Origin of the sequence: Xanthomonas vasicola, from assembly GCF_000772705.2 — a bacterium.
GTDB classification, from domain to species: domain Bacteria; phylum Pseudomonadota; class Gammaproteobacteria; order Xanthomonadales; family Xanthomonadaceae; genus Xanthomonas; species Xanthomonas vasicola.
Map to the genome: position 1 here is coordinate 1 of NZ_JSBW02000006.1, position 56,625 is coordinate 56,625.

The 56,625-nt window shown below is 62.6% G+C and carries 43 protein-coding genes, 1 other RNA gene and 3 pseudogenes; 31 read left to right on the top strand and 16 right to left on the bottom strand.

Annotated elements, in window-relative coordinates:
• Positions 1-126: 126 nt before the first annotated feature.
• Positions 127-978 (top strand): annotated as a pseudogene (locus NX05_RS01530) (GGDEF domain-containing protein); the annotation flags it as partial.
• A gap of 342 nt (positions 979-1,320) precedes the next feature.
• On the top strand, positions 1,321-1,515 hold the full coding sequence (locus NX05_RS24320; RefSeq protein ID WP_080764504.1) for a hypothetical protein: 195 nt from the start codon (positions 1,321-1,323) through the stop codon (positions 1,513-1,515).
• Between the two features lie 19 nt (positions 1,516-1,534).
• Here NX05_RS24320 and NX05_RS01535 read toward each other — a convergent pair whose 3' ends face one another.
• The gene (locus NX05_RS01535) at positions 1,535-1,978 is read right to left on the bottom strand and encodes a hypothetical protein (RefSeq protein WP_039432446.1); all 444 of its coding nucleotides are present in this window, start codon (positions 1,976-1,978) and stop codon (positions 1,535-1,537) included.
• A gap of 315 nt (positions 1,979-2,293) precedes the next feature.
• A complete protein-coding gene (locus NX05_RS01545; RefSeq protein ID WP_126922532.1) occupies positions 2,294-3,208 on the bottom strand; it encodes a class I SAM-dependent methyltransferase in 915 nt (304 codons plus the stop codon).
• A gap of 169 nt (positions 3,209-3,377) precedes the next feature.
• Here NX05_RS01545 and NX05_RS01550 point away from each other — a divergent pair, with 169 nt between their 5' ends.
• Entirely contained in the window at positions 3,378-4,253 is an 876-nt protein-coding gene (locus NX05_RS01550; protein WP_039432451.1) for a DMT family transporter, read from the top strand.
• 109 nt (positions 4,254-4,362) lie between these two features.
• On the opposite strand, the gene NX05_RS01555 is transcribed toward NX05_RS01550, so the two are convergent.
• Positions 4,363-5,136, bottom strand: a complete 774-nt coding sequence (locus NX05_RS01555) for a transporter substrate-binding domain-containing protein (RefSeq protein WP_039432452.1) — start codon at positions 5,134-5,136, stop codon at positions 4,363-4,365.
• A gap of 189 nt (positions 5,137-5,325) precedes the next feature.
• On the opposite strand from NX05_RS01555, the gene NX05_RS01560 reads away from it, so the two are divergent.
• Entirely contained in the window at positions 5,326-5,541 is a 216-nt protein-coding gene (locus NX05_RS01560; RefSeq protein WP_039432455.1) for a hypothetical protein, read from the top strand.
• Between the two features lie 347 nt (positions 5,542-5,888).
• Here NX05_RS01560 and NX05_RS01565 read toward each other — a convergent pair whose 3' ends face one another.
• Positions 5,889-7,658, bottom strand: coding sequence for an expansin EXLX1 family cellulose-binding protein (locus tag NX05_RS01565; protein ID WP_039432458.1), 1,770 nt, complete (start codon positions 7,656-7,658; stop codon positions 5,889-5,891).
• A gap of 245 nt (positions 7,659-7,903) precedes the next feature.
• Positions 7,904-8,089 (bottom strand): hypothetical protein, encoded by a 186-nt coding sequence (locus NX05_RS23460; protein ID WP_126922534.1) that lies wholly within the window; start codon positions 8,087-8,089, stop codon positions 7,904-7,906.
• Positions 8,090-8,234: 145 nt separating this feature from the next.
• Between NX05_RS23460 and cycA the strand changes: the two genes are divergently transcribed.
• Positions 8,235-9,611 carry a D-serine/D-alanine/glycine transporter gene (cycA, locus tag NX05_RS01575; protein ID WP_039432463.1) on the top strand — a complete coding sequence of 459 codons (1,377 nt, stop codon included), beginning with the start codon at positions 8,235-8,237 and terminating at the stop codon, positions 9,609-9,611.
• 87 nt (positions 9,612-9,698) lie between these two features.
• On the opposite strand, the gene xopV is transcribed toward cycA, so the two are convergent.
• The gene (gene xopV, locus NX05_RS01580; RefSeq protein ID WP_039432466.1) at positions 9,699-10,694 is read right to left on the bottom strand and encodes a XopV/AopV family type III secretion system effector; all 996 of its coding nucleotides are present in this window, start codon (positions 10,692-10,694) and stop codon (positions 9,699-9,701) included.
• 235 nt (positions 10,695-10,929) lie between these two features.
• On the opposite strand from xopV, the gene NX05_RS01585 reads away from it, so the two are divergent.
• A complete protein-coding gene (locus NX05_RS01585; RefSeq protein ID WP_010376093.1) occupies positions 10,930-11,832 on the top strand; it encodes a CorA family divalent cation transporter in 903 nt (300 codons plus the stop codon).
• A 333-nt stretch (positions 11,833-12,165) separates the two neighbouring features.
• Here the strand turns inward: NX05_RS01585 and NX05_RS01590 are convergent, their stop codons facing one another.
• Positions 12,166-12,861, bottom strand: a complete 696-nt coding sequence (locus NX05_RS01590) for an AIM24 family protein (RefSeq protein WP_039432469.1) — start codon at positions 12,859-12,861, stop codon at positions 12,166-12,168.
• 108 nt (positions 12,862-12,969) lie between these two features.
• Between NX05_RS01590 and NX05_RS21445 the strand changes: the two genes are divergently transcribed.
• The 3 genes from NX05_RS21445 to NX05_RS24620 all read left to right on the top strand — a co-directional run bounded on the left by NX05_RS21445 (position 12,970) and on the right by NX05_RS24620 (position 13,753).
• A non-coding RNA gene (locus tag NX05_RS21445) (sX9 sRNA) lies at positions 12,970-13,045 on the top strand.
• A gap of 122 nt (positions 13,046-13,167) precedes the next feature.
• Positions 13,168-13,476 (top strand): hypothetical protein, encoded by a 309-nt coding sequence (locus NX05_RS24615; protein WP_039432472.1) that lies wholly within the window; start codon positions 13,168-13,170, stop codon positions 13,474-13,476.
• A gap of 7 nt (positions 13,477-13,483) precedes the next feature.
• Positions 13,484-13,753 (top strand): NHL repeat-containing protein, encoded by a 270-nt coding sequence (locus tag NX05_RS24620; RefSeq protein WP_039432474.1) that lies wholly within the window; start codon positions 13,484-13,486, stop codon positions 13,751-13,753.
• Between the two features lie 257 nt (positions 13,754-14,010).
• Here the strand turns inward: NX05_RS24620 and treA are convergent, their stop codons facing one another.
• Together treA and NX05_RS01610 are read right to left on the bottom strand one after the other, a co-directional pair.
• The gene (gene treA, locus NX05_RS01605) at positions 14,011-15,684 is read right to left on the bottom strand and encodes an alpha,alpha-trehalase TreA (protein ID WP_039432476.1); all 1,674 of its coding nucleotides are present in this window, start codon (positions 15,682-15,684) and stop codon (positions 14,011-14,013) included.
• Positions 15,685-15,953: 269 nt separating this feature from the next.
• Positions 15,954-16,730: pseudogene (locus NX05_RS01610) on the bottom strand (DUF72 domain-containing protein).
• A 104-nt stretch (positions 16,731-16,834) separates the two neighbouring features.
• Between NX05_RS01610 and NX05_RS01615 the strand changes: the two are divergent.
• Positions 16,835-17,587: a DNA-formamidopyrimidine glycosylase family protein gene (locus tag NX05_RS01615; protein ID WP_039432479.1), complete on the top strand. Its 753-nt coding sequence runs from the start codon at positions 16,835-16,837 to the stop codon at positions 17,585-17,587.
• Positions 17,588-18,025: 438 nt separating this feature from the next.
• Positions 18,026-18,937 (top strand): hypothetical protein, encoded by a 912-nt coding sequence (locus tag NX05_RS01620; protein WP_170962543.1) that lies wholly within the window; start codon positions 18,026-18,028, stop codon positions 18,935-18,937.
• A gap of 354 nt (positions 18,938-19,291) precedes the next feature.
• Here NX05_RS01620 and NX05_RS01625 read toward each other — a convergent pair whose 3' ends face one another.
• Complete coding sequence (locus NX05_RS01625; RefSeq protein ID WP_039432486.1) at positions 19,292-20,221, bottom strand: GAF domain-containing protein; 930 nt, start codon at positions 20,219-20,221, stop codon at positions 19,292-19,294.
• A 562-nt stretch (positions 20,222-20,783) separates the two neighbouring features.
• Positions 20,784-23,663 (bottom strand): M16 family metallopeptidase, encoded by a 2,880-nt coding sequence (locus NX05_RS01630; protein WP_039432488.1) that lies wholly within the window; start codon positions 23,661-23,663, stop codon positions 20,784-20,786.
• Between the two features lie 251 nt (positions 23,664-23,914).
• On the opposite strand from NX05_RS01630, the gene NX05_RS01635 reads away from it, so the two are divergent.
• Positions 23,915-26,533 (top strand): PAS domain S-box protein, encoded by a 2,619-nt coding sequence (locus NX05_RS01635; RefSeq protein ID WP_039432491.1) that lies wholly within the window; start codon positions 23,915-23,917, stop codon positions 26,531-26,533.
• A 116-nt stretch (positions 26,534-26,649) separates the two neighbouring features.
• Here the strand turns inward: NX05_RS01635 and NX05_RS25140 are convergent, their stop codons facing one another.
• The 3 genes from NX05_RS25140 to NX05_RS01650 all read right to left on the bottom strand — a co-directional run bounded on the left by NX05_RS25140 (position 26,650) and on the right by NX05_RS01650 (position 30,986).
• The gene (locus tag NX05_RS25140) at positions 26,650-26,781 is read right to left on the bottom strand and encodes a hypothetical protein (protein ID WP_259677505.1); all 132 of its coding nucleotides are present in this window, start codon (positions 26,779-26,781) and stop codon (positions 26,650-26,652) included.
• Positions 26,782-26,972: 191 nt separating this feature from the next.
• On the bottom strand, positions 26,973-29,159 hold the full coding sequence (locus NX05_RS01645; RefSeq protein WP_039432527.1) for a methyl-accepting chemotaxis protein: 2,187 nt from the start codon (positions 29,157-29,159) through the stop codon (positions 26,973-26,975).
• A 396-nt stretch (positions 29,160-29,555) separates the two neighbouring features.
• Positions 29,556-30,986: a glycoside hydrolase family 5 protein gene (locus NX05_RS01650; RefSeq protein WP_039432494.1), complete on the bottom strand. Its 1,431-nt coding sequence runs from the start codon at positions 30,984-30,986 to the stop codon at positions 29,556-29,558.
• Between the two features lie 208 nt (positions 30,987-31,194).
• On the opposite strand from NX05_RS01650, the gene NX05_RS01655 reads away from it, so the two are divergent.
• From NX05_RS01655 to hemC, 8 genes and pseudogenes are all read left to right on the top strand, one after another.
• A complete protein-coding gene (locus NX05_RS01655) occupies positions 31,195-32,682 on the top strand; it encodes a SulP family inorganic anion transporter (protein WP_039432497.1) in 1,488 nt (495 codons plus the stop codon).
• A gap of 234 nt (positions 32,683-32,916) precedes the next feature.
• Positions 32,917-33,893 (top strand): annotated as a pseudogene (locus NX05_RS01660) (GGDEF domain-containing protein).
• A 169-nt stretch (positions 33,894-34,062) separates the two neighbouring features.
• Complete coding sequence (locus NX05_RS01665; RefSeq protein ID WP_039432499.1) at positions 34,063-35,712, top strand: M28 family metallopeptidase; 1,650 nt, start codon at positions 34,063-34,065, stop codon at positions 35,710-35,712.
• Between the two features lie 1,117 nt (positions 35,713-36,829).
• A complete protein-coding gene (mdoH, locus tag NX05_RS01680; RefSeq protein WP_010368313.1) occupies positions 36,830-38,767 on the top strand; it encodes a glucans biosynthesis glucosyltransferase MdoH in 1,938 nt (645 codons plus the stop codon).
• Between the two features lie 150 nt (positions 38,768-38,917).
• Positions 38,918-39,586, top strand: coding sequence for an alpha/beta hydrolase (locus tag NX05_RS01685; RefSeq protein WP_039432501.1), 669 nt, complete (start codon positions 38,918-38,920; stop codon positions 39,584-39,586).
• A gap of 4 nt (positions 39,587-39,590) precedes the next feature.
• Complete coding sequence (locus NX05_RS01690; protein ID WP_010368310.1) at positions 39,591-40,643, top strand: sensor histidine kinase; 1,053 nt, start codon at positions 39,591-39,593, stop codon at positions 40,641-40,643.
• A 30-nt stretch (positions 40,644-40,673) separates the two neighbouring features.
• Positions 40,674-41,411 (top strand): LytR/AlgR family response regulator transcription factor, encoded by a 738-nt coding sequence (locus NX05_RS01695; RefSeq protein ID WP_010368309.1) that lies wholly within the window; start codon positions 40,674-40,676, stop codon positions 41,409-41,411.
• 30 nt (positions 41,412-41,441) lie between these two features.
• Positions 41,442-42,356 (top strand): hydroxymethylbilane synthase, encoded by a 915-nt coding sequence (gene hemC, locus NX05_RS01700; protein ID WP_039432503.1) that lies wholly within the window; start codon positions 41,442-41,444, stop codon positions 42,354-42,356.
• A gap of 552 nt (positions 42,357-42,908) precedes the next feature.
• Here the strand turns inward: hemC and NX05_RS01705 are convergent.
• The gene (locus NX05_RS01705) at positions 42,909-43,709 is read right to left on the bottom strand and encodes a DUF481 domain-containing protein (protein ID WP_039432505.1); all 801 of its coding nucleotides are present in this window, start codon (positions 43,707-43,709) and stop codon (positions 42,909-42,911) included.
• Between the two features lie 379 nt (positions 43,710-44,088).
• Between NX05_RS01705 and NX05_RS01710 the strand changes: the two genes are divergently transcribed.
• Both NX05_RS01710 and NX05_RS01715 read left to right on the top strand, forming a co-directional pair.
• Positions 44,089-44,250, top strand: coding sequence for a hypothetical protein (locus NX05_RS01710; RefSeq protein WP_017117183.1), 162 nt, complete (start codon positions 44,089-44,091; stop codon positions 44,248-44,250).
• A gap of 139 nt (positions 44,251-44,389) precedes the next feature.
• Entirely contained in the window at positions 44,390-45,355 is a 966-nt protein-coding gene (locus NX05_RS01715) for a helix-turn-helix transcriptional regulator (protein ID WP_010368305.1), read from the top strand.
• A 108-nt stretch (positions 45,356-45,463) separates the two neighbouring features.
• Here the strand turns inward: NX05_RS01715 and NX05_RS01720 are convergent, their stop codons facing one another.
• Positions 45,464-46,033, bottom strand: a complete 570-nt coding sequence (locus NX05_RS01720) for a lipocalin family protein (protein ID WP_039432510.1) — start codon at positions 46,031-46,033, stop codon at positions 45,464-45,466.
• Between the two features lie 382 nt (positions 46,034-46,415).
• Between NX05_RS01720 and NX05_RS01725 the strand changes: the two genes are divergently transcribed.
• The 9 genes from NX05_RS01725 to NX05_RS23470 all read left to right on the top strand — a co-directional run bounded on the left by NX05_RS01725 (position 46,416) and on the right by NX05_RS23470 (position 55,930).
• Entirely contained in the window at positions 46,416-46,727 is a 312-nt protein-coding gene (locus tag NX05_RS01725; RefSeq protein ID WP_010368301.1) for a hypothetical protein, read from the top strand.
• 67 nt (positions 46,728-46,794) lie between these two features.
• Positions 46,795-48,888 (top strand): prolyl oligopeptidase family serine peptidase, encoded by a 2,094-nt coding sequence (locus tag NX05_RS01730; RefSeq protein ID WP_039432512.1) that lies wholly within the window; start codon positions 46,795-46,797, stop codon positions 48,886-48,888.
• 12 nt (positions 48,889-48,900) lie between these two features.
• Entirely contained in the window at positions 48,901-49,122 is a 222-nt protein-coding gene (locus tag NX05_RS01735; protein ID WP_039432514.1) for a hypothetical protein, read from the top strand.
• Between the two features lie 183 nt (positions 49,123-49,305).
• Entirely contained in the window at positions 49,306-50,604 is a 1,299-nt protein-coding gene (locus NX05_RS01740) for an HlyD family secretion protein (RefSeq protein WP_039432516.1), read from the top strand.
• Entirely contained in the window at positions 50,601-52,814 is a 2,214-nt protein-coding gene (locus NX05_RS01745) for a peptidase domain-containing ABC transporter (RefSeq protein WP_039432519.1), read from the top strand. Before NX05_RS01740 ends, NX05_RS01745 begins: the two co-directional genes overlap by 4 nt.
• Entirely contained in the window at positions 52,814-53,737 is a 924-nt protein-coding gene (locus NX05_RS25145) for a pesticin C-terminus-like muramidase (RefSeq protein ID WP_134810987.1), read from the top strand. Before NX05_RS01745 ends, NX05_RS25145 begins: the two co-directional genes overlap by 1 nt.
• 20 nt (positions 53,738-53,757) lie before the next feature.
• Positions 53,758-54,252, top strand: a complete 495-nt coding sequence (locus tag NX05_RS23465; RefSeq protein WP_134810986.1) for a hypothetical protein — start codon at positions 53,758-53,760, stop codon at positions 54,250-54,252.
• A gap of 202 nt (positions 54,253-54,454) precedes the next feature.
• A complete protein-coding gene (locus NX05_RS01750; RefSeq protein ID WP_230597750.1) occupies positions 54,455-55,225 on the top strand; it encodes a hypothetical protein in 771 nt (256 codons plus the stop codon).
• Positions 55,226-55,255: 30 nt separating this feature from the next.
• The gene (locus NX05_RS23470; RefSeq protein WP_146092223.1) at positions 55,256-55,930 is read left to right on the top strand and encodes a hypothetical protein; all 675 of its coding nucleotides are present in this window, start codon (positions 55,256-55,258) and stop codon (positions 55,928-55,930) included.
• Positions 55,931-56,625: the final 695 nt, after the last annotated feature.

A 56,625-nucleotide genomic window follows, 5' to 3' on the forward strand; every position in this document is an offset into this window, starting at 1 on the left:
AAGCTGTGCCTGTAACCCAGGCAACACCCCGCAAACGGCCGAAACCGGCAAAAAATCGGCGATTTGAGCGCCCTCAGCGCGGCGGATGCGGTTGCTTCGTTTTCCGGTCGCGTTGATCAGACCATCCCTAACCTAACCTTGAGTCGACGCGCGCAATTGATCGACGCGATCGCAGAGGCGCTGGCATCGCAAGGTCGTCATGCCGAGGCCTAGCAAGAACTGCAACGCGCCAACACACTGCGCGCGCAGAGTCTGGACCGGCAGCGCGATACCGTGATGTTGCGGCTGCAGGCACGCTACGAAGATGCACGTCGTGGCGCTGAAACGGCCGAGCTGCGCCGTCGCAGCGAAACCTCGCGACTGGCATTGCAGGCGCGCGAAGCGGGTCAGCGCGCCTTGTGGATCGCGTTGTGCGCGGCCTGCCTGTTGCTGATCGGTGCACTGGTGGTACTGGCATTCGGCGCACGTCACCGCCGCCAGCTGTCGCGACTGGCGATGCACGACGAACTCAACGGCCTGCCCAACCGGCGCGCCATTCGCGCCAAGGCGCAGCAGCAAATCGAGCAGGCCTTGCGCTCGCACACGCCGTGCATGCTGGCGTTGATCGATCTGGACCACTTCAAGCAGATCAACGACGTATATGGACATGCCGTCGGCGATGCGGTGCTCAAGGCGCTGGCGAGTGCGTCGCGGCTGGCGTTGCGCATGCAAGACCGCCTGGGCCGACTGGGCGGCGAAGAATTCCTGCTGGTGCTGCCAAGCTGCAGTAAAGAAGAGATTCCTGCGGTCTTTTCGCGCCTGCGCAGTGCGGTGGCGGCAATCGAGATCGCCGGCCTGCCGACCGATCAACCGGTGCGTTTTTGCATGGGCGCGGTGCGCGTCGTCGCCGATACCGGGCTGGATGTATTGCTGAGCCAGGCCGATCTGGCCCTGTATGCCGCTAAGACCGCAGGGCGCGATCAATGGGCGGTATGTTGATCGCTTGATGCGCGCTGCGTTCATGGCGCAGGATGGGTGCATCAGCGTTGTCGCACCACAGCGTTTCAATGCTCTTATGTGTTGCGCATCGATTGCCAGCACGCGCACGTGCGTCGGCACGATGCAACCGGCAACAGGCTTGCGCCCTGCATGTCGCATGCAGGTGAGCTAAACCCCTGCAGGCCTAAACTGCACCGCTATCACGTAAGACATTTGCACTTGAAAAAACGTCGTCCACCCCCGTTGCCGCCATCTAGAGGTGCCGCCTCGCGTATAACCGACTGGATCGTCGCTTGATTGGCTGTGCTCGTGGCGGTCGCATGCTGCGCACGCGTGTGGTTGTTGCGCGACGCGATCCTCCAGGGCCGCTATGTCAGCGTCATCCGGGGTCGGCCAGCTAGGATCTTTCTCGCCGAAAGCGACCCGCATCGCTTCTGGGCATCCATCGGGTGGGATGCACTACTAAGCTGCATGCTATTGGCGATCATCGGCGGGTTTGCGTATGCGAACTGGACGTTACGCCGTCGCCGACGGTGAGCGTGCCGCTCAAATACACTCAAGGCGTTTTCTGCTTGCGTGCACGCAGCTGCGCACCGCGCATGGGCCAGGTGTTGTAGCTGTAAACGAACTGCTTCTGGTCGGCGCCTGCGGTGGGATCGCAATGCCAGGAGCCGGCGACGCTGCCGGGTTCCAGCACGCCGCCGACTTCGCGAACCGCTTGTGCTTCGAAGGCACAGATGGGCCCATACACAGCCACGTCCCAGTCCCGTCGTGAGGTGGGATGCGCATGCTGTACCAGCACGATGTCGCTGCCATGGAAGTGATGGACCTGTGCGGCGTGCTGACGGTCGATGCTGAAGTAGCAAGGTGCGCCGATGCCCAGTACCAGGACGTCGCCGTCGCGCACCACGGTGCATTTGCCTTCGTGTTCGCCCAGCCGGATCTCACGCCCTGCCAGCGTTGCAGTGGTAACCGGATAGCGCGTGGTCACTGCAGACATCGGCTGTGGTGATGCGCTTGGCGATGCCGATGGCGTCTGCGCACGCGTGGGTGAGCGGTGACCAGCAGCGAGGCCAACTAGCTAGCGATCAAAAAGGTGCGCATGCAACGTCCGTGTCGAGGGCGGGGCAGTATCGCAGATCCCTCCGGCGGCCTGCCGCAATCGATGCAACCGCTGCGGTGACCGCAATGCTGGTGTGGGTGTTGTGCCTCGACATGCAGTGCGCATACGTGCTGTTGGCGAGCGCTGCATTGCAGCTGCCAGACGATAATTAACTACGTCTTGTTGCCAGCTTCACAGCGCGAAGACAAGCACTCAGCGCCGTGCAGGCAAGGTCGCCAGCACGCCATCGAGCGCAAGTTGCGTGGTGAAGCCGGCCTTGGCCAGACGCTTGCTTACTTCATTGGGCACATCGCGCCCGCTGGTAAGTCTGTTGGGCGCGCCGGTGTAATGAAACAGCCGCCCGCCACGGCGGAGCACGCGTGCCAGTTGATCGTAGAACACCTGCGAATACAGCTCGCCAGCAATGCCAAACCGCGGTGGATCATGCAGGATGGCATCGACCGAATCGTCGGCCAGCGTGGCAATCTGCTGCGCGACATCAGCATGTGTCAGCTGCAGGCGTCCGTCGGCAGCAGCTGCGTCTGGATCCGGCGACCATGGGTTGAGTGTGCGCAGCCACAGCACATCGGCATTCTTTTCGAACGAGAGCAACTGGGCGACGCCGGCCTCCAGGCAGCAGGCGGCGAAGTAGCCCAGGCCGCCACAGGTATCCAGCACGGTCTTGCCGCGCGGATCCACCAAGGCCACTTTGCGCCGCGCATCTTCGAACGGCGACAGCTGCGCCGAGGGCAGCATCTTGATGCCGTCGACCTCGAACGTTGGCGCGCCCCATTCGGTGGGTACCAGCTTGATCAGCGCGCCGCTGTAGCGCGAGATCGGCGCGAAATCATCGCCATCCCAGAAGTACAGCGTGCGATCCTTGAGCTTGCCCGGATACGGATAACCGCGGCCGCGCCACTGCCAGCTGTGCGCATCGAGCTGGGCGGTGTCGGTGCTGCGGCCCAGGTCGAGCGACCCGGTCCAGTGAGTCAGACCACTTCCGCGCGCGGCAAGCAGCGCTTGGGCATCGGCGAGAACGAGTAAGGGGCCGGAGTAGTGGGGCACGGCTGACAACTCTGTGTGCGACGCGCGGACGATACCGCAAGGATGCAAGGATGGGAGCGGCATCGTAACCGACCCGTCGTGGCCGAGCATGCTGTGAGTGGCCGTCGCGGTGCCCACGCGCATCACCGAGGTCGACTGTCCAGGCCGTTTCGCTGACACACGCCGCGCCGCATACTGCATGCAATCCGTATCGACATCTGGTTCGATCGGCGTCAACTGTGGAGTGTGGGCAATGCTGAAGGGTGTGTTGTTGGGGTTCGCCTGCTATGCGGCCTATTCGATCAGCGATGCGTTCGTGAAGCTGCTCGAAGGCACGCTGCCGGTCTATGAAGTGCTGTTTCTCGGCGCATTGCTGATGCTGCTGGCGGTGCCATTCCTGAAAAAACCGGACGACCAGCTGCGCGAGCTGGTGATGGCCAAGCAGCCCGCACTGTGGCTGCTGCGTGCGCTTACCGGTGCCATCGGCAATCTCACCTCGGTGATTGCCTTCACTACCTTGCCGATGGCCGAAGCGTTCGCGCTGATCTTCCTGATGCCGATCTTCGTCACCGTGTTGTCGGTGATCTTCCTCAAGGAAGAAGTGCACTGGCGGCGCTGGTCGGCCGTGATCGTCGGCTTCATCGGCGTGTTGATCGTGCTGCGTCCCGGCTTTCGGCATCTCACCCACGGGCATGTGGCGGCGATCGTGTGTGGCCTGGTCGGCGCCATCTCGGTGATCGCCTTGCGCATGGCCGGGCATAGCGAAAAGCGCCTGACCCTGTATGGCGCCGGCGTGATCGGCCCGTTGGTGATGGGTGGGATCATGATGCTGCCGACCTTCGTCTGGCCCACGCTGTACCAATGGGGCCTGTTGGCGGGTTACGGCCTGCTCTCTGGCTTGGCCGCCATCTGCATGATGTACGCCACGCGCATGGCGCCGGTCAGCGTGGTGGCGCCTACGCAATACAGCCAGATGCTATGGGCGATCGCTTTCGGCTACCTGCTGTTTCACGATCATCTGGACTGGCCGATGGCTGTGGGCATCGCGCTGATTCTGGGCGCTGGTTTGTTTACCCTGGTGCGCGAGGAGCAGGTGTCGCGCTGGTGGCGGCGGACAAAGATTGTTTGACGGCAGGCATTGGGGAGTCGGGATTGTGGAGCCGTAAAAGCGTGGTCGACACAACGCGTGCTTTGGTGCTTTGCGAATCCCCAATCATCAATCCCTAATCCCGCCCCAATTAGCGCGGCTTACGCCAGCCCTCAACGATGCGCCGATACTCGCCGCTGGCCTTGCTCAGGTGCAGCCATTGGTCGACATAGGCTTTCCAGGCCTGGTCGTCGCGAGGGAGCAGGAAGGCTTTTTCGCTGTATTGCAGCGGGTGTTCGGGTGCAATGGCACACAGGCCTGGCAGCCGTGCCTGTTGGTACAGCGCTTCGGAGGCGTCGGTGATCATGACGTCTGCGCGCTGCTCCAGCAGTTCCTCAAAGATGGTGGTGTTGTCGGCAAACAGCCGCACGTTTGCGTGTGGCAATTCGCGCCGTGCGAAGGCTTCGTTGGTGCCGCCTGGTGGTTCAATGACACGCACCTCGGGCCGGTTGAGCTGTTCCATACTGCGGTAGCGCGCCTGGTCGGCGCAGCGCACCAGCGGAATCTTGCCGTCCACATCCAGTACCGCGCTGAAGCTGGCCTGGCGTTGTCGCTGCAAGGTCACCGAAATGCCGCCGACGGCGATGTCGCACCGCTCGGCAAGCAGGTCGGGCATCAGTTGCGGCCAGCTGGTGCGAACGAAGCGCACGCGAGCGCCCAGGCTGGTGGCCAGTGATTGCGCCAGATCGATGTCGCTGCCTTCTAACTGCCCGTCCTCACGCAGCAACGAATAAGGACGGTAGTCGCCAGTAGTGCACACGCGCAGCACGCCGGATTGCAGTACCGCATCCAGGCGCGACGCCGGTGCGGCTGCGTGCGCCATGCCGCAGCTCAATACCAATGCAAGGCAGATGCGATAGCGCATGGCGTAGTCTCAGGGGGGAGCGTGCATCATAGCGGCGGCTGGAGCCGCCTGCGTTGCAAGAAGACGTGGGATGCGACGTCAACAGCACGACGTCAACAGCACATCACGGTATCTGCCCGCAGGCTCACGTTGCTGTAGCGCGCTGCGACCTAGCGTCGATGCTCCTGTTGAATTCCACCGGAGTCACACATGTATCTCAACCCACGCACTGCGCGGCCCATGACCAGCATCAAGGAAGGCGTCCTGGCGCATGGCACGCCCGATCCCGATACCAACGAAGAAGACACGCCGCTGGAAGAACAGCCGCCACGGCGCGGTGGTCTGAATGATGAAGTGGGCGATCTGGAGCAGGAGGACGATGCTGCATTGCCCGGGCGGGCAGGTGGCGGGCTTGCTGGTGGTTGAGAGTTGAGTCTGCCACTGCTGGTAGTGAAACTTTGTTCGCTCCCTAAACGGACCTCCCTGCAGAGTCTCGCGCCTGTGGTACGTGCGGCCCAATGCAGGCGCGCCCGTACCGCGAATGCCACGCTTTCTCGCCCATTGGGAAAGAGTCGAAAGCGGTGATCAAACCGGCCGTGCCGTCGCCATGGGGTAGTGGCCGGCGCTTGGAATCTGCATGCCCCACGCGGAAAGATCGCTTCCTATGCGCCGTTCATGCCGCTCAACGACTGCTCGATATGTTTGCTGACTTCTCTGAAGATGCCTAGCAGAAGTTCGCGGAGCGATACGACACTCAAGCGACTCTCCGCCAGTCATGGAAACTGCACATTCCCAGGTGCGAAGTACGCCTTCTCACTGGAGTCCTCCGGTAGTGCGGGAAGTGTGTCGGCGATGACCTTGCCGCGGATATCGGTGATGCGGATGGACAGCGGTTGGTTGCCCAGTTGTTCGCCGATGAAGTGGTTGTAATCCGTCTTCTGCAGGCTCTTCCACGTGCGGCCCTGTTTTACCTCGAACTTGATTACCGGATAGGCATGATTGCGCACCTGGAGTCCGGCCCACCAGCGTGAACTGCCTTCCTTGATGCGGTATTGCACATTGCCGGTGATCGGCGCGCGCACCACCTTCCAACTGATCGGAATGCGCCCGTCCACCATGTTGCCGATCGCGGCGAAGGCATTGTGCGAAAGATCCAGGCCGCCAGATGCGCCTTCGGGGTAGAGGTCGGTGACGTAGACGGTGGTCTTGCCCTTGGGGCCGGTCACTTCGAGATAGGCGCCGGCCAGTGCAGCCTTGACCCCGCCGAAATTCAGCTGGGTTGGATTGAGTGCGGTGATGAATGCCGTGCTTGGAATCGGATCCAGCAACAGCGCGCCGCCGGAATAGCCAGAACCCGCATAGGTTGCAGTGCCGGTGAACGTGCCGTTCCAACGGGTAGCCTTGGTGGAAGCGGCCGTGCCTGATGTTTCTGCCGCTGACGCAGTGGTGGTTGCGGTGAGGCCCCACGCCTGCTGCAGCACTTGCAGTTTGTCGGCACGCGGTGTGCCATCGTGGGCGAGCAGGCCACCATTGTTGGCGTTGCCGATTTCCCAGCTGCCGAGAAACGCGCTGCGCATGCCGGTAGCGGCCAGATAGGTGCTCAATGCGTGCTGCCACGCCGGGTCGCGCGGGTCGCCATCGCCCAAGCCGCCGCCGATGCTGACCGGCAGCACCGCGTGATCGGCTGCGAATTGACCGAAGTCGCGTTGCCAGCCGGCAGGCAATGCGGCAGCAAAATCATTCGCTGCAAATACATCCGCCGCATCGCGATCCGGCCCAGCCAGCTTGGGCATCAATACCAGGCGCGCAGCGGGAATGCGCAGCGGCACGCAGGCAAGTGGCTGCAGATTGCTGCCGGCCGCCTTGCGCGCCGCATCGCTGCACACCGCATTGCTGCCCACGCCTTCCACGCCGATGACCCAGCCCGGCGCATGCTTCAATACCGCCGATGCTGCATGCGCGGCAACGCGATTCCAATCCGCCTCGGCCACGGTGCCTGCCCAGGTGGCATTGCGATAGCCGCTGCTACCCAGATCGATGCCGATGACGCCGGTTGTGTTTGCATAGCGGCGTGCAAGAGTGGCGAGGCCATCGATCCAGGCCTGTTGCTGCGGGCCCAACTGCGGCGCGCTGTCATCGCAACCGGCATCGGCGAAGGCCAACATCAGCTGCATGCCGCGTTGGGTGCTGGCACGCACGACGGCATCGAGCACCTGTAAGGAATTCAAGCCAAGCAGTGCTGGGTCGCCGGCGACATCGGTGGGGGCCACCGCAGCGGCCCGGAGTGTCGCTGCACAGACCGGTAGGCGCAGCGCGTTGATGTCGGCGGCCTGTAGTTGATCCAGTACCTGCTGCAGCGTCGTGCTGTGCAAGCCGGCGGCCACGTGCGTTGCGCGATCGAAGCCGGGCCAGGTGACGCCGCGGAGCTGCATTGCCTGGCCATGTGTGTCGACGATACGTCCCTGTGCATCGACCTGTACGGCCAGCGCGGTGACGGGTGTCAGCAGTGCCAGCATGAGCAGCAGACGAGAGAGTGAGTTCATGGGGGCTCCTGAGGGATGGGACTACGCAGGAAACCAGCAAACCTGCTGCGCGGTCCGTGCGCGCAGTCAAGGAAGCGGGCAGAAGCGTAGCCGTTGGCTGCTGCGTGCGACCGCACTGGAACGGGCATCGCTGTTTTTAGCGGCGGCGTGCTTGATCGCTAAGGTGCAGGTTGCATCGATGGCCCAACCGCACGCGGTAGCTGTCGTGGGCAACGCGTCGCGCTGCGCTTTGCCGTGGTGGGCGATCACGCACACACGATCTTGCATCGCATCAACCGGTCAAGTGCGGAAATGTCGATCAGCACGTCCTGCCGATAGCTGGATGACACGCAGGCCAGCGGTCGCCGTGCATGGGCGACGGGCACGCCGGCTGTATCCAGCGAGCGCGGCGTCGAAGCGCTTATCGCCTTCTCAAAAGCGGCAAGCAGCATGCCATGACCGACGCACCATGATGGGGCAACCAGCCAACATGCGCAGCCGCATCCGTGACTTCGCGGCCGTGACAGCGCAACCCCTGGTGTGCGTTGCCGCGATCTCGTATTTTTGACGACTTTTTCACTTTCCGGTGCCGTGCCCATGTCTGACCCGTCCGCGCCCGATCATCTGCAACGCAGCCTGTCCAATCGCCACTTGCAGTTGATCGCCATCGGCGGGGCGATCGGTACCGGCCTGTTCATGGGCTCTGGCAAGACCATCAGTCTGGCCGGGCCGTCGATCCTGTTCGTCTATCTCATCATCGGCGCGATGTTGTTTTTCGTGATGCGCGCGATGGGCGAGCTGCTGCTCTCCAATCTGGACTACAAGTCGTTCATCGACTTCTCCACCGACTTGCTCGGGCCGTGGGCTGGATTCTTCTGCGGATGGACGTACTGGTTTTGCTGGATCATCACCGCCATCGCCGATGTCATCGCCATTGCGGCCTATGCGCAGTTCTGGTTTCCAGGATTGGCGCCGTGGATTCCCGCGGTCTTGTGCGTGTTGTTGCTGCTGAGCCTGAATCTGGTCACGGTGAAGTTGTTTGGCGAGATGGAATTCTGGTTTGCGCTGATCAAGATCATCGCCATTGCCGCGTTGATCATTACCGGTGCCGGCCTGGTGGTGTGGGGTTTCCGTTCGCCGTCGGGCAACGTGGCCTCGCTGTCGAATCTGTGGAACGACGGCGGCATGTTCCCGATGGGCATCGGCGGTTTTTTTGCCGGCTTCCAGATTGCGGTGTTCGCTTTCGTCGGTATCGAGTTGGTCGGCACCACGGCTGCAGAAACCGCCGACCCGCGCCGCAATCTGCCCAAGGCGATCAACTCGATCCCGGTGCGCATTTTGATCTTCTACGTGCTCGCCCTGATCGCCATCATGGCGGTGACGCCGTGGCGGCAGGTCGTGGCTGACAAGAGCCCGTTCGTGGAGTTGTTCGTGCTGGCCGGCGTGCCCGCGGCAGCGAGCCTGATCAACTTCGTGGTGCTGACCTCGGCCACCTCGTCGGCCAATAGCGGCATCTTCTCCACCAGCCGCATGCTTTACGGCCTGGCCGAAGAACAGCATGCACCGAAGGGCTTCGCCAAGCTGTCGCGTGCGGCGGTGCCGGCGCGCGGCCTGCTGTTTTCCTGCCTGTGCCTGCTGCTGGGCGCGATGTTGGTGTATCTGATTCCTAACCTGGTCACCGCGTTTACGCTGGTCACCACGTTGTCGGCGGTGCTTTTCATGTTCGTGTGGTCGTTGATTCTGTGCGCCTATATTGCCTACCGCCGCAAGCGCCCGGAACAACACGCAGCCTCGGCATTCAAGATGCCCGGCGGCGTGCTGATGTGCTACGTGTGCCTGGCGTTCTTCGCCTTCGTCATCGTGCTGCTGACCTTGCAGGGCGACACGCGTCAGGCCTTGCTGGCCAGTCCGGTGTGGTTCTTGGTCCTGGCCATTGGCTATGCAATCAAACGCCGCGAGAACCGGCAGCGCTGAGCGATCCGTGCGTAACGCATCGCGTGTGCAGCGTGCGGATGTGACCGCACGCTGCGAGCCGTCATGGCGATGCGCGTGTACGGTGGATCATTTACCGTTTGGATCAGGATGCGCCGCTTCGCCTTCCTCTGCCGGGCTCGGCGGCGCTATGGCCGCGCCGGCGGGCAGACGCTGCAACGGGATCTGTTTCTTTGCTTTCCATTGCGGCTTTACCGGTAGGCCGTAGTTCTGAAAGAGCTTGGCGACGTTTTCCAGATGCTGTGATGTTCGGTCGGCATATTCGCTGAACCGCCCCGAGTCGTTATCGATACAGAGCTCGCCGTCCGGGTTGTAGTACAGGGTGCCGCTGATGCGCGCTTCGGGTATCAGGCGATTGTCCTGCCAGGGGGTCTTGTTCCACGGTTGGCCGCCCACGAGGGTGACATGGCCTTGCGCGTATGGCTGCTTCTTCTTTCGCGCCTCCTTGCTTGTCATCGGCTCGTCCAAGACTACGCCAGGATGCCCTTCGCCGATGACCAAACTGCCATTACTAGCGATGTTCCATTTGTACTCCACTTTCTTGTCGCGCAGATCGTCCAGGCGCAGCCGCTGAGCGAGTGGCGCAACGGACGGAGCGCCGGTTTCAGCCTGTTCGTGGAACGTCGGGGTGCTCCTGATGCGATCGATGGCGTCCTCGCCCAGCCCGAGATCTTTGGATAGTTTGCTTGGATCGAGACGAGGCGGCATCTCCAGTGCCGGAGCGGTCGAGACGAACAGGCGTGTTGGATTGATCTTGACGCGCGCATGGCCGCCAGCAGGCGCTTCTATTTCCTGAGCCTGGATCGGCGTCCGGTGGGTACCGTCTTTCAGATGCTTTCCGCGCGCGGGCTGGGTGCTGCCGAACAACGCATCGAGATGGCTGCTGTCTGCGACGAACGCCCGCGATTGCTCCTTGGCTGATGCGCTTCGGCGCATGCGAGGCAGCCCGCGGAGCTGGGAGTGGGCGCCGATTTGGATGTCGTCGCAAACCGATGGGGCATGTCGCGGATCAACATGACCGATATGCTCGTGTAGTGCGCGAGACGCCGAGCCGGAGACTTTCATGTGCGTACTCCTGGGATGCGTGAGCGGAAAATGTAAGGCAGCCAGAACGTGCATACCGCTCACAGCAGAATCGATGTGCGATTTGGCGAACGCTTTCGCTGCCTGCACAAACCGCACGGCGATCGCATGCGTGGGCAGGCACGGCCATCGCCTCCGTCGCCGATGGGCATGTGCCGGCGTTGACGCCATGGTGGACGCGGAGGATGCTTGGGCTCTTTCATCTCACAGCCGATGCATGATCACGATCCACCCGATTGCCGGAACCCAGCACTGTTGGGTCGACTTGTGCCAGCCGAGTCCGCAAGAGTTGGCGCAGGCCGCTGAAAAGGTGGAGTTTGCCTTGCCCGATCGTGCGGCGATTGGCGAGATTGAATTCAGCAGCCGGGTACGCCGCCAGGGCGATGTGCTGTTTCTCAATGTGCCGCGTTTTCAGGACGATGACGGCCCCACCGCGCCGCTGGGGTTTGCGCTGTCGCCGACCATGCTGGTGACCTTGCGCGAGCAGCGCATCGGCTCGTTGGAGGACTTGACCGCGCGGCTGGAACACGAGCCCTGCCATAGCTCGGACGATTTGCTGTTACGCATGTTCGATCAACTGGTCGGGCGGCTGGCAGACCGGCTTGAGGCACTCGAAGCAGCGGTGACCGAGACCACGCGGCAGGTGTTCGACAGCCCACACAAAACCAAGGATCTGGAGCGCATGTTGCACCAGGTCGGCGACATGGGCCGCCAGCTCGGCGGGCTGCATAGCGCCGGGCAGGGCATGCTGCGTCTGGTGACGTATCTGGATGGTACCGCGCCGGACTGGTTCGGCGCCGATGCGGCCAAACGCATCACCTCGCTGCACAAGGACCTGACCACCCTGAGCGAATTCCATCAACACATGGACGACCGCATCGAGTTCCTGCTCGACAGCGTGCTGGGCATGATCAACATCGACCAGAACAACGTGATGAAGGTGATGGCAGTGGCATCGGTGGTCGGCATCCCACCCACCGTGCTGGTCGGCATCTGGGGCATGAACTTCGCCTACATGCCCGAACTCAAGGGGCACGACAACTATTTCTGGGCGCTGGGGATCATCGCGCTAAGCGTGGTGGTGCCGCTGGCGTGGTTTCGCAAGCGTGGATGGGTGTGATGCATCAGAGCCGAAAAACCCTAGGAGCGCCGCTGGGCGCGATGTGGCGTTACCGGGAAGGCCCTCGCGCCCGAGGGGGGCTACGGCGTGTCGTCTCAGTGCAATCATCTGTTGCGTGCGGTTGCGTGACTAGGCAATGCCGAGTTGGTGCAGCTCGGTAGCCGCGCAGCTCGCGGCAGAATGCAGGACGCCCGTAGGAGCGCCCCTTGGCGCGATGGCGTTACCGGGAAGCCCTCGCGCCAGGGCGCTCCTACAGGGTGGGTGGAAGACTGCCCGGCTGCGTAGCGTGCAACCAGGCGATGCGCATTGTTGACTACTGCCTGGCGGCTTGGATCAGCCCTTTGCCTGGAAGCTGGCTTCTTCGTAAGGCTGCACCACCACCCAGCCTTCGCCGGCAAAGCGCATCTGCAGGCTTTCGCCGGAGCCGCGGCCGAACAGCGTGCCGATCGACACATCAGTGACCAGTTCAGGGGTCAGCGTGCCCGACCAGGCGACGGTGGCGTTGGGGTCGGTGAACACCGGGCCGCTGGCGGCGGCGACTGGCAGGGTCAACGGCTCGTAGTGCGAGGTGATCGCCACGATGCCGTGGCCGCTCAGGCGCACATTGAACAGCCCGCCCGAGAGCATGCCGGCCACTTTGCGCATCATAGTGATCTTGTGTTCAACGCCGGATTCGAACGCCAGCACATCGTTGCCGTTGACGAAGACGGCCTCGCCATTCAAGCGCAGCAGCGTCACCAGTTTGCCCAGGTCGGCCAGATACACGCGGCCCTGGCCTTCGGCCTTCATCAGCTGCATGCCTTCGCCACTGACGGCTTTTTTCAGCAGATTGCCCAGGCCTTGTTCCAATAGTCCTTCGCGGGTGAACTTGACGTTGCCGGTGCGCGCCACCATGGCGCCGGCCTTGGACCACACCATGCCGTTGAGGCGCACTTCCAGCAGATGCGGATTTTCCAATTCGAACGGATCGGGGCTGACGTCCTTTTCCTTGGAATGGGCGAGAAATTCGTTGAGCGTGCGTACGGCCATGGATCCGTCCTGGAGTGAAAGAGTGCGCATGATACGCGGCCGCCTAAGAGCAGCTAACAAAACGACTGCGCAGCCGCCAGGCGGGCGCGGCCGGTGCTCGGAATCGGCATGTACCACTCGTGCACTCCGGTTCCTGTGCGCCGCCCGCACCCACCTGACAACTGCTCGCTACGTTTTGTTAGCCGCTCTAAATCGCAGTCGCGCCGGTAAGCGGGCAGCACGCGCGCCGCACCACAGCCCGCTTCCCCACGCAGTCGTGTAAGCCGCTGACAGCGCGAATCCCCTCGACAGGTACACGCAACCGGTATGGCACGACGACATGCACGATGGATCGGCCTGCTGCTCGCAATTACTGCGGTCACAGCATTGACGTTCTGGTGGTATGCGCGCACGCCTTCGCCTGCTCCCGCACCACGGCCAGATGCGCCAGTTGCAACGCCGTTAGGGTGGAAAGCGCAACTGCAGTGGGTCGCCGGCAATGGCGTGCGTGGCGTAGCAGATGGCCGCGCGGCCGACGCGCAGTTTGACGATCCGTATGGGTTAGCGATCGATACGCACGGCACGCTGTACATCGCCGATGGCGGCGACGATAACCGCATCCACAGCTGGTGCTGATGGCCATGTGCACACGCTGGCCGGTGGCCGCGAAGGCTTTGCCGATGGCATCGGCGTGGCGGCAGCGTTCAATACACCTTCGGGAATCGCGCTCGATACGGACGGCAATCTGTACATCGCCGATACCGGTAACCATGCCATCCGCAAGCTGACGCCGCAGGGCAAGGGGACCACGCTTGCCGGCGATGGTGTGGCGGGCGATCGCAACGGCGCAGCGGCACAGGTGCGCTTCAATGGGCCGGTTGGCGTGGCGGTGGATGCGCAGGGGCGCGTGTAGTTCGCCGACACCTACAACGATCGTATTGGCGTGATCGAAACCGATGGGCAGGTACGCACGCTGGCCGGTGGCGCGTTGCCGGGCATGGCCGATGGCATCGGCACGCAAGCGTGGTTCGATGCGCCCTCAGCCGCTCTAAACGCGCGCAGTACTGTCGTGAAGCTGTCTTGCGCATCGGCGACTTTTACCGTCAGACAGCTAAACGCCAATACTCCGACCCTGCCGCCGTCACCCACTGCGCAGCAGCGGCACAGTCCTCAGCGCGCGGCAGCTTCGGGCTTGCGCATGCGCTTGGCGGGTGCTGTCTTGGTGTCCTTGCCCGGATACAGATTCAACAGCATCAAGGTGACGCCGTTGGTCCAGCCGAAGCCGTCCTGCAAGGCGTATTCGCCGCCGCCGCCACCGGCTGCATCGGTTTGCAGGCCGTATTTTTCGACCAGCTTGTGTTCGCGTGCGAACAGCGCCTGCACCTGGGCGAGGAAGCGTTCGCCGATGGTGCGTGCCAGCGCTTCCTCGCCGTAGCGACGCAGGCCGTCCACGGCCACCCATTGCAGCGGCGCCCAGCCATTGGGTTCGTCCCATTGCTGGCCGGTCTTGACTGCGGTGGTGGCCAGGCCGCCCGGGCGCAGCAGCATTTTGCGCACGGTGCTGGCGGTGCGCTTGGCGTGATCGTCCGAGGCCAGGCCGGCGAACAGCGGATACAGCGCTGCGGCGGTGACCTGGTTGCTCAGCATGCGCGTCTGCCAGTCGTAGTCGGCGTAATAGCCGGCCTTGTTCCACAAATGCGCATCGATGGCCTGCTTGCGCTGCTGTGCGAGTGCGGCGTAATCGCGCGTGCACTCCGCGCCCGGTTGCGCGCAGGCCTGAGCCAGGGTGCGTTCCAGGTGGTAGAGCAGGCTATTGAGGTCGATCGGAATGATGGCGGTGGTGCGGATGGTGCGCAGGTTCTGGCCGTCGGCCAGCCAGCGGCTGGTGTAGTCCCAACCGCTCTCGGCGCCGGCACGCAAGTCGCGGTAGACCTCGGCAGCCGGGCGGTTTTTCACCTCGGCGGCGGTGCGGGTGTCGTGCAACCAGGCTTCCGGGCGCGGGGTGTCGCGCTCGTCCCAATAGCGGTTGAACACACTGCCATCAGCCAGGCGCACCACATGGCGCGCGGCCTGGCCAGGCTGCAAGTCGTCGCTGCCCTGCATCCAGTAGGCGTATTCCTTTTGCAGCTGCGGCAGATAGCGCTGATACACCGCCTCGCCTTCCACGCCGGCCTGTAGCTCCACCATGTAGGAGAAGAACGGCGGCTGCGAGCGGCTGAGGTAGTAGGTGCGGTTGCCGTTGGGAATATGTCCGTAGGTGTCGATCAAGTAGGCGAAGTTGTCCAGCATCTGACGGCTGAGCGTGGTCTCGCCGCTCTTCACCAAGCCCAGCATGGTGAAGTAGGAATCCCAGTAATACACCTCGCGGAAGCGCCCGCCCGGCACCACGTACGGGTGTGGCAGCGCCAGCAGGCTGCTGTGCGGTGGCACGTGGTTCTGGCTGCGCACCAGCTTGGGCCACAGCAGATCGATGTGCTCGCGCAGCGCGGTGTCCTGACGGATCGCGTCGGTCTGCACCGGCGGCGATTCTTCGAAATTGGCGTCCACAAACTTGCGCAGGTCGAAACCAGGGTGATCGTGCTGGGCCAGATAGTCGGCATTGATCAGTGCCGGGTCGCGCAATGGCAGAAAGTCGACAAAATGCTTCTGGTCGTCGAACAGCTCACCGCTCTGCACAGCCTGGAACAGTTCTGGGTAGGCCATGTCCGGCGTCGGCGGCGTGGGCGCCGGCGCATTGACGACCGGAGTGTCCAGCGGCGCGGCCGTCAGCGTGCCCGGCGCAACAAACATGCTCAGCGACAGGCCAAGCAGCGACGTGCAGCACGGGGGCGCGGCAGAACTCATGACATCTCCAGAACGGGCAGTGGCGTAGGGCATGGTAAACGACCGAAGTGGCGGGCGGGACCGAGTGAAGTGCCGGCACGCCGACAGGCTTCGCACGGGGACGACTGGGTTCAGCAAGCTGATCCGGCGTGATGCCGGAACGCATGTTGATTCAGGCGTATCGGCGCGGATGCAGGCAGCTTGAATGGCGGCGCGCCCGCGTCCGTGCGACCTAGCCGCTGCAAGATGCGCGCCACAGCGCTGCGTCGGAATGCCGCCGCCTGCTCGCGCTAGCGCTTGCGATCGGTGCCCAGCAAGCGCTGCAATTCCAGCGCATTGGAGGTCGCGCACCCGGCCGCGGTGTTGTCGAAGATCACTCAGCGTTCGGCCAGCGGCTGCGCGGTGTCGGGTGGGCCGGCGCGCACCGCAGCGGCCAATGCCTGCAACGCGGTGTCGTCGTAGCTGCTGTAGTAGATGCGCGGCGCGCCATGCCAGCGCCAATACAATGGCGCGTCAGCCGGGCTCGGGATCGCTGCCGCGGGCACCGGGGCAGGGTCGGCGGCGCAGCGTGCAATGCGGTGGCGTGCGAGCAACGCCTGCGCGGGTGCAGTAAACCAACTCGCGTGGCGCGGCTCGCAGACCACGCCGCCGTCCCAGCGCCGGCGCAGCATCGCAAAGAATCTGGCCGCCACCGCTGCATCGAACGCCGCGCCAGGCGGCAGTTGCAGCAGCAGGCAGCCCAGCCGTGTCCCCAGCGCACCGGCCTGCGCCAGGAAGGCGTCCAGCAGCGGCCCGGTGCCGTGCAGGCGCGCGTCGTGGCTGATACTGCGCGGCAGCTTGACCGAAAAACGAAAATCCTCCTGCACGCTGTCGGCCCAGCGCGCGTAGGTACTGGCGCGGTGCGGGCGATAAAACGAGGAGTTGATTTCCACTGCATCGAAGCGCGTGGCGTAGCGCTGCAACACGCTGGCGCCTTCGCCGAACTGCGCGCGGTCGGCGGCGGGAATCGACCAGCCTGCGCAACCGCAACGCACGCGTCCAATTGCAGTGGGTGGGCGAGCTGGCATGGCAGGCGAGGTGAGGGTGGCAGCACTCTATGCAGGTGCGCGCGTCAGGATGTTGTGTGCATCGCGATCACGGTCGAATCACGAGCCGCTTCGATACTGGGCGCATGCCAGAAGGTCCCTCACTTGTCATCCTGCGCGAAGACACCGAAGCGTTTGTCGGCCGCAAAATCCTGCGCGTGTCCGGCAACAGCAAGCAGGACATCGCACGTCTGGATCAGCAGAAAGTGCTGGCGCTGCGCAGCTGGGGCAAACACTTCTTGATCGAATGCGCAAACTTCAGCGTGCGCATCCACTTTCTGTTGTTCGGCAGCTATCGCATTAACGAAGACAAACCCAGCGCGGTGCCGCGCTTGTGCCTGGAATTTTCCAAACGCCAGCGGTTGAATTTCTATGCGTGCTCGGTGCAGTTCATCGAGCGCCCGCTCGACCAGGTGTACGACTGGACGGCGGACGTGATGAATCCGCTGTGGGATGCTGCGCAGGCACGTCGCAAGCTACGCGCTATGCCCGGCATGCTGGCCGCCGATGCATTGCTCGACCAGACCATCTTTGCTGGCGTGGGTAACATCATCAAGAACGAGGTGCTGCACCGCATCCGTGTGCATCCGGAGAGCACGGTGGGCGCGTTGCCTGCGCGCAAACTGGGCGAACTGGTCACCCAGGCACGTGACTACAGTTTCGATTTCTACACCTGGAAAAAAGCCTTCGTGCTGAAGAAGCATTACCAGGTGCACACCAAGACCAGCTGCCCGCGCGATGGCGCACCGCTGCAGTACCGCAAGCACTTGGGCAAGGCCGGGCGTCGCGCATTTTTCTGCGAGGTGTGCCAGCGCCTGTACCACACCGAAGAGGCGTGATGTATGCGTAGGCGCCTTGGAAAACGGGGCGGGCGGTTGGGTTGGTGAGTGCTTGCTGATCGGTTTGTGGTCGGTCGGCGTCAGCCCGTACGGGCGCAGGTATGGGGTTCGCTTGCGGTGGGCCTGCGCATCAGAGCCAACGATCTGTTTCCCTGGTTTCTTGACTGCGTTATGCCGGATGCGCCAATCCACTCGCGCCTGCCTGCGGCTCAATGTGAATGGCGGCTGGCCCTTTCCGGCCAGACAACGAATTTCAAACGCGCGCCCGCGCCGCGCCCGCTAGATTTGCGCCTCGCACACCGGGGTTCACCGGGTGGCACCCGCCCTCTCATCTCACCGGTCTCCCGCATTGTGACTACCAGCAGGAAGGAAGCGCTTGTCCCGCATGTCGCCGCTGTCGCATGCACGGGCGCCATCCTGTTCTTTCTTGCCTGCCTGTTGCTTTACATGCCGCCGCCGCGCGAAACCCCGCAACACGACGACACGTTGCAGGTGTATTTCGTGCCGCGGCCGCAAGAAACCCCTCCGGCTCCGCCGGAACCGCCGCAGGAACCAGCGCGTAAACCGCGCGCTGCTTCCGCATCGGCTGCACACACGGCGCCGCCACCCACGCGCACGCCACCGCCGCCGCGGCAGGTGGCTGCCGCTAATGCGCCGGCCAACGACTCCATGGCGGCTCAGCTGTATACCCGCGACGGGCGTCTGCGCATGGCGCAGGCCGACCCAATGGCGCAAACCGGCAGCGCGGTGCCGCCGGGCATGACTGACGAGCGCGCGCAGGCCAAGGCGCGCAACGTGATGGAACGGGGCACCCCGGTGCAGTACCAGGAAACCCGTTTCGCCAAGGACTGGAAGAGCGACGGCACGCTGGGCGATGTGGCGATGCAGGAAATGAATCGCGGCATGAAGAAGTTCAACGACATGCTCAATGGGCCGCAGACCCAGGTCGCCAAGGCGCGTCCGCCGCCGGACGTGCGCTTTAATCCCGCACTGGCCGGCAACCAGGCTGAGATGGGTAGCGAGGCGACCGGCGATGCGTATAAATCGGCGCCGATCGCGCACGAAACCCTGCCCGACCTCAAGGGCGAAGCCAGCCGTCGCATTCGCGAGGCGTTGGCAGCCCTGGAACAACGCAGCGCGCGCTGCGATGCGTCCAAGCGCAAATCGCTGTTATCGCCTGTGCGCACGCACCTGTCGGATCTGGAGCGTGCCGAGCACGCCTTGAACAACGGCGCCGACCCGGTGATGGCCGCGCAGATGCTGCCGCGTCAAGCCGACAGCGCTTACGACCTGGCCCGCCGCGCGCTGTGGTACGCCGATCGCCAGTTGAAGCAGTGCGCGCTGGGGTAAGGGGCGGGTGTGTGCGTTACTGTGTAGACGCAGCGCGCAAGGCCGCAGTGTCATCGCGAAGGTGAGCAATGCAGTGCCGCCGTACCCTCACCCCAACTCCCGTTCCACGCCCCGGCCCGCGCTTGCGGCGCGGGCACTCCAAGGCACGCACGCGGTGGCGTGCAAGCGGTGCTTTTCGTCCCGCAGGGAGAGGGGCTTCAATCGCTTCCGTTTTGCCTTTCAATTCACACCAAGCGACTAGGGCAATCCATCGCGGTACAGCGCAGCGCTGACGCCTTGCTTTAGGCCCCTCTCCTTGCGGGAGAGGGGCTGGGGTGAGGGGACTTCTGCGAAGCAGCAGAGCAGTTCGCAGCCTCAGGCCAGGCTCTGCCGGTAACGATCCTTTTCGATACTCAGCGCAACTTCGGCGCGTAGAAACACCTGGCCGACCGGCTCGTCCGGACGAGTGGATTGCGCTTCTCCCAGCAAGACCGTCAGGCCTAACGCATGTTGTTGCTGGGCGATCTCACGCAGGCCTTGCAGAGTGCGCTCGGCGTCGGGGCCTCGCAGCACGGCGATGAATTCCGCACTGTCGGTCACACGGTCGATGCTGTTGCCGGGCCCCTGCACCAACGCCGCGAATGCCTGGTCGAGCTGCTGCAAATTGCGCCCGAGCAGACGCTCGCTCTGGCGTTCGGCGAGTGCGGCCAGTTCCTGCACTTCCAGAATCACCAGGTGGTAGCCGGTGTCGGCAACCGCCTGGCTGGCGACCGGGACGACCGGCTGCAGGATGGCATCGCGCTCCAGTTGCAGTTCGCGCTTGCGCTCGTCGAGCAGGCGCATGGCCACCCGCGCGAGTGCCTGCAGACCAGTGCGTTGAATGTCGGTGAGGGTGCGTGGCTCGGTGTCGAGCACGCAGACCGTGCCTAATGCCACGCCGTCTGCGGTGACCAGCGGCATGCCGGCATAGAAGCGCGCGCCGGTGTCGCCAGTGACCACCGAGATATTGGCGAACCGGCTATCCTGGCGCAGGTCGGGCACTTCCATCAGCTGCTCGGGGCTGCGGATTGCGTGGTCGCACAAGGCCTGGCTGCGGTCGGTCTGCTGCAGGCCCAAACCCAGCTGGGCCTTAAACCATTGGCGGTCGCGGTCCACCAGCGACATCAGCGCGATCGGTGTGCCGCACAGGGAAGCAGCGACCTGCACGACGTCCTGATAGGTGTCCTCCGGCAGGCTGTCGACGATGCGATAGCCGTCCAGGACTTGTTGGCGAGAGGCTTCGTCAGCCATGGGCATGTCCTTCATCGAATAAGCCAGGCGGGCGCGAACGAGGAAGCCACAAGGATACTGGCAGCGCCGGTAATGCGGCGTGGATGTTGCTACGCGGAGGGGGCGGGCTGGTAGGCCAGCGCGGCGTGACGAGTGCAACGGATAAATTGGTGTTGCGTGCCGATTGGGCAGGTCTTTGTCCTGACAAACACAGGCCGCCTAGTCAACGGGGGCTATGGACACAGCACGCCTTGCGCGTCTGCCATGGCGTTGCGGCAGGGATGACATCGCGTCGGCTGTGCAAGCCTGACGGCGGCTCGCCAGTTTCGGCGCTGCTTCAAACCACGCAGCACGCTGGAAGCCCGCTGCGCCCTTGCTGCTGTCGAACACGGTTGCGAGCATCAATCGGCGGGGAGCGCGCCGTGCGGCTCAGTGTCTTGGCATTGCAGCAACTTGGAGATGTAACACCAAGCTGCACGACTACCTGGCGAATCGGTGACAAGTACCGCGCCTGGCACACCCACACGCCGCATCAACCTGGCCCCCGCCAGCACCGGCTACGCTGCGTGCAGTAGCGCAGCCGGTGCAACAGGTGCGATCAGCGCTTGACCGGCTTGCCGTCCACGTCCAGCACCTGCACCTCGCCCAGTTTGAGCGCACGCACCGGGGCTTCGATCTTCTTCAGGTCGCCGACGATCACCCAGGTCATCGCCTCGGGCTTGATGATCTGCTTGATGGCCTTTTGCGCAGCCGGCTGGTCGATCGCTTCCAGGCGCGGCTTGAGCGTCTGCACGTAGTCGTCGGGTCGGTCGAACTGCACGATGCCTTCGATCGCACCCAGCACCGCGTCGGTGGTCTCGTAGCTGCCGGGCAGGGCACGGATGCGCTGGTTCTTGATCTTCTCGATCTCATCCGTGGTCAGCGGCTTGTCGCCGATGATGGCGGTCGCCTCCTTGAAGATCTCGTTGGCCGATTCGGCGGTCTTGTCGGTCTGCACCGGTGCCGAGAACAGATACGGCCGCTGGCCCTGCGCATCCATCATGCGGGTGCCGGCGCCATAGGCCCAGCGCTTGTTCTCGCGCAGATTCATGTTCAAGCGCGAGGTGAAGGTGCCACCGAAGGCGCCGTTTGCCACACCAATCGCCAGGTTATCCGGCGCCTTGGTGGACGGGGCCAGCAAGCCGGCCAGAATCACCGACTGCGGTGCGTCTGGGCGGTTGATCAGGTACACGCGCGGCTTGGGCTGAGCAGCGACATTGGCCAGGTTCTTCTTCGGCAACGCGGTGGTCGGTGCCTTCCAGTCGCCGAAGACGGCGTCGAGCTGCGGAATGATCTGCGCCAGCGTGGTGTCGCCGGCGACCAGGATGCGCAGGTTGTCCGGACGCAGCCATTGGCTGTGGAAGTTCTTCAGATCCTGCGCGTTGAGGCTTTTGATTGCGGCCTCGGTGCCGCTGCCGGTGAGTGGGACGCCGTACGGGTGCTTGTCGCCGAACAGCAACGGCGGCAACGCGCGCAGCGCCAGGCTGTTGGGCTGGGTCTTTTCCTGGGCAATGCCGGACAGCCACTGGCCGCGGATGCGTTCGATGTCGGCGGCCTTGAATGCGGGGTTGCGCACGATGTCGGAGAACAACTGCAGCGACGGCTGCAGCTGGTCGTTGAGCGCATCCAGCGAAGCGCTGCAGCTGTCCAGATCGCAGCCGACTGCGGTAATCGCACCCAAGCGCTGGCGGCGCTGCGCCACCTCCACCGAATCCAGCGCGGTGGTGCTCTCGTTCATCAGTGCGGCGCTGAAGCTGGCGGTGCCGAGCTTGCCGCCCTGGTCGGCAGCGTAGCCGGCGTCGAACAGCAACTCCACCTGGGTGACCGGGATGGTGTGGCGTTCGGCCAGGATCACTTCGATGCCGTTGTTCAACTTGCCGCGCTGCAGTTTCGGGAAGCTCAGGCCCGGGAACTGATCGGTCTGCGGCACGCCCTTGCTGCGATCCAGCGTGGAGGCGGTGACCTTGAACGTGCCTGCAGCCGGCAGCTTCGGCGCCGGCTTGCCGGCTTCTTCGCCACGCGCGACCACCGCCTTGTCTTCGGCGGCCGGATCGAAGTCCTTGCCGGCCGGCAGCACGGTCAACAGGTAATCGCCCTTGCCGAACCACGTGGCCGACGCCTGTTTGACGCTGTCCACGGTCGCTGCCTGGACGCGCTGCAGATCTTTCTTATAGGCACCAGGGTCGCCGCGATAGACCTGGCCCTCGGCCAGGATCACTGCCTTGCCGCTGAAGCCGCCGACCTTTTCCAGCCCGCGCACGAAGCCGGCACGGTAGGCCACCTGTGCGCGCTGCAGTTCGTCGGCGGTCGGGCCCTGGGCGGTGAACTTCTTGAGTTCTTCGTCGATGACCTTCTCGACCTTGGCCGGGTCCACCCCGTCCTTCACGTCGGCCATGATCTGCACCTGGCTGGACAGCGCAAACGGCTGCACCGAGGCGGAAACGTCGTCCACCAGGTTGTCCTGATAGACCAGGCGCTGATACAGCCGCGAGGTCTTGCCGCCGCCAAGCACGGTGGTGGCCAGATCCAGCTGGATCATGTCGTCGCTGCCCAGCTGCGGTGCGGCCCAGGTGCGGTAGATGCGCGGCTGCGAAACATGGTCGTGCTGCACGCCGCGCGTCTGCGCCGCCAGCGGGGTTACCCACGGCTGCTGGCGCGCCACCGGCTTGCCGGACGGAATATCGCCGAAGTACTGCAGGGCCTTGGCGCGCGCCTGTGCCACGGTGATGTCGCCGGCCAGCACCAGGGTGGTGTTGGCGGCGCCGTAGTTGTCGTTGAACCACTGTTTGACGTCGGCCAGCGAGGCCGCGTCCAGGTCTTCCATCGAGCCGATGGTGTTGTGCTGGTAGGGGTGGTTGGCCGGGAACAGGTTGGACAGGATGTTCTGGTCCACGCGGCCATATGGGCGGTTCTCGCCCTGGCGCTTTTCGTTCTGCACCACGCCGCGCTGGGTGTCGAGTTCCTGCTGGCCGATGGCGCCGAGCAGGTGGCCCATGCGGTCCGATTCCAGCCACAGCGCGGTATCCAGCGCGGTGGTCGGCACGGTTTCGAAATAGTTGGTGCGGTCGAACCAGGTGGTGCCGTTCATGTCGGTGGTGCCGACCTTTTCCAGCGGCGCAAAGAAACTGCCCTTGTTGTTTTCCGAGCCGGAGAACATCAGGTGCTCGAACAGGTGCGCAAAGCCGGTCTTGCCGGCCGGCTCGTCGCCGGAGCCGATGTGGTACCAGATGCTGACCGCCACCACCGGCGCCTTGTGGTCTTCGTGCACCACCACGGTCAGACCGTTGGGCAGGGTGAAGCGGGTATAGGCGATGTCGGGAATGGCGCTGCTGGCCGTGCTCTTGGACAGGCTGGCCGGGGCAGCGGCAACGGCGGGGGCAACGGAACCGGCGGCGACGCCGAGCACACCGGCGATCAACAAGGACAGCGGACGCAGCATGTGACACTCCAGAACAGGACAATCGGCCGAGGGTAGTGGCTGCTTGGCGGCGCCGCAAATGCTGATGGGCAGGGGGGGCGGGGGTTTCCTGCGGATGCAACGGTCAAGCCGTCAGCAATGCCGGCCGGCTTCGTCAGATTCTAGATTTAGCTTGGCTGAGCGAGCTCGACCTGTCGCCGCTCAAGTTGCTCGTCGCCTCGCCGTTACTTGGGGCGACCTACCTTGACCAGACGCTACCCGCCGATCACGCCATGACCGTCCTGTTACCGCCCGTGCCGATCCCTGCCGACGACGCCTTGCGCGTGGACGCGGTGCGCCGGCTGGAGGCACTGAACACTGAAGCCGAGGCCGAATTCGACGACATCGCCTGGCTGGCCGCGCACGTCACCGGCGCGCCGATGGCGTTGGTGTCGTTGCTGGATGCCGACCGCCAGTGGTTCAAGGCGCGCTGCGGCACCGATTTGGAAGGCACGCCGCGTAATGCTTCGTTTTGCTCCTACGCGATCATGGGCACCGAGTTGATGGAAGTGCCCGATGCCGAAGCCGACCCGCGCTTCGTCAACAACCCGTTGGTGATTGCCGCCCCCGGCGTGCGCTCGTACGCAGGGGTGCCGTTGATCGGGCGCGAAGGCTACGCCTACGGCACTTTGTGCACGCTCAGCACCAAGCCGCGCGTGCTCGACGAGAACCAGAAGCAGGCCTTGATCCGCCTTGCGCGGCAGGCATCCAACCAGTTGGAAGCGCGTCGCGACCGCTTGGAAGCGCAGGCGCAGCGGCAGACCTTGAGCATGTTGCTGGAAGCCATGCCCGACGGCGTGGTGGCCTGCGGCACCGACGGATTGCTGCGCGAGTTCAATCACGCCGCCCGGCAATGGCATGGCACCGACCCGCGCCTGTTGCCACCGGCGCAATGGGCGCTGCATTTCGATCTATACACCGCCGACGGCAACAGCCTGCTGCCCACCGACGCCATCCCGCTGCTGCGTGCGTGGCGCGGCGAGCATGTGCGCAATGCCGAGCTGGTGATCCGCGCCACCGGCCAGCCGCCGCGCAGCGTGCTGTGTAACGCAGACCCGGTGGTCAGCGAGAAGGGCACGGCATTGGGCGCGGTCTGCGTGATGCACGACATCACCCAGCTCAAGGATGCCTCGGCTGCACTGGCCGGCGAACGCGCGCGGCTGCAGGCACTGGTGGACGCGTCGCAAGACGTGGCCATCATGGCGTTTGACCCGCAGTGCCGTCTGGAACTGTTCAATCCCGGTGCCGAGCGCTTGCTCGGTTACCGCGCCGACGAGGTGCTGGGCACGTGCCCGGCACGGTTCCATCTGCCGGCCGAACTCGAGCGGCATATGGCGACGCTGGCGTTGTCGCCACCGTCGTACCTGGAATTGGCCGCCGCCGCCGCTGGCGATGTGCTGGCCGAGGAACTGTGGACATTGGTACGCAAGGACGGCGACCTACGTCGCGTGCGCCTGTGTTTCAACGTCATCCATGACGCGCAGCAAGGCCTGGCCGGGTATCTGGCAATGGCCATCGACGTCACCGCTGAATTGCAGGCGCAAGCCGCCGCGCAGTTGGCCGCCGAGCGCTTCACCGGTGCATTCGAAACCGCGCCACAAGGCATGGCTATCGTCTCGCTGGAAGGGCAATGGCGCGACGTCAATCCGGCGTTGTGCGGCATCCTGGGCTATTCGCGCGAGCAGTTGTTGCGCACGAACTTCCAGCAGATCACCCATCCCGATGATCTGGAAATGGACCTGCAACTGGTGCAGGACCTGATCGACGGCAAACGCGACAGTTACAGCCTGGGCAAGCGCTACATCAGCCAGCAGGGCGCGGTGATCTGGGCGCAGCTGTCGCTGTCGCTGGTGCGCGACAGCAGCGGTGCGCCCGTGCATTTCGTCTCGCAGATCCAGGATGTGACCGAGCGCCATGTAGCGGCCGAACGGCTGGCCGAAAGCGAAGCGCACCTGCGCGCGATCAGTGACGCCACGCCCACCTTGGTGGCCCAGTTCGATGCCGGGCAGCGCTACCTGTTCGCCAATCAAGCGCATCGCGCCTGGCTCGGTATGGAACCTGCCAGTCTGGTCGGTCGCCATATCACGCAGGTGTTGGGCGAAAACCTCAGCACCGCCGCGCGTGCCGCATTGGCACAGGCGGTGGCCGGGCAACGCGCCAGCTTCGAACATGTCTTGCGTGGCGGCACCAGCCCGCGCGATGTAGAAGTGACCCTGGTGCCGGAAACGCATGGCGCTGCGACGCCAACGCAGGGCTTCTTCCTGATGGCGCACGATGTCACTGCGCACAAGACACTGCACCGTTTGATGCACGAACGCGCCACCCGCGATGCATTGACCGGCCTGCCGAATCGGCATGCCTGGTCCGAAGCGCTGCAGGTGGCGGTTGCGCAGGCGCAGGCGCAGGCGCAACCGCAACCGCAACCGCAACCGCAACCGCAGCAGCTAGCAGTGGCGGTGATGTTCTTGGATCTGGACGGCTTCAAACGCATCAACGACACCTACAGCCACCGCGCCGGCGATGCGGTATTGGTGGCGTTCGGCAATTGCCTGCAACGCGCGGTTGGCGAGCGCTATCTGGTGGCACGCCTGGCCGGCGACGAATTCGTGGTGTTGCTGGATGCGCTGCAGGATCCGCAGGCCGAATGCGCCGCGGTGGCCGACCGTATCCGCACGCTGGCGGCGGAAGGCGCCCTATTCGGCGACCAGCATCTACCGATCCAGCCCAGCATCGGTGTGGCCTGGCAACACGGCGTACAGGCCGAGGCGGCCAGCCTGATGCATGCCGCTGATGAGGCGATGTATGCAGCCAAGCGCGCGCGGCGGCCAGCTGGGCAGACATCGCGGCAGTAAGCGCTGTGTGTTGCTGGCGCAAGCCAATGCGTTGCTGCTGCTGACGCGTGCGCATGCCTGGCGCGAATCGCTGACTTCCAACTCTCGACTCTCAACGCCCAGCAGCGTTCGCGTTGTTACAACTCAACGATGCCCGCGTTCTTGCCAACGAAAGAGTGATAGCGCTGGCTGACGCCGACTCCGGCATCTTGCGCGATGCGGTTGGTGCGCAGGCGCTCTGTCCCGTGGTTTTCCAGTGCACCCGCCATTGCTTTTAGCAGGGCAGCAATGCTGTATTTGGACCGCCACTGCCGCGCAACCTTGCATGGACGCGCGGATGCACGGCAGATGGTTTTTTCGTCACAAGCCAGGGTCATCAGTCGCGGCGACCGCCGCGCATCCTACCGAGATCGACTGCCACGCAGGGGCCAGAGCCCGCGTGCGCGGCAGGCGATTGCGCTTACGCGCGCAGCCTTTCGTCGTGCGCGGTTTTTGCAGCGGTCGCTGTCTTCGCAGTGGCGAGTGTGTGCGCTGCGCTGCGTGCCTGCGGCCGCGCGGTGTCCGATACCAACCGGAACACTGCCACGGCGCGGGTCAGGTCCGCTGCCTGGTCTTCCATGCTGCGCGCCGCCGCGGTGGCTTCTTCCACCAGTGCGGCGTTTTGCTGGGTCATTTCGTCCAGCTGCATCACCGTGGTGCTGACCTGTTCGATGCCGGCACTTTGTTCGGTGCTGGCGGCGGTGATCTCGGCCATGATGTCGGTCACGCGTTTCACCGAGCTGACCACGTCGGTCATGGTGCTGCCGGCCTGTTGCACCAACTCCGAGCCTTGCGCCACTTTCTCAACCGAATCGGAAATCAGCTGTTTGATCTCCTTGGCGGCACCGGCCGAGCGCTGCGCCAGGGCGCGCACTTCGGTGGCGACCACGGCAAAACCACGTCCCTGTTCGCCGGCGCGTGCCGCTTCCACGGCTGCATTCAAGGCCAGGATATTGGTCTGGAAGGCGATGCCGTCGATGACCCCGATGATGTCGGAAATGCGCGCCGACGATTGCGTGATCGCCTGCATGGTGCTGACCACTTCCTGCACCACGCGGCCGCCGCTTTCGGCCACTTCGCCGGTGCCCTTGACCAGTTGGTTGGCCTGGCGTGCGTTGTCGGCGTTCTGGCGTACGGTGGAGGTGAGTTCTTCCATCGAAGCGGCGGTTTCTTCCAGATTCGCCGCCTGGTGTTCGGTACGCGTGGACAGATCGGCATTGCCGCTGGCAATCTCACCTGCCGCGGTGTTGATCATCTCGGCCGATTGCTGGATGCCCTGCACGATGCTGGTCAATTGAATCGCGGTGCGGTTAGCCGCATCGGCCAACCGGCCAAACGCGCCTTCGTAATGCGACTCGACGCGCTGCGACAGATCGCCGTCCGCGATCGCGGCCATGATGCGGCCCACATCGTCCAGCCCCGCATCGGCCTGCTGCATCAGGCCGTTCAAGGCCTGCACCATTTCCGCAAACGCGAATTGATAGCGCGATTGATCGCCACGTGCAGAGAAATCGCCGTGCGCGGCGGCATCGGCCAGACGTGCGATATCGCTGTTGATCGCCGACAGATTCTCTTTGACCGTATCCAGCGCCTGATGCAAGGCTGCGCGCTGGCCGGGCAGGCGGCGCATGTCGCGGCGTAGATCGCCACGGCCGTAGTCGCTCATCACGTCCATGGCTTCATTGATGGCGTCCAGGTGTTCGAACACCACCGTGTTGACGCCGTGCGCCAGCGTGCCGTAATCGCCGGGGAAATCTTCCGGAATGCGATGCGCGATTTTTTCGCCCTGCTGCAGGCCGATCATGGTCTGCATTTCGCCATTGAAGCGCTGCAGCTGGTTCTGCATCTGCTGCATGCTGTGCATCAGCTGACCGGTTTCATCGCGCGATTCCACGCGGATGTCGTTGTCGAAGCGGCCCGAAGCGATTGCCTCTGCAGTGCGCGAGGCGGCGCGTAGCGGTGCCGCCATGGCCGAGGCGATCAACCAGCACAGCCCGATCACCAGTGCCACCAGGGCACCGCCAATCAAGGTCAAGGTGCGCGTGAATCCCCATGCCTGCACTTGAATGTCTTCGGCATACACGCCCATCACTAGCACCCAGTTCCAGGCCGGGAATTTCTCGGCGTAGCTGATTTTCGGTAACTGCTCCTTCTTGCCCGGCTTGGGCGCGTCGTAATAGCTGAAGCCATCGCCGCTGTCGATGGCGGTCTTGATGTCGCGATACACGTATTGCCCGGCATCGCTCTTGTAGTCGGTCATGTCGCTGCCGACCGGGCGCTTGGGATGCATCAGGATGCGCATCTGCGGGTCGACGATGAAAAAGTAATCCACGCCATCGTTGGTGCGCATGTCGGCCAACGTGGTGCGTGCGGCTTCCTTGGCTTGCTCAAGGCTCAGTTCGCCGGCTTTGACCTTGTCGGCGTAGTGCTGCATCACGGTCAGGCCCATCTCGACCTCGGTCTTGACGCTGAGCTTGCGCGCTTCAACCAGATCCAGATATTGCAACCGTGCGGCGGCCACCGCCAGCAGAATCACACCCACGGTCAATAGCGTGCACAACAGGACGAATTTACGGGTGAGCGGGAGATTGGCAACGTAACGACGCAACATGGAAACGACGGGCATGACAACGACATCCAAAACGCGCACAAGCGCCATGGGTTGGATAGCGGCTGATGTACGCTGGTGTTGAACGTTATCTGCGGCCGCGCCTGCTTATTTAAGGCATTTATTGCATAACGACGCGATGGCGATGTAAGTACGCAGCGCCATTGGGTGCGATGCGCATGATCGAACACAACGCATCGCACGCAATGGCGCGCTTGTCCTATCTACTCTGTCCTGTGACTGCTGCGGTGTCCCGAAGACATCTGCTGTGTTCGGCCTGCTTGCAAGACGGTGCAGCGATCAGCCGCCCTGCAGGACAGCTCAGATCGTGCAACGCAGACTGCGAAAGTCTGCGCTGCACTAGCCGGCGCGCTGCATGCTTTTACTGCATGTTGATCAACCTGCCGCGCAGAAGCCGAACTCGGCCGTTGCACCGGCAGCCAGGGTGCGATTGAAGTCCACACCGCTGGCCTGCAGTGCGCTGCCGCTCTGCGACCAGGTTACATTCCAGGCGTTGTTGACGGTGCCGGTGACCGTCAGCGAGATCGACCACGTGCCGCTGGCGGTACCGGTATTGGTGACCTGCACGCGATTGCAGTAGCCGCCGTTCCACTTGCTGTCGGGGATCACCTTGGTGCTGAAGTCAGCGCCCGGCGTTGGCGTTGGCGTGGGGGTCGGAGTTGGCGTCGGAGTTGGCGTCGGTTTGGTGTTGCTTGCCGCGCCCCATAGCGTCCGCAACAAGGTCATCTTGTCTTCGCGCACCGTGGTCCAATCGTCGCGCAGGATGCCGCCGGTACCGTCGCTATTGGGGTTCCACGCCCAATAGAGCCCCTGGTTGATGCCTTTGCTGCGCAGGTACTTCACCAGTGCGTCTTGCCAGACCTTGTCGCGCGGATCGCCTTCGCCGTACTTGCCGCCGAATTCGCCGAGCAGCAGGGCGTAACTTCCGGCGAACTGGCCGAAGTGACGCTCCCAAATAAGTGGCATGTTGTTGGGGAAGTCGCTGTCGTTGAAGTATGACTGCACATACACGTCCGGGCCGTACACATGCGGTACCAGCAACAGCCGGTTGGCCGGAATGTTGAGCTTGGTGCAGGCCAGCGGCTGCAGGTTGCCGCCCCAAAAGATGCCGCCATTGGTGGAGCAGACCGGGTTGTCGGTGATGCCTTCCACAGCAATGATCCACTTTGGTGCCACCGCAAGCACAGCGGCAGAACCGCGCTCGGCGGCCTTGTTCCAGTCGGTGGCGGCGTTGCCCGTGCCCCAGGTCGCGGCGCCGTGCGGCTCGTTCTTCAAATCCACGCCGATCACGCTCGGCACGTTCTTGTAGCGGTTGGCGACAAAGCGCAGATCGTTCAGCCATTGCGCTTCGGAATACGAATCGGTGTACCACAGCTCTGAAATGGAACCGCAATCGGGACTGTGGTTATCCAGCAATACATACATGCCGCGTGCGTTGAATTCGTTGATCACTTTGTCGAGAATCTGTAACGAGCTCAGGCCCTGCAAGTCGGCATTGCGGCTGTAGTCGATGCTGGTGGGCATGGTGTCGCTACGCAGCGTGGCCGGGCAGAACGGCAGGCGCACCGCGTTGAAGCCCAGGCCCTGCATCTGGTCGATCATATCTTTCCAGTTGCGTACCCACAGGCCATGAATGACATGGTTGCTGGTCTCGAAGCCGAACACGTTCACGCCCTTGAGCTGAACCACCTTGCCCTTGTCGTTGACGATCTTGTTTTTGCTGACCGAATAGCTGAAAGCCGGAGCGGCGGTTAGCGCTAACATCGTTGCAAATGCGAGCGTACTTGCAGCCTTGAAGATGGACATGATGTCTCCTGGTTAAGCGAGCTCGACAGTCGAGCTCGCTGAGGGGGCATCTTGGTCTTCGGCTGTGCCGCGTGGCGTGACCGGTGCCACAGAGAAGCGCAGTGGCATACCAGTCACATCCAAGCTGCGGGCGAGCTCGCTTTCCCGCACACTAGGGTTGCTGCGTGCTGTCCGCAGGTTGTCCTTTACTGTTGCCGGAGTGTCCCCCATGTCCTTGTTGCGTGCCGAACTGGCGCAATGGCGCGCCTCCCCCGCGCGCGAACTACTGGCCGGTGCGGTGGCCACGTTTGCCCTGATTCCCGAAGTGATTGCATTCGCGTTCGTGGCCGGGGTCGATCCGCAGGTGGGCCTGTTCGCATCCTTCGTGATTGGCATCGTGATTGCGTTCTGTGGCGGACGCCCTGCGATGATTTCTGCTGCAGCCGGCTCGGTGGCACTGGTGGCTGCACCGCTGGTGGCTGCGCACGGGCTACCGTATCTGCTGGCCGCCGGCTTGCTGGCCGGCGCAGTGCAGATTCTGTTCGGGCTGCTGCGGCTGGGCGTGCTAATGCGCTTTGTCAGTAGCTCGGTGCGCACCGGTTTCGTCAATGCGCTGGCAGTGTTGATCTTCGCCGCGCAGTTGCCGCATCTGTTAGGTGCCAATCTGACCACCTGGGTCATGCTGGGCGTAGGGATGGCCATCATCTACGGCCTGCCGCGTCTGCGCGTGCCGGGAGTGTCGGCAATTCCTTCGCCACTGTTGTGCATTCTGCTGCTCAGCGTTGCCAGCACCGCGCTGCATCTGCCGCTCAAGACCGTGGCCGATCTGGGCAAGCTGCCCAACGCGCTGCCGTTCCTGCAATGGCCGGCGGTGCCGTTGACGCTGGAAACGCTGCGCATCATTGCGCTGCCGGCGCTGGCCATTGCGATGGTGGGCTTGCTCGAATCGATGATGACCGCGCGCGTGGTCGATGAACTCACCGACACGCCCAGCAACAAGAACCGCGAATGCACCGGGCTAGGCATCGCCAACGCTGCCGCCAGTCTGTTCGGCGGCATTGCCGGCTGCGGCATGATCGGGCAGACCGTGGGCAACGTGAAATACGGCGGCCGTGGTCGTCTCTCTACGTTGTTTGCCGGCGTGTTCCTGCTGATCCTGATGGTGATGCTCAAGCCGTGGGTGTCGCAGGTGCCGGTGGTGGCGCTGGTGGCGATCATGGTGATGGTGTCGGCGGAGACCTTCGACTGGCGCTCGCTGCGCACGGTGGTGACCAACCCGCGTACGTCCAGCGTGGTGATGCTGGCGACCGTGGCGGTGACGTTATTCACCCACAATCTGGCGGCAGGTGTGGCGGTAGGCGTGCTGCTGAGCGGGGTATTCTTCACCTTCAAGGTGGCCGGGCTGTTGCAGATCACGCACGCCGACAGCGCCGATGGTGTGCGCACCTACAGCGTGCGCGGGCAGGTGTTCTTCGCCTCGGCCGATGTCTTCATCGATGCCTTCGATGCACGCGAGGTGCCTGGCGGCGCAGCGGTGCTCGACGTCAGCCGCGCACACTTCTGGGACATCACCGCAGTGGCAGCACTGGACAAGGTGGTGCAGCGCTTGCGCCATCACGAGTTGGACGTGCAAGTGAAAGGCCTGAATGCAGGCAGCAGGCGCCTGATGCAGCGGCATGCCTTGGGTGAGGACGCGCTGGAATCTGCGTTGCCCTGAGCCGGGGTCACGCGGCCGGGATGCGCCCCGCATGCCTGGCGCGCACCCAGTGCCTGGCTGTCCCTGCCCTGAGCGCAGCTGCGCGCGAACGCAAGTTCGGGTAGGCGACGCCAATGATTCGGCATCCTGATTGCCGGTGGTTGCCGTGAAGCCAGTGCGTTCCAACCCGAGATGTGCGCCTGCGTGCCGTGCCCGGCGCTGCGGGCGCGTGTCTGTTCACGGGGTGGCGCGGCCATGACCAATGCACCGCTTCTGGAACGGATGGTGGACCTGACCACCATCCGCGATGCCGATCTGCTCGACCTGAGTCTGGTGCGCACCGTGCGCGAGGTCTGCGCCGCCGAAGAACTCTCGCTGCGACGCATCGCCCCGGACGGCCGCAGCATGGCCGAAACGCGTCTGCGCGACGACGGCCGGCTGTCGCTGACGGTGGCCGAGATCCACCATGCACGCACGCGCATCCAGCTGGCCGAGGTCCATGTGCCGGGCGATGTGGTGCAGCTGCAGGAAGATGGCCGCCCCTTGCTGGTCTACCCAATGATGAAAGTGCGCGGCATCCGCACCTGCCTGCGGGTGGCCGGCGCGCGCATTGCCGGCATTGCCAAGCAAGCGATGCTGCAGCGCTTTGCGCGCTTCTTCCAGAATTACCGCAGCCTGCGCGACGACGCCCAGCGCGAGGCACTGACTGGTCTGCGCAACCACAAGACCTTCGACGATGTGATCCTGCGGCTGTTTGCAGGCGGTGCCGAATCCGCAGCGGAACAGGGCGTGGCTGGGGATTGTCGACATCGATCACTGCAAGCGCGTCAACGACACTTTCGGCCATTTGTATGGCGACGAGGTGCTGCTGTTGGTCGCACAGCTGATGCAACGGACGTTTCGCCAGGACGACCTGCTGTTGCGCTTCGGCGACGAAGAGTTCGTGATTGTTTTGCGCGGCGTGGACCGCGATACCGCTGTGAGCCTGTTCGAGCGATTCCGGCTGGCCGTGGCCGAGTTACCTGTTCCCGCAGGTGGGGCAGGTCACGCGCAGTACCGGCATCGTCGAACTGACCCAGGGTCAGCTGATCAGCGAAATGCTGGACGAAGCCGACGGCGCTGTACTGGGCCAAGCAACAGGGCCGCAATCGCGCGGCGGTGTATGCCGAGCTGATCGCCGGCGGGCAGTGCGGCAGGTTGCGCACCCGGTGGGCAGCGTCGATCTGTCCTGAGCCGCAGCGGCGCGTTGGAGCAGGCCACCGGCCCACTCGCCGCAGACAACCGCATCGACCTTCATCCGCGCACAGCGCAATCGCACTGCATGCATTGGCGCGGGCGCGGATATCGTCCTGCACGCGATGCTGGCTACACTCCAGGGCTATCCAAGATCTGGGGTGTGCAATGAAGCGAGTTGCCGTAGGACTTCTGGCAATGGCGGTCTCGACCGCGCTGATGGCGGCCACGCCGAGTTTTGATGGCGCGCGCATCTCGCGCGACGTCAAGGAACTTGCCTCCGATGCCTATGAAGGTCGCGGTCCTGCCACTGCCGGCGAAGAAAAGACCATTGCCTACCTGAGCAAGCAGTTCGCCGAGGCCGGCCTGCAGCCGGGCGGCGATCTGGCCAACGGCAAGCGCGCCTGGACCCAGGCGGTGCCGCTGCGGCGCGCCGATATCGTCGGCACGCCTACCATTGCGGTGCAGAACGCCGGCAAGCCGCAAGCGCTGACCCAGGGCAAGCAAATCGCCATCCGCGCCGCGCTGGATGGCTCATCCCACGTGGAGATCGCCAACGCGCCGCTGGTGTTCGTCGGCTACGGTGTCAAGGCGCCGGAGCGCAACTGGGACGACTTCAAGGGTGTAGATCTGAAGGGCAAGATCGCCGTGGTACTGATCAACGACCCGGATTTTGAAACCGGCAAGGGGGATTTCGACGGCGTCGGCATGACCTACTACGGCCGCTGGACCTACAAGTACGAAGAAGGCGCGCGCCAGGGCGCCCTCGGCGTGCTGGTCGTGCACGAAGCCGCGCCGGCCTCGTATGGCTGGGACACGGTGGCCAGCTCCAACACCAACACCATGTTCGACGTGGTGCGCGACAACCCGCGTAGCGCGCATCCCACGCTGGAAGGCTGGATCCAGCGCGATCTGGCCACCGAGCTGTTCAAGCATGCCGGGTTGGATTTCGAGACCTTGAAGAAGCAAGCGCAGGCGCGCGGCTTCAAGCCGGTCGAACTCAAGAACCAGCGTTTGAGCACCAGCTACCGGGTCAAGTCCGACGTGATCACGTCGCACAACGTCGTCGCGCGATTGGAAGGCAGCAAGCATCCCAACGAAACGCTGATCTACAGCGCGCACTGGGACCACATCGGCGTGGGCAAGCCGGATGCACGTGGCGACACCATCTTCAACGGCGCATTGGACAACGCCAGCGGCACCGCTGCGTTGCTGGAGCTGGCGCGCAGTTTCGCCAAGGGGCCAAAGCCCGAGCGCTCGGTGGTGTTCCTGGCCGTCACCGCCGAAGAGAAGGGCTTGCTGGGCTCGGAGTTCTACGCATCCAAGCCGCTGTATCCGCTGGACACCACGGTGGCGGTGATCAACATGGACGGCATGAATCCGTTCGTGCCTTCGCGCGATTTCGGCATCTACGGCACCGCAAAACTCGAACTGCTCGATCAACTGAAGAGCGTCGCTGCGCAATCCAAATTGCGCTACACGCCCGATCCCAAACCGCAGGCTGGCTATTTCTTCCGCTCCGATCATTTCTCCTTCGCCAAGCGCGGTGTGCCGGCGCTGTCGTATGCAGCCGGCCAGGACTGGGAAGTGGGCGGCGTGGCGGCAGGCAAGGCCGCAGCCGACGACTACACCGCCAAGCGCTATCACCAGCAAGGCGACGAATGGAAGCCGGGTTGGACCTTCGCCGGCGCTGCACGCGACTTGGGTGTGTTGTATACGCTAGGCCAGCAGCTTGCCGACTCGCGTCAGTGGCCGAACTGGAGCCAAGACTCGGAGTTCCGCGCCACCCGCGACGCCAGCGAGACGGCACGCAAGTAACAGCGGATGACAATGCTATTGCGCCGCGATCAGGCGGGCGCTGCGGTTATTGGTGCGGCACGTATCAGGTGTACATGCCGCTTTGAGTGTGCGTTGCCCGCCGCCTATTGAGTGCTTGCGATGTTCTACTCAGTCCCTAAAGATCGCCGATCTCTGCGTTCTTGTGATGGATTGAACGCTGTGCCTAAGTTAGTTGCAGTTGCAGTCTGTAGATCTCGGAGCTGCTGATCTGCGGCTCGGTTGCAGGGCCCTTGCCCGTCCACCATCGCAGGACACGCTGCAAGTACGTCCCTGTAAGCTCCTTGGCGGCATCCATGCCGCCCAGGGTCCCGCGACGGTGGGCGGGCAAGGACCAGTCACGCTGGTCGGTGTGCATAGCTTTCAATAACGCAGCACGGAAACCGCCTGGTGCGGTGTCCTCGCCGCTTGCGGGACTGTTGGCGGTGTGGATGCCGCCATCGAGCCCCATGGACGGGTTTACGGCGTGTCCCGCGAGCGCTGAGGGCACCGCACACTCGACCAACCAAGCTTTTCACTCAAGCCACGCAACGCCTGGAACGCCAGATCGTCTTAACCGATTAGAGCGATCAGTAGCTGGCGACGTCACGTTCTGCTTCTTCAGCAAAGCAGTCAGCAAATTGTTTGGGGCGGCGAGGACCGCCATGTGACCAGCCAGGCTTTGCCCCAAGTCATCGCTTGCATCCAAGAAATGCAACGCCAACACCCCGTCACTGCAACCGATTCCACGTCATGGCACACCAATTGCAACGCTTCTGCATGACAGCCAGGCATGCTGCCCCGTGACAGCATGTGCGTTAGGCTGCAATCTGTTGGGGTTGCGTTCGGTCGCTGCGGCGTAGTCTGCCGCGCGGTCCTCGTCGGGAGGGGCGAAGACTGCAAGCGGCCTTCGTTGCTTTAACGGTCGATTCTTTAGGATGCGCTGCGGCATGAGGTTGCAGCCAGGAGAACTTGTGCATCGGAGTGGTTTCAGAGCGTCTTGGTCGCACAGCGTCGGGCTCGCCCGCGTCACCGCGTGCCAGGCAACATCGCACTGCATGGCGGGTATGGACCCCCCGTTTCAGCCCGCACTGTCGCTCTCGCGCGACGGGCAGCCCTGATGGATGGCACCGTGACTCTTTCCCCGACACCCACTGCAATGCCCCCCGTTTCTGCCCTCGATGCCGGTAAGCCCACGCTGCCGCCGGAAGCGCCGTTGGCAATGCCCGAACAGAATCTGCGCGAAGGTAGCCTGCAAGTGCGCCACCAGCGCACCTCGCCAGCCGGCATCGGTGTGCGCCGCTTTTATCTGATCGGCGGCACCTTCGCCACCACTGCCGTCGCCGTGTGGGTGATGCTCAGCGTGCTGTGGCCCGACGGCATCAGCGTGCTGGAAGGCTGTCTGCTTGGGTTGTTTATCCTGCTGTTCGCCTGGATCGCCATGTCCTTCGCCAGCGCCGTGGCCGGCTTCGTCACCGTGGTGGCGCATGCCGGGCGCAAGCTCGGTATCGACCCGGAAGAACCACTGCCTACGCTGCGCTCGCGCACTGCGTTGTTGATGCCCACCTACAACGAAGACCCGCGCCGGTTGCTGGCTGGCCTACAGGCCATCTACGAATCGGTGGCCGAAACCGGTCAGCTGGAGCACTTCGACTTCTTCGTGCTCAGCGATACGACCCGCGAGCACATCGGCCGCGCCGAAGAACTGGTGTATAGCGAACTGTGTGACCGCGTCGACGGGCATGGCCGCATCTTCTACCGCCGCCGCGCCGACAACGCCGCGCGCAAAGCCGGCAACGTGGCCGACTGGGTGCGTCGCTTCGGTGGCAGCTACTCGCAGATGCTGATTCTGGACGCCGACAGCGTCATGACCGGCGACACCATCGTGCGGCTGGTGGCCGGCATGGAAAACAACCCGGACGTCGGCCTGATCCAGACCCTGCCTGCGGTGGTCAACGGGCAGACCCTGTTTGCCCGCATGCAGCAGTTCGGCGGCCGCGTGTATGGCCCGATCATCGCCTTCGGCGTGGCCTGGTGGCACGGCGCCGAGAGCAACTACTGGGGCCACAACGCCATCATCCGCACCCAGGCGTTTGCCGATCACGCCGGTTTGCCGTCGCTGCGCGGGCGCAAGCCGTTCGGCGGGCATGTGCTCAGCCACGACTTCGTGGAAGCGGCGCTGATGCGGCGCGGCGGTTGGGCCATGCACATGGTGCCGTACCTGCAGGGCAGTTACGAAGAAGGCCCGCCCACGCTCACCGACCTGCTGATCCGCGACCGCCGCTGGTGCCAGGGCAACCTGCAGCACGCCAAGGTGGTCAGCGCCAAGGGGCTGCACTGGATCAGCCGCATGCACATGCTGATCGGCATCGGGCACTACTTCACCGCACCGATGTGGGGCCTGCTGATGCTGATCGGTATCGGCATTCCGCTGGCCGGCGGCGGTATCGATCTGGCTGGCGACCTACCGTTCTCGCCCGCCCGTTACTGGCATGGCAGCAGCCAGGGCAATGCGATCTGGATCTTCATCTGCACCATGTTCGTGTTGCTGGCCCCCAAGCTGCTTGGCTACATCGCGCTACTGCTCAACCCGCGCGAACTGCGCGCCTGCGGCGGCGCCTTCCGCGCGGCGGTGAGCATCCTGCTGGAAACCGTGCTGGCGGCCTTGATGGCGCCGGTGGTGATGTACCTGCAGTCGCGCGGTGTATTCGAAGTGCTGGCGGGTAAGGATTCGGGCTGGGATGCGCAGGTGCGCGATGATGGCAAGCTGTCGTGGCCGGCGCTGTTGCGCAGCTACGGCGGTCTGACCGTGTTCGGCTTGTTCATGGGTGCAGTGGCCTATGCGGTTTCGCCGGCGCTGGCCGCGTGGATGGGGCCGGTGATCGTGGGCATGGCATTGTCGATCCCGGTGGTGGCACTGACCTCGCTGCGTCGTAGCGGCATGGCGCTGCGCCGTGCCGGCATTTTCTGTATCCCCGAAGAACTCGACCCGCCCAAGGTGCTGGTGCGCGCGTCCGAGCTGCGCCGCGCCGCTGCGCTGGAACCGTCGCTGATCTGAGTGCGCACCGGTGCTGATCCTTAGGATCTGCCACCGGTGACGTTGCGGTGGCTGCCCGTTACGGTTGCATGCACGCATGGCCGTCTGCGCCTGTGTGATCTGGCCCGCTCGTCCCACAAGGCATAATGCCCCGCCTGCAAGCGGAGCTGGATGATGCTGGAAGTGATCGAACGCGAGACCGGACCGAACCCGCAATGGAGCGTGCTGTGGCTGCACGGCCTGGGCGCCGATGGCAGTGACTTCGCCCCGATGGTGCCCGAGTTGGTGCGCCCGGATTGGCCCGCGCTGCGCTTCGTGTTTCCGCATGCCCCGATCCGCCCGATCACCATCAATAACGGCGTGCGCATGCGCGGCTGGTACGACATCGTCGGCATGGATTTCGCCCGGCGCGCCGACAAGGCCGGCATTGCCGAGTCGGTGACCCAGGTCGAAGCTTTGATCGCCCATGAGCAATCGCGTGGCATTGCGCCCGAACGCATCTTGTTGGCCGGCTTTTCGCAAGGCGGCGCCGTGACCCTGGCGGTGGGCCTGCAGCGCAGCGTGCCGCTGGCCGGGTTGATCGCGCTGTCGACCTATCTGCCGGATCCCGCTGCGGCCGCCACCCAGCTGCAGCCGGCCGCGAGCCGCCAACCGCTGTTCATGGCCCATGGCACGGCCGACCCGGTGGTGCCGTTCGCGGCTGGCCAGGCCAGCATGCAGACCTTGCGCACGCTCGGCTTCGCCCTGGACTGGCACACCTACCCGATGGGCCACCAGGTCTGTCTGGAAGAGATCGAGGCCCTGCGCGACTGGATGCAGGCGCGCTTCACCGCCGCCTGAGCGCATGGCCCAGCGCGCGCCGCAGATTGCCTGGATGCCGGACCTGTGCCGGCTGCCACGGCTGGGCGCGATGCTGAGCCTGGCCGAACTGGTGGTGCTGGTGGTGACCCTGGTGCCCGATGCCGGCGCCGCACGCAGCATCACCTTGTCGCGGTTCGTCTCTGCCAGCGGTCTGGCGCTGTGGCTGGCGCTGGCGGTCAGTGTGTTGCTGTGCGTGTTGCGGCCCACCTTGTCGCGATTGCCGCCGCGGCTGGGCGGGCTGGCCGCATTGCTGATTGCCGCGGTGGTGGCAATGCTCGGCGCCGGCATCGTGCACGGCCTGTATGCCGTACTTGGGCAGGCGCCGCTGGGGCCGCTGGTTGGCTTCTGGCGCTTCACCCTGGGCAGCGCGGCCACGGTGGTGCTGATCACCGCGCTGGCGCTGCGCTACTTCTATGTCAGCGACCGCTGGGAGGCGCAGGTGCAGGCCAACGCGCGTGCCGAGGCAGATGCCTTGCAGGCGCGCATTCGCCCGCACTTCCTGTTCAACAGCATGAATCTCATCGCCAGCCTGTTGCGGCGCGATCCGGTGGTGGCCGAGCAGGCGGTGCTGGATCTGTCGGACCTGTTCCGCGCCGCGCTCGGCGCCGGCGAAGGCGTTTCCACCTTGCGCGCCGAATGCGAACTGGCCGAACGCTATCTGGCAATCGAATCGCTGCGCCTGGGCGAGCGCCTGCAGGTGCGCTGGCACCGCCAGGAGCCGCTGCCCTGGGAGCTGCCGATGCCGCGTCTGGTGCTGCAGCCATTGGTCGAAAATGCCGTACTGCATGGCGTTTCGCGCATGCCCGAAGGCGGTACGCTGTACCTGTCGCTGCGTCAGCGCGGCAACCAGCTGCAGATCCGTATCGTCAACCCGGCGCCGCAACCAGGCACCCAGTTGCCGCTGCTGGCTGGCGCCGGGCATGCGCAGGCCAGCATCTCGCACCGGCTGGCGTTCCAGTTCGGTGCCGGGGCACGGATGGCGGCCAGCTGGGCTGAAGGCTACTATGCCTGCGAGATCACATTGCCGCTGCCGTGAGGGGAGAGTCACGGTAGCGAGGGGGAGTCCATGACGGCCACGCAAGTGCGGGTGCTGATCGCCGATGACGAGCCACTGGCGCGCGAGCGCCTGCGCATGCTGCTGGGTGAGCATCCGCAGGTCGAGGTGATTGGCGAGGCGGAAAACGGCCAGCAAGTGCTGCAGCAGTGCGAACACCTGCATCCGGATCTGGTGTTGCTGGACATCGCCATGCCCGGCGTCGACGGCCTGGAAACCGCGCGGTTGCTGCGGCAAAGCCAGCCGCCACCGGCGGTGGTGTTCTGCACCGCCTACGACCAGCATGCGTTGTCCGCGTTCGACGCAGCTGCGCTGGATTACCTGATGAAGCCGGTGCGCCCGGAACGCCTGGCGTCTGCGCTGGAAAAGGTCGCCACCTTCCTGGCCGGCCGCGTGCCCGGCACTGCGCCCAGGCCGCTGCGCACCCATCTGTGCGCGCGCCTGCGCGGCAGCTTGCGGTTGATCGCCATCGGCGACATCCGCTACCTGCAGGCCGAAGAGAAGTACGTCATCGTCCACCACACCCGTGGCGAAGACTTGATCGAAGAGTCGCTGAAATCGTTGGAAGACGAATTCGCCGAGCGCCTGGTGCGTATCCATCGCAATTGTTTGGTGGCACGCGACGAACTGGTGGAACTGCGCCGCAGCGGCGATGGCCAGGTGCACGCGGTGCTGCGCAACGTGCCGCAAACCTTGGAAGTGAGCCGCCGCTGCGTGGCCAGCCTGCGCGATCAATTACGTCAACTGTGAGTTCGGCGCCGGCTCCGCGATAATGCCGGCATGACCACGCTCCGTATCGCCACCCGCAAAAGCCCGCTCGCCCTTTGGCAGAGCGAACACGTCGCAGCCGCGTTGCGTCAACACCACCCCGGACTGGAGGTGGTGTTGGTACCGATGAGCACTCGTGGCGACGAAGTGCTTGACCGCTCGCTCGCCGCGATCGGTGGCAAGGGCCTGTTCCTGAAGGAGCTGGAGCTGGCGATGCTGCGCGGCGAAGCCGATTGCGCCGTGCATTCGCTCAAGGATGTGCCGATGGAACTGGACGCCCCGTTCGTGCTGCCGGCGATCCTGGAGCGTGGCGACCCGGCCGATGCGCTGGTGTCCAATCTCTACGCCAGCCTGCAGGCATTGCCGCTGGGCGCACGCGTGGGCACGTCTTCGCTGCGTCGCCAGGCGCAGTTGCGCGCCGCACGCCCGGATCTGGAATTGATCGACCTGCGCGGCAACGTCAACACGCGGCTGGCTAAGCTCGACAACGGCGGCTACGACGCCATCGTGCTGGCCTGCGCCGGTCTGCAGCGGCTTGGGCTGGATGCACGCATCAGCGCGCGGCTGGACGCACCGGAGTGGTTGCCGGCGCCCGCACAAGGCGCGGTGGCAGTGGAATGCCGTGGCGACGACGCGCGTATCCACAGCTTGCTGGCGGTGCTGGATGCCGGCCGCACGCGCGCCTGCGTGGAAGCCGAGCGGGCAATGAATCGCGCGCTGCATGGCAGCTGCCACGTGCCGGTGGCTGCCTTCGCGCGCTGGGAAGGCGAGGGCCTGTTCCTGCAGGGCATGGTCGGCAGCGCCAGCGACGGCCGCCTGATCCACGCCGATGCACACGGCAGCGTCGACGATACCGAGGCGCTTGGCCGTCGCGTTGCGCAAGGACTGTTCGACAAGGGCGCCGCGCAGCTGCTGGCCGAGTTGTAACGTCGGGCCTGGAACAGCGCGCCCGGCCGCAGAAATCGAGCGCGCGCAGGCACGTCCAACCGAGAAAACCGCCGCTGCATTAATAGGATAGATCCCGGTCACGAGAGCCGTGCCGCGTGCTCGCAATGCCCGCTTTGCGTAGGAGCGGCCTTGGCCGCGACAGGCTTCACCGGCAAAGCCCGCGCGCCCCGGCGCGCTCCTACACGAGCAATCCTCGCGGCGGCGCGGGTATGTTTTTCGCGGCTAGGTCGGTGTGTGGCCGGTGCTCGGCGCTGTCGTGAAGCATCTACGCGACCTTATCACCAGCGCGGCGGCGGTCAGCGCATCGGCTTGCCGCAGCTCAGGCCTGCCGCCCGATGCGCGATGCCCGCTCCTCGTAGGAGCGGCTCTGGCCGCGAGAAGCTTCATCGGGATGCCCGCGCGGCCCGGGGCGCTCCTACACGCGCAATCCTCGCGGCGGTACGGGCAAGTTTCTCGCGGCAGGGGCGGGGCGTGGCCGGTGCTCGGCGCTGTCGTGGGAGCCGAGCCCCGGCCGCGGCCGCCAGCGGGCGCTTACTTGAACGTGTAAACCAGATTGACCGTAGTCAGCGTATCGGTCTTCTTGTCGCCGTCGCTGACCTCGCTGTTGTGGCGCATCTGCCACGCAGCCTTCAGCGCGAAATGCGAGTTCATGCTGACCTGCACGCCGAAATCGTTCTGCGCATAGGTGTTGTATTCGCCCGATTCCACCAGCAGCGTGTTGATCACATCGGTGTTGTCGGTAACGGTGTACTTCAGGTCGAACAGGCCGCGACCAATCAACCCGGTTTCGTTGCGGTCTTCGTTGCTGTTGTGCGCGCGGCGCACACCCGGGCCCACCTGCGCGTCCAGGTAGAACCGGTCGGCGTCGATCAGGCGCGTGCCGTAGCCGATACCGAAGGTGGCCAGACGGTCGTAGGTGGCGAAGTCGTCGTGCTCGTAGCGGCCGGTGGCGGTGAGCTGGCGATGTTCGCCCAGCTGCAGTGCGCTACCGACGCTGCCGGTGTAACGCTCGGCCGTGGTCTGGCGTTCGCGCGTAGTACTGCCGTCTTCGTTGGTGTTGGTGTATTCCGAGCTCGAACGCAGTGCGGTGGCATCCAGGCTGTGGATCCAGTCGCCGTCGGTGTAGCGCAGGCGCACACGGCCGTTGAGGCTATCGGTGGTGCTGTTTCCGTTCGCGGCAGCGTAGCCGAGCTCGCCGCTGCTGCCGCTCCAGGGCGAGGGCATCAGCGCTGCGGCCGGGTCTGCCGGCGCCGGTGCGACTGCCTGGGCCCAGACGGTGGGCGTGATCAACAACAGTGGCAACAAGGCAGGCAACGGGGCACGGCGGGACATGGGCAGCTCGCTTTGGAGGGCAGGGAGAGGGGGGGAAGCGATTTCATGATAACGGACTGTGCGGTGCCGTTATTGCCAAGTGAACGGCCCCCTTCATTGAGGGTTCGGGCGTAGAAAGCGGTCTGGGCCGTCATGGCGTGACGGGTTGTGTGCAATAGCCGCGGCGAAAGCGTGTCTGCGTACGGCTGGTGGCATGGTCGGAGCGATCGGTGAGTTCGCGTCTAGATGGCACTGGGAGGAGGCGGACAATGCGCTTGGCGTGGCCGGAGTGATCCGCAGATGCGCGCTTGCGATTGCCAAGCGGCAAACAACGATGGTCACATCATGAGGTACGCGGGCCTGGCGAATGGCGCGGATCCGAGTGCCCCCGTGCCGTCGCATGCAAGCGACAGCGGCGCTGCCCGCCGCCATTGGCCTGGACGACCACCCGTTCGACGCCGGCCGCGACGAGACCAACGGTCTGGGTCTTGTCGACCCGACACCCGTCGCCTGTTGCAGGCGCGGATCGAGGATGCGGTATCTCAACGCCGGCAAGCTGTGAATGTTGCGACCGACCCAACAGACCACGCACCTGGGTCGGACGTAATCTGGACGCGTGCTGCTATCTGCCTACCGTCAGTTGCCTATCGCCAGACGGCGATGCTCACCCCGCCGCGCAAAGACTCGGACATAATCGACGCATGGACCGCTATGAACGCATCAACTCCCTGCATCGCTTGCTCAAATCGGCACGCTACCCGGTCACGGTGGCGCGGCTGCAGGATGAGCTGAGCTGTTCCCGCGCAACCGTCTACCGCGATCTGGCGTTTCTGCGCGATGCGCTAATGGCGCCGGTGGAAGGCGACGGCGAATCGGGCTTTCGCTATCTAACCGGTGAAAGCGATCGCTTCGAATTACCCGGCCTGTGGTTGAGCTCGGAAGAGCTGCACGCGTTGCTGGCTTCGCAGCAACTGCTCGCGCGGACCGGCGGCGGAGTGCTGTCCTCGATGCTGGCACCGTTGCAGCAACGCATCGAAGGCTTGCTCGCTGCGCAAGCCGGTGTCTCGCAATGGCCGGTGGATCGGGTGCGGGTGATTCCGCACCGCGGCCGCAAGCTGGACGAAGCCAGCTTCCGCACCGTGGCCTCCGGCGTGCTGGAGCGTAAGCAGCTGAGCTTCGACTACCGCGCGCGCTCTACGGATGAATCGACCAAGCGCACGGTGTCGCCACAGCGCATTACCCATTACCGCGACAACTGGTATCTGGACGCCTGGGATCACGGCCGCGATGGTGTGCGCAGCTTTGCGGTAGACCGCATCAACCATGCGCGCCTGCTCGATGCCGCGCCGCGCGATGTGCCCGACAGCGAACTGGACGAGCAACTTGCCGCCACCTACGGCATTTTCTCCGGAGCACCCAAGGGCTGGGCGACCATCGTGTTCAGTTCCAAGGCGGCGCGCTGGGTGGCCGACGAACATTGGCATTCCAAACAGCAGGGGCGCTTTCTGCCCGATGGCCGCTACGAGCTCAAGTTGCCGTATAGCAACTCGCGCGAACTGCTGATGGACGTGCTGCACTACGGCTCGGATGCGGAGATCGTTGAACCTATGTCGTTGCGCGAGCAGGCCAAGGCGTTGTTGTCGCTGGCATTGAGCAATTACGACTGAGCATTGCCGGTGGTGAACCGCGACGCCGCGCGGCTGTCGCGGCGCACATGTGAACGGCTATCGACCACGCGCCACTGACCTGGTGCATGGTCAGGGCGACCAACGCGCTCAGCGCTTGTTCGGCACCTCAAATCCCAGGCGGTCCACCTGCTCGCGCAGCTGCGGCACGCGCTTGAGTTTGTCGGTGTAGATCGAATACTCGTCGCGCATCTTGTTGACCAGCATGCGGTACTGATCGCGGCTCATGTCCGGCTTGCGCGAAAAGATCCAGGCCAGGTCGCGGCCCGGGTAGGAGATCAGCATCCAGGAGCCATCCGGGGCGATTTCCAGAATGCGCTGCTTGGCCGGGATCACCTTGTAGAACCACACCCGCCAATCGCGGTTGCCGCTGTCGGCATCCACCGACGCGCGCGCGCTGACTTCCTTTTCCGGTTCACCGAACCCGTCGCGGTACAGATAGCGCACTGCCACCTTGCCGTCTTCGACCAGGGTGTATTCGTCGCGGCTGGTGACGTGGCCGCGCTCCACCGGGTTGGGCATGCGCGCAATCACGTACCAGGTGCCCATGATCTTGGACAGATCGACTGCCGGCTCACTGGCGGATGTGTCCTTGGCGTGTGCCACGGGCAGGCCCAGGACGAGCAGAAAAGCGAGGGCGATCGTAACGGTCAGGCGCATCGCAACATCACAATGAGGCAGTGGGAGCAGCACACTACCGCATGCAGGGGGCAAGTTCGCGTCAACGGTCGCGTCTGGCAACGGTGCCGGGGGGGCTTCAGCGGATTGGGGGCGGTCGGGGCTGGCTGACAGGTGTCGGTCAGGCATTGGCGCCGCGGCCGCAGGGTTGTGCAGCGCGGGGCGGTCTGTTGTCGCTGGCTGTCAGGGTTGCCGAGACCCCGACATCGTAGCTGTCTGCAACTGCGACCTTCCCGAGCCCGGGTGCCTCTGAGACAGCGTCCGAGCCGCGCGCCGCACAGGCTCGCGTCAAGGTCGCAGCCGGTGAGATGGGCAGCGGCAATCCTGCGGGCCTGTTGTGATCCTTCCTGCACGGAGTGCCGCCATGTCGCATCGTCCTTCTTCCCATTCCGAACGTCCCGACCCGCGCGTACTGCGCCCGGTGCGGCAGATCGCCCTGGCCGGGCTGGCCCTGGTGCTGGTGTGGCCGGCCGCGCGTGGCTATAGCGAATGGATCGGCTGGTTGCCGCTGTGGCTGGTCGGCATGCCGATGCTGGCGTGGTGGAGCCTGTACCGGTTTGCCTTGCCCACCCTGGCAGGGCGTGGAGTGCGCCGTGTTGCGCCCCGTCGGCGCGGGCCGCAGGCACAGCGCCGACGCAATGCTTCGCGTACGGCGACACAGGCGCGGGCAGCCTGACCTTCGGCAGGGTTGGCCGGCGGGGCGCTGTGCTACGTTCCGGCCATTCGTTTTTCCGGAAACATTCATGCCCAAGTTCGCCTCGATCTGCCTGGTTGCCGGCCTGATCACCGCTGGCGCCGTCTCTGCAGAGGAAACCGCCGTGTCCAACGATCCCTACGCCTGGCTGGAAGATGTCACCGGCGCCAAGCCGCTGGACTGGGTGAAGGCCCAGAACGCCAAGACCGAAGCGCGGCTAGCCAGCACGCCGGCGTTCAAGCAGATGGAAACCAGCATTCGCCAGGTGCTGGATTCGGACGCCAAGATTCCGGGCGTGCAGAAGATCGGCGCGTTCTATTACAACTTCTGGAAGGACAAGCAGCACGAGCGCGTCATGTGGCGGCGCACCACGCTGGACGAATACCGCAAGGCCTCGCCCAAGTGGGAAACAGTGCTGGACCTGGATGCGCTCAACAAGGCCGAAGGCGAAAACTGGGTGTGGCATGGCGCCGATTGCCTGCGTCCTGACTATCAGCGCTGCCTGATCGCGCTGTCGCGCGGCGGTGCCGATGCCGATGTCACCCGCGAGTTCGATCTGGGAAGCAAGCAGTGGGTCAAGGACGGCTTCTTCCGCCCTGAGTCGAAGGGCGGGCTGGGCTGGATCGACCAGGACACTGTCTACGTGTTCACCGATTTCGGCACCGGCAGCATGACCAGCTCCGGCTACCCGCGCATCGCCAAGCAGTGGAAGCGCGGCACGCCACTGACTGCCGCGAGCGTGGTGTACGAAGGCAAGCCGACCGACATGTACATCGCGGCGATGCATGAAGACACGCCCGGATTCGAGCGCGATTTCGTCAGCCGCACGCTGGCCTTCTACAACGACGAGCTGTATCTCAAGGGCGCCGACGGCAAGCTGGTCAAGGTGGACGTGCCCAATTCGGCCAGCAAGTCGGTCAAGCGCCAGTGGCTGACGCTGGAACTGCGCGACCCGTGGACCGTAGGCGGCAAGACCTACAAGGCCGGCGCACTGCTGGCCACGCGCTTCGACGACTTCATGGCTGGCAAGCGCAACTTCGATGTGTTGTTCGAGCCCACCGACACCACCTCGCTGGCTGGCGTGGCGTGGACCAAGTCGCATCTGGTGTTGAACGTGCTGGAAGACGTCAAGAATCGTTTGAGCGTGGTCACGCCATCGCAGGATGGTTGGAAAAAGAGCGCGTTTGTCGGTGCACCGAGCTTCGGTACGGTCGATGTCAGCGCGGTGGATAGCGACGACAGCGATGCGCTGTGGCTCACCGTGACCGATTATCTGACCCCCACCACGTTGTCGTGGGTGGACGTGGGCGCTGCACCGCAGCCGCTCAAGACCATGCCGGCGTTCTTCGATGCCGGCAAGGACACCATCGAGCAGCACTTCGCCACCAGTAAGGACGGCACCCGCGTGCCGTATTTCCTGGTGCGCCCGAAGGCTTTGAAGCTCGATGGCAGCGCGCCCACGTTGCTCTACGGCTACGGCGGTTTCGAAATTTCGATGACGCCCAATTACTCCGGCGGGCTGGGGCGCGCGTGGCTGGAAAAGGGCGGCGTCTATGTGGTGGCCAATATCCGCGGCGGTGGCGAATATGGCCCGCGCTGGCACCAGGCCGCACTCAAGCAAAATCGCCACAAGGCGTATGAAGACATGGCCGCGGTGGCCAAGGATCTGGTTGCGCGCAAGATCACCTCCACCAAGCATCTGGGCGTGCAGGGCGGCAGCAATGGTGGCCTGATGACCGGCAACATGCTCACCCAGTATCCGGAACTGTTCGGCGCGGTGGTGGTGCAGGTGCCGCTGCTGGACATGAAGCGCTACAGCCACCTGCTGGCCGGCGCCTCTTGGATGGCCGAATACGGCAACCCGGATACTGACGACTGGAAGTTCATCCAGGCCTTCTCGCCGTACCACCTGTTCGACCCGAAGAAGACTTACCCACCGGTGATCTTCCTGACCTCCACGCGCGACGACCGCGTGCATCCTGGCCACGCGCGCAAGATGGCGGCCAAGATGATCGAGGCCGGCAAGGACGTGACCTATTACGAGAACATCGAAGGCGGACACGGCGGCGCGGCCAATAATGCGCAGGCTGCGCATATGGCAGCGCTGGCCTACAGTTTCCTGTGGGAGCGGCTGGCCGATTGAGGCGCAGTCCACATGCGGCATGATGCGTCGCGCGATACGGGGCCGCTGGCAGTTTGCAGCGGCCTCGTGTCGTATGGGGTCGAAAATTCGGAACTGATGCAACGGGGCGCGGGTGATGTCGGCCTTGACGGTGGTATTTGCGGTCAGCGGTTTGGCTTCGCCAACAACACGAAGTCATTACTCCCCGTCGAGGAACAGCGAAAAGTCGTGGCAGAATTGCAGCTCAAAGCCTAGCACAGCGGTCCGCCTAGCCCATAGTGTGTCAGGCCTCGCCGGTGTCATGGGATGCGTGGAGATCAGATAATTCCTACACGGATGCCAACGCCAGATCAACAAAACGCAAATGTAATTTTAATGTCTGCGGAGGTAGCCTCAACCCACACAAGGTTGCGCAGTAGATCTCGAAGTGTAGGTGCTATGGATAGCGAGTCAGGTCAGACGGATGACGCAGAACAAACGCTCTTTCGCAAGCGAAAGGGGCCGGAGACAACTTCTACACTCGGCGACCTGAAAGATGCGTTTCCCTCGTCCATCCGGATCTGGATCGGCTGTGGCTGTGCGCTCTTCCTCTTGCTGGCCACGTTTGTTCTAACCGCGTCCTACTCCAAGCGCGAGCATGTGTCGGGCCAGATCATCTCGACGCATGGGCGAGTGGATATCCGCAGTGGAACGCCTGGTCTCATCCTGTCAACGACGTTGAAGCCAAACGCCCTAGTCAAGAAGGGCCAAGTGCTTGCGGAGCTGTCAGCCGACATCACCGACGAAGCGGGTCGCTCTTTGTCCGATGAGACGATCAAGCGTGCGCTCACCCGCTCAGAAGAGCTGACCAAGGAGCAATTGCAGACGCATGACTTTTCCGGCCAGCGCGAGCGTGAACTGACGCGTCAAGTCGAAGAAACGAGCGGCGCGATGCAGGAAGTCGCTCGCAAGATCTCAATCTTGGAAAAGAAATACGCCAAGAACAAGGAACTCTTGAAGACCATTGAGCCGCTGCTTGCTGAGAAGTATGTGTCCAAATACACCTACCTCACCTACGAAAATGCTCTCTTGGATGCAGAGGCTCAGATCCAGGATGCCCGCGCGCAGCAGTCCACACTTCGCAATCAGCGTGCCGCGTTGCTGGGTGAAATCACCGAGATAAAGACAACGGCCAGCAGGCAAGCAAGTGAAATCGAACGCGAAAAATCCACGATCGAAGATCAGGTGGCCAGAGCCAAGTCCGACCGACTGCAAACCATCACCTCGCCATTGAGTGGCACAGTTGCAGCGATCTACGCATCCCAAGGTCAGCGTATCGGCACCGACTCGATCATTGCGTCGATCACCCCAAGCGAGTCGGTGTTCGAAGCTGAAATTCTCATTCCTTCAAGAGCCATTGGACATGTGACGGTGGGCACCGAGGTGCTGCTTAACATCGCCGCATTCCCGAAAGCAAAGTATGGCGCCATCCAGGGGCGCATCGCATCGCTGTCGACGCAAACGAGCCCCCTCGGTGAGTTGGAGCGTCGCTATGGTCGCCAGTCGCCCACTGAGCCGGTTTATACCGCCAAGGTGGCATTACCTTCTCAAACCATCGGAGTCGCCCAAGAAGCGAAGTCCTTCCTGCCGGGGATGGAAGTGGATGCGGAACTGATCTTGGAGGGGCGCAAGATCTGGGAGTGGATGTTTGACCCCTTCCAAACCATGGGGTCGCGCTTGACGGGTGAAAAGCGATGAAGGACGTCTTGACACCATCAGCCAATGGCGCTACCGAGACGGATCGCTCTGCTGAACCAAGCCTGGTGTTTTCCTCGAAGCGCCGTGTGCCGCATATCCGCCAAACTGAGTCGAGTGAGTGCGGCCTGGCCTGCATTGCGATGCTGCTCTCCTACTACGGCCATGAAACGAGCCTCGGGGAGCTTCGCAACCGCTTTACGGTGTCAACCAGTGGGGCAACGCTCGCCTCCCTGATTGAAATCGCTGATGCCAACGGGCTCACGACGCGTCCGCTTCGCTTGGAGCTTTACGAACTGCCCAAGCTGTCGCTGCCTTGCATGGTCCACCTGCACCACGGGCATTTTGTCGTGTTGACGGCTGTGCGGGGAGTGCACGTGCACATCAGCGATCCTGCAACCGGCGTCAAAAAAATCAAGCTCGATGAGTTCGATGAGCTCTTTAGCGGCATTGCGTTGGAGGCGCATCCAGGCCCGGCCTTTAAGAAGATCAAGAGCGTGCCATCGGTATCGCTTCGCGATCTGGCAGGCTCGCTTCGGTCCCTGGTGCCCGCGTTCTGGGTTGTGGGCATCTTGGCGCTCTTCTTGGAAGGCTGTGCGCTGATTGCGCCGCAATACCTGAGACTGACCATGGATCAGGTGCTCAGCGTCAAGGACGATGGCCTGGTCACCACCTTGGCGATTGGTTTTTCGATCGTGCTCCTGGTGCAGCTCGTCTTGACCGTTGCCAGGAAGTGGATCTTGCTGTGGATTTCTTCCACCACCGGCTTGCGGTGGAGCAGCAACTTGTTCCGTCACCTGGTGTCGCTACCCCAGTCGTATTTCGTGAAGCGACATACCGGGGACATTTCAAGTCGCTTCCAGTCGATCTACTCCATCCAGCAGTCACTCACGACGAAGATGCTGGAAGCGGTCATTGATGGGGTGATGTCTTTCCTCATGTTGTTGCTCTTGATGAGCTACGACGCGCCGCTTTCTTTCGCCTTGTTGGCTTTCACCCTTGCCTATGTGGGTTCGCGCTATGCCTACTACGCCAAGCTCAAAGAGGCCAACCTCGACCAGATCAACATCGATGCACGCCGGCAAAGCTTGCTCTACGAAACGGTCCGAAGCATCCAGCCCATCAAGCTGTTCAACAAGTCAGCGCTTTGGGCGTCGCGCTTCACGAACTACAGCGCGAAAGCCACCAATGCGACCATCGGGGCCGAGCGGATCCGCATTGGGTTCGATTCTGTCCAGCTTCTCATCCAAGGCCTGTGCCGCATTTTCGTGATCTGGGAAGGCACCCGGCTGGTGCTCAGTGGGGATATGACGGTCGGGGTGTTGACGGTCTTTTTGATCTACGCGACCCAGTTCAGCCAACGCAGCATCAATCTGGCCGACTACTTGATGCAGCTCCGGCTGCTTCGCTTGCACACCGAGCGCATTTCAGACATCACGCACAGCGAGCCTGAGTCGTTTCTGCATGGCAACGGCGCGCTGGAGGATGCTGCGCCAGCTATTGCCATTGCCAACGGCTACTTCCGCTACTCGTCTACGGACAAGTGGATCATGAGCGCCTTGCAGCTCAGGGCCCCGGCAGGCCAAGTGATTGCAATTGTCGGGAACTCAGGCGTGGGTAAGACCACACTCATCCGCGTTCTGGCGGGGCTTGAAGATCTTCAAGTTGGGGACTTCTTAGTCAATGGAGAGGATCTGCGTAAAGTCGGTAAGTCGAGCTACCGGAGCAAGGTCAGCATCGTCATGCAGGGAGACAATCTGTTGTCAGGGACGTTGTCAGAGAACATCTCCATGTTCGATGAGCACATTGACCAAGAACGCCTCGTGCAGGCTGCGAAATTGGCGTGTATCCACGACGATATCCTGCGCATGCCAATGGGCTTCAACACTAGAGTGGGCGACTTGGGAAATACGCTGTCAGGCGGTCAAAAACAACGGATCTTCTTGGCCAGAGCCTTCTATAGGCGCACCAAGTTGTTGTTGATGGATGAGCCAACGACTGGGGTTGATGAGCAGATGGGCATACAGCTGATGAAGAATATCAAGAGCATCGGCGCGACCACAGTCGTCGTGACGCACGACAAGAACATCTCTCGGATGTGCGATATGCACTATCTCTTTGTGGGCGGGATCCTAAGGCCCTTGATCAAAGAGCAGCCCAGCAAATTTGAACAGGACGAGGCCGGGGAAGCGGCTGAGAAGTCCAGTCAATAGTGAGGAATTACAACGCCTATCAAAATAAGTTCAAAGGAAAAAAGAGATATGGAACATTCAATAGAAAAAACGATCAGGAAAAAAATCTAATCACAGGATGGAGCGCTGCAATGAGAGAGCTAACAATCGAAGAGCTATTCCTAGTGGCAGGTGCAGCAGCCGCTGCGGATGTAGATCCAAGCGAGCCGCCCACTGAGCTGCCCCCCGTGGTCGTTAATCCACCTCCATCAGAACCACCAACATTGCCACCATCCCCGCCAGTTGAGCAACCCCCGCCGCCGCCACAAGGTGGAGGCGGAGGCAATGATGGCGATGTCTTTGTCCCCTTGCCGGCTGAAAACAGAATCGATAATGCCTTCATTGACAGCGTGGAGGGTGGACAACAGCTAGATGCGTATGTCCCCAACAATAACGGTGTAGTCATAGATCAAAGCGGAGTGACCGTGGCAACTGGCGTCGATTTGGGTGGCCAGACTGTCGAAAGTCTCACAGCTCTCGGTGTAGACCAAGCACTGGTTACTTCGTTAACGCCCTACCTTCATCTAACAGGCCAAGATGCGCTGAGTGCCGTTCAAAACAACCCTCTGCACATCACCGAGGCGCAGGCAGATGCGTTGGATAACGCAGTTCGATCAAATATCTTAAATGCGGTTGTCAACAGCTACAACAATTCTTCTGATTATGCTGACTTTTATCAACTGCCTGGTGGCGTCCAGACCGCCATCGCAAGTGTTGCTTACCAATACGGCCCTGGCCTTGCCACGGCAACCCCCAATTTCTGGACCCAAGTAACAACGGGACATTGGCAAGATGCTGTTACCAATCTGAACGATTTTGGTGATGCGTATGATACAAGGCGAGACAGAGAGGCCGCGCTTATTCAACAAGATATTACAAACGGCAGCGTGCCGGTTAAATGTTGACTTATAACGTGAGGTCTGAGATGAAAGCTAACAAAAGAATTGCATCAATTACAATAATGATCTTTTCATTGTGGGGGAGCGTTTTGGCCACGGCTGCGCCTGCCAAGACTAATTCTGCGGTCCTATCGGCTTACTTTGGTCAGTCAGCGGGTGACTATATTATTCCCGGAAAACCTTTGGTGCAGCAGTTTGGGGAGGCTCTGAGCGGTCCACCCAACAAAGACGTTGAGGTGGGGAATGGGTTGACCTTGATATCCGGTTGCCGCTACAAGAGCTGCATTGAGAAAGGTGCAGTTGCGATTAAGAGTGATAATACGGTCGAAGCTGCTGGGCTCATTCACTTTAACTGTAAAGCCGACACCAAAAAGTCGGGCGCTTCTTGCTCAAAAAATCCTACTTTCACCTTATTTGTGCCCAGGAATAAAAAGAGCCTTGACGCAGAGATATCTGTTCTGAGATGGGCGCATGAATATGCGCCAGATGCTACATTTGAAACGGTCACGTTGGAGAAATGAGGTTTGCATGCCAAAAGTAAGAGGCCAACAAAGGTAAATTTGTCTTCAAGTGCTTCGAGTCTGCCTATCTCTAACTCTATGTGAGCCAGGCTTGCAATGGACCGTTATTTATGGGCTGCACGGAAAATAAAAAAATGATGTTTAGGAAGAAAAGAAAGCGAAACAGCAATTTATCAATCGAAATATTGCAGGGAGTGCTGTGATGAGAGAACTGACAAACGAAGAGTTGTTCCTAGTGGCAGGTGCGGCAGCCGCTGCGGATGTCGATCCGAGCGAGCCGCCGACTGAGCTGCCGCCAGTTGTAGTTAACCCGCCTCCAAGTCCACCTCCGACTATTCCCCCTTCACCACCAGTTGAACAGCCAGGGCCTATCAGTCCTCCAGGCGGGGGGGGCACTCCTCTTCCAACAGCGCCGGAATACGATCTCAACTTCACGCGTGCGTTGACAGCGGAAGAGTCGGCCGCTCTGGTTAAATTTGACGATGCAATCTACTTTGTTAAAGACTCCATCAGCTCGCTTCCTGATAATGCTTATATGCAAATGAGCGATGGTTCAACCGTGCAGATGTCTGAAATCAAGAGTCTGATGCTCAATGCAGACTATAAGGTAAACGAAGCGGGCACTAGCTATAGCAATGGGTTTGCGACTGGGCAGTCCGACTATAACAATGGAGATCCGCAAATATCAATAAACATTGACACCATCAAGGGGTATTCCGATCTAATGGGAGGGGCGAATTTCTTGGTGATGCATGAGCTGGCACATAACGCAGCAGCTGCTCGAACCCTTTACCAGAACCTCTATCAAGATGGTTTTACCAATGCTGAGTTTAATCAAAATGAGAAATTTGCCAATGATATTGTGAGGGGTGTTGCAAATTATCTCAGCATAGGGGTGCTTGGTCCCAGTGATACAAAGGTTGTTGGTGGATATAGTGAGGTAACTCCGACAATCGTTGTTCCAACCCCTTGATTTTACATTCGCGTTAAAAAGGTGCTTTCGATGTCCATAGTTAGGGTTGCCCTAAATTCGATTTACGTGCTTGTGCTTGCCGGCCTAACGGTCGGGCAGGCCCAGTCAAATGGCCAACGAGACAGTGCTGCTAAGGCTTTATGTTCAGAAAAGTCTCGTCTTAAAGACAATTTCTATGTGGAGAGTGGGAGTGCGAATTTAGTAGTCCCGCTAGCCAAGGCAAGCAAGGTTGACAATGTTCGAGTTCATGCAATCAAAGGCGCGTGCGCTCAATTTGTTAACTATTATTCTGGTGATACCTACTATCTGTCCACTGACCTAAAAATTCAGGCGAAGCCAGGGATCATCGGTGATATAGATCCTCGTCCCGAGAAGATTAATAAGAATAATTCTCTTGCAGCTAAAGATGGTGCGCTGTCAAAAGGCGTGCTGGTCGATTCAATTCTTGTATCACCATCACATGATCACTCAGACGACAAATACCTGGGAGCCTGGGTCACTAATGGTAAAACGCGCCTCCTGACATATTCAAAAAGTAAAACAGGAGTTCTGAGAAAGAGAGAGGCAATTGCCGAGATCGATGGTCAAGTAGTTTCACTGGCTCAAATCGGTGCGCTGCACAGGGTTGACCAAGGGACTCTTTATGCTTTGGTCAAAGGCGACTCTTCCTTGTTTTCGGTTGCTTTAGATATTTATGGCCTTTAGATCAGGTTGAAATTGAATTGCGTGCTTATTTGAGAGGCCAGTAATGTTGGGCATGCACAAAGGTCTTGCGGTTACATTGCTGATGGCTGTCTTCTGCACAAGCGCCGTTGCGGAAGATGGAGTCTCAGGGCTCGCCATGGATGAAATAATTGGTGAAATCTATGATCCCAATAAGCCACAAATTATGAGACCTTTCGCGAAATTGGACTCCGTGATTTCCATCAGGTGAGTTCAAGTCGATCATTGAATATTGCTTTTCGCTCAAATACGTTCAAGACTCGGGATCAGTATGCGATCTCCTTTGTTGAGTTCAGGGTCCCGCCTGAACTCAACAAAGGAGTGAGTTTTATGTATATGGAGCTCGCTCCTGGGCGCTGTTATGAAGTGTCTAAGATCAAGCAAAAATTTGCACTCACTCCATATGTCTTGCCACCCAATCTCCATGCGCCACTGGCCGACGCCAGCAAGGAGGTTTTCTATGAAACCAATCTTGGTGAAACGTCGGTGTATGTAAAGGCAAGTTCGAAGGATGAGTGCTTGCTTGGTCTCACGAGAAGTCGAAACTAATGAGTTGTCCCTGAAAAATCCCCTTCAAGCGCCCCGTGCCGTCTGTGACAGCGGCACGTGGCTAAAGGATGGCCATTCCATCGCCCGCATCCAGGCACGCAAAAACGCGATCCAGCGCAGCAGCCAGC

Excerpts from the sequence above, each read along its gene's own strand:
- NX05_RS01535 (WP_039432446.1), bottom strand. The coding sequence starts at position 1,978 with ATGTCTGCAGTGACCACGCGCTATCCGGTTACCACTGCAACGCTGGCA.
- NX05_RS01545 (WP_126922532.1), bottom strand. The coding sequence starts at position 3,208 with ATGCCGCTCCCATCCTTGCATCCTTGCGGTATCGTCCGCGCGTCGCAC.
- NX05_RS01550 (WP_039432451.1), top strand. The coding sequence starts at position 3,378 with ATGCTGAAGGGTGTGTTGTTGGGGTTCGCCTGCTATGCGGCCTATTCG.
- NX05_RS01555 (WP_039432452.1), bottom strand. The coding sequence starts at position 5,136 with ATGCGCTATCGCATCTGCCTTGCATTGGTATTGAGCTGCGGCATGGCG.
- NX05_RS01560 (WP_039432455.1), top strand. The coding sequence starts at position 5,326 with ATGTATCTCAACCCACGCACTGCGCGGCCCATGACCAGCATCAAGGAA.
- NX05_RS01565 (WP_039432458.1), bottom strand. The coding sequence starts at position 7,658 with ATGAACTCACTCTCTCGTCTGCTGCTCATGCTGGCACTGCTGACACCC.
- NX05_RS23460 (WP_126922534.1), bottom strand. The coding sequence starts at position 8,089 with ATGCTGCTTGCCGCTTTTGAGAAGGCGATAAGCGCTTCGACGCCGCGC.
- cycA (WP_039432463.1), top strand. The coding sequence starts at position 8,235 with ATGTCTGACCCGTCCGCGCCCGATCATCTGCAACGCAGCCTGTCCAAT.
- xopV (WP_039432466.1), bottom strand. The coding sequence starts at position 10,694 with ATGAAAGTCTCCGGCTCGGCGTCTCGCGCACTACACGAGCATATCGGT.
- NX05_RS01585 (WP_010376093.1), top strand. The coding sequence starts at position 10,930 with ATGATCACGATCCACCCGATTGCCGGAACCCAGCACTGTTGGGTCGAC.
- NX05_RS01590 (WP_039432469.1), bottom strand. The coding sequence starts at position 12,861 with ATGGCCGTACGCACGCTCAACGAATTTCTCGCCCATTCCAAGGAAAAG.
- NX05_RS24615 (WP_039432472.1), top strand. The coding sequence starts at position 13,168 with ATGGCACGACGACATGCACGATGGATCGGCCTGCTGCTCGCAATTACT.
- treA (WP_039432476.1), bottom strand. The coding sequence starts at position 15,684 with ATGAGTTCTGCCGCGCCCCCGTGCTGCACGTCGCTGCTTGGCCTGTCG.
- NX05_RS01615 (WP_039432479.1), top strand. The coding sequence starts at position 16,835 with ATGCCAGAAGGTCCCTCACTTGTCATCCTGCGCGAAGACACCGAAGCG.
- NX05_RS01625 (WP_039432486.1), bottom strand. The coding sequence starts at position 20,221 with ATGAAGGACATGCCCATGGCTGACGAAGCCTCTCGCCAACAAGTCCTG.
- NX05_RS01630 (WP_039432488.1), bottom strand. The coding sequence starts at position 23,663 with ATGCTGCGTCCGCTGTCCTTGTTGATCGCCGGTGTGCTCGGCGTCGCC.
- NX05_RS01635 (WP_039432491.1), top strand. The coding sequence starts at position 23,915 with ATGACCGTCCTGTTACCGCCCGTGCCGATCCCTGCCGACGACGCCTTG.
- NX05_RS25140 (WP_259677505.1), bottom strand. The coding sequence starts at position 26,781 with ATGGCGGGTGCACTGGAAAACCACGGGACAGAGCGCCTGCGCACCAAC.
- NX05_RS01650 (WP_039432494.1), bottom strand. The coding sequence starts at position 30,986 with ATGTCCATCTTCAAGGCTGCAAGTACGCTCGCATTTGCAACGATGTTA.
- NX05_RS01655 (WP_039432497.1), top strand. The coding sequence starts at position 31,195 with ATGTCCTTGTTGCGTGCCGAACTGGCGCAATGGCGCGCCTCCCCCGCG.
- NX05_RS01665 (WP_039432499.1), top strand. The coding sequence starts at position 34,063 with ATGAAGCGAGTTGCCGTAGGACTTCTGGCAATGGCGGTCTCGACCGCG.
- mdoH (WP_010368313.1), top strand. The coding sequence starts at position 36,830 with ATGGATGGCACCGTGACTCTTTCCCCGACACCCACTGCAATGCCCCCC.
- NX05_RS01685 (WP_039432501.1), top strand. The coding sequence starts at position 38,918 with ATGATGCTGGAAGTGATCGAACGCGAGACCGGACCGAACCCGCAATGG.
- NX05_RS01690 (WP_010368310.1), top strand. The coding sequence starts at position 39,591 with ATGGCCCAGCGCGCGCCGCAGATTGCCTGGATGCCGGACCTGTGCCGG.
- NX05_RS01695 (WP_010368309.1), top strand. The coding sequence starts at position 40,674 with ATGACGGCCACGCAAGTGCGGGTGCTGATCGCCGATGACGAGCCACTG.
- hemC (WP_039432503.1), top strand. The coding sequence starts at position 41,442 with ATGACCACGCTCCGTATCGCCACCCGCAAAAGCCCGCTCGCCCTTTGG.
- NX05_RS01705 (WP_039432505.1), bottom strand. The coding sequence starts at position 43,709 with ATGTCCCGCCGTGCCCCGTTGCCTGCCTTGTTGCCACTGTTGTTGATC.
- NX05_RS01710 (WP_017117183.1), top strand. The coding sequence starts at position 44,089 with ATGCAAGCGACAGCGGCGCTGCCCGCCGCCATTGGCCTGGACGACCAC.
- NX05_RS01715 (WP_010368305.1), top strand. The coding sequence starts at position 44,390 with ATGGACCGCTATGAACGCATCAACTCCCTGCATCGCTTGCTCAAATCG.
- NX05_RS01720 (WP_039432510.1), bottom strand. The coding sequence starts at position 46,033 with ATGCGCCTGACCGTTACGATCGCCCTCGCTTTTCTGCTCGTCCTGGGC.
- NX05_RS01725 (WP_010368301.1), top strand. The coding sequence starts at position 46,416 with ATGTCGCATCGTCCTTCTTCCCATTCCGAACGTCCCGACCCGCGCGTA.
- NX05_RS01730 (WP_039432512.1), top strand. The coding sequence starts at position 46,795 with ATGCCCAAGTTCGCCTCGATCTGCCTGGTTGCCGGCCTGATCACCGCT.
- NX05_RS01735 (WP_039432514.1), top strand. The coding sequence starts at position 48,901 with ATGCGGCATGATGCGTCGCGCGATACGGGGCCGCTGGCAGTTTGCAGC.
- NX05_RS01740 (WP_039432516.1), top strand. The coding sequence starts at position 49,306 with ATGGATAGCGAGTCAGGTCAGACGGATGACGCAGAACAAACGCTCTTT.
- NX05_RS01745 (WP_039432519.1), top strand. The coding sequence starts at position 50,601 with ATGAAGGACGTCTTGACACCATCAGCCAATGGCGCTACCGAGACGGAT.
- NX05_RS23465 (WP_134810986.1), top strand. The coding sequence starts at position 53,758 with ATGAAAGCTAACAAAAGAATTGCATCAATTACAATAATGATCTTTTCA.
- NX05_RS01750 (WP_230597750.1), top strand. The coding sequence starts at position 54,455 with ATGAGAGAACTGACAAACGAAGAGTTGTTCCTAGTGGCAGGTGCGGCA.
- NX05_RS23470 (WP_146092223.1), top strand. The coding sequence starts at position 55,256 with ATGTCCATAGTTAGGGTTGCCCTAAATTCGATTTACGTGCTTGTGCTT.